Genomic DNA, 57,671 nt, shown 5'->3' with positions numbered 1-57,671 from the left:
AAAATACAATAAACCAACTAAAATCAAGATTTATCTGAATTCCAAAAGCTCTAAATAAAGGTATAGGATAAAATTTCATCTAATAATCCTCAATTTTTTCAATGATGAATAAATTATATCAACAACAATATGAACAAACTCTGCTATTACAAGGCCAAAGAAGAATGAAATAGTATGAATATTTAATAATAAAGCTTTTATTTCATTTTCACCTTTTATAACAAATGGCAATTTAATATTAAAATAATTTGCAGTCCAATAAATAATAAAGTATAAAAATAAAAATATAGCAAATAGATATGCAATTTTTATAGTAGAACCATAAAAAGGAATATGAGATATTCCTCTATGTTTGGAAAATTTAGTATATGGTTTCCATATAAACTTAAAAAATTTCCATCTTTGTACAGGTTTTGAGTGATAAATATCAATATCAGGTGTTAAAAGAAAAGTGCCAACTAAATAACCACCAACAAAAAAAGAAAAATCATAAGGAGAGAAATAATAAACAATAGGTGGTAGAGCTACTAAATTTATTATCTCATGAGTTCTTCCTGAAGCCACAAATTCTCCTCATTTTGTTTCCATTACAAAAAATTCTGCTCTTCTATTTGTAAATCTATTTAGATTAGTTTTGTTATCAAATAAGTAATCTTCTTTACCTTTACCTACTATTTCAATTCTTTTTGGATCTATTCCCATTTTAATAAGATAATTTTTAACAGCTTTAGCTCTTTCAAGGGCTAATTTATCATTATATTTTTTTGAACCTATATTATCTGTATAACCTATAATCTTTACTTTTAAATTTTTATGAGTTTTTAAATATCTTGAAATTACATTAAGATATGGTAAATACTCTTTCTTAATATTTGCACTATCAAACTCAAAATGGATTCTTGCATTTAGTTTCAAAGGTTCAAACTCTTTCTTTTTAACCTCTTTTTTCTTAATAGGTTTTTCTTTCTTTACTATCTTAACTTTTTTATCTGATACATAAGGATTTGTACCTTGAGCTATTTCTTTATAGCAAGGAATACCATCATTATCTACATCACTAAGTACTCCTTTTTTTACACGTTCTAAATACATAAAAGCTTCATTTTTATAAATGAATTTATCTGTTGGTGAAAGTTTAACTAATCTAAATTTGCCATTTTTTCTAACTTTAAAACCTTCTAATGTCTCTATATAACTTTCTGCAATTGCAAAATCTTTTGGAGCACATTCTTTAGCATGCATATTACGAAGTTCATTTAAAGATTGTTTTAAATATTGTAAAGAAATAGATGCTTGAGAGGCAGTAGCTATTGAAAAAATAGACAATAATATTAATATATTTTTAGATTTATTAAATCTCATTTTTCCCCTCCAGCATATGATTTAGAAATAGCTCTTAAAGACCATTCTATAGATTTTAAAGCTGCAGCTTTTCCTGCATCTAAATGTAGTTTTGAAGTTTGCTCTTTTGCTATATTATAAAAAGTTTCTGCTTTGTAATACTCATAAGGGGCTTTTATATTACTATTTGCTTCAAAAGCTTCTTTTATAGATTTTTGTGCTTCGTCTAAAAGCTCTGTTACTGTCTGTCCATAAGAGATATTAAACACAAATAAACAACTTAATATTAAAGTGAAGAGTTTCATATTTTCCTCCTAATTCCAATATATAGGTAAATTTTCGTCAGTTATTATTTTATAATAAATATTAAACTTAATTTTTACAATAGAGGTAATTTAATGTTTAAATCTATGTTTGAAAGAATAAAAAAAGGTTTGGAAAAAACTAAAAATCAGATTTCTGAAAGCTTATATGCTATATCTTTTGGTAAAAAAATAGATGAAAGTTTATTTGAAGAAATAGAGTTTGCTTTATTGAAAGCAGATGTAGGAATAGATGCAACAGAAGAGATTGTTGAGTTTTTAAGAAAAGAAAGTAAAAAAAGAAAAATAACTGAAGGAGAGCAGTTAAAAGAGCTTTTAAAAGAAAAGTTAATAGATATTCTTACTCCGTGTAGTGGACAGTTAAATTTATTAGGAGAAAAACCAGATGTAATTCTTTTTCTTGGAATAAATGGAAGTGGAAAAACAACAACAGTTGGAAAACTTGCAGCCCTTTTAAAAAATGAAGGAAAATCAGTAGTTTTAGCAGCAGCAGATACATTTAGGGCAGCAGCTATAGATCAACTTGAGGTTTGGGCTAATAGGGTTGGAGCAAGAATTGTAAAACATCAACCGGGAGCAGACCCTGCAGCTGTTGTTTTTGATGCAGTAAATTCTGCAAAAAGTAGAGGAGATGATATTGTTTTAGTTGATACTGCAGGAAGACTTCATACTAAAGAGCATTTAATGAAAGAACTTCAAAAAATAAAAAGAACAATACAAAAATTTTCTCCAAATCAACCTTGTGAAACATTACTTGTTTTAGATGGAACTATTGGGCAAAACTCTATAAAGCAAGCTCAAGTATTTAAAGAATCTACAGATGTTTCAGGTATTGTTATTACAAAACTTGATGGAACTGCAAAAGGTGGAGCTTTAATTCCTATCTGTCAAAAATTACAAATTCCTATTAAGTTTATAGGTGTAGGTGAAGATATAGAAGATCTACAACCATTTGATCCAAAATCTTTTGTGGAAGCTATTATAGGTTAATGTGAAATTTAACAATTGAATTAAATTTTTAAATCAATTAAATTTTTATCTCTAACTAAACGATAAGTTAAATATCAAGAAAGAGGGATTTCTTATGAGCAAAGATTTTACACATTTGCATTTACATAGTCATTATTCTTTACTTGATGGAGCTATAAAAATTCCTGAACTTGCTCAAAAAGCAAAAGAGTATGGATATAAAGCAGTAGCTTTAACAGATCATGGAAACATATTTGGAGCCATAGAGTTCTACCAAGAAATGAAAAAGGTTGGAGTAAAACCTATTATTGGTATGGAAGCTTATTTTGCTAATAATAGATTTGAGAAAAAAGGGGATGGCTCAGACAGTATTTTAGAAGATAAAAACTATCATCTTATACTTCACGCAAAAGACAAAACAGGTTTTAAAAATTTAATGAAGCTTTCATCTCTTGCTTATACTGAAGGTTTTTATTACAAACCAAGAATAGATTGGGAACTTCTTGAAAAATATCATGAAGGTTTAATATGTCAAACTGCTTGCTTAAAAGGATTTATTCCTCATTTATTATCCAAAGGTAAATTTGAAGAAGCTTATCAGCTTGGTAAAAGACTTAAAGATATATTTGGAGAAGATTTATATTTTGAAATTCAAATGAACGGACTTGAAGAACAAAATATAGCAAACAAAGGAATTTTAGAGCTTGCAGAAAAACTAAATGTAAAAGTAGTAGCTACAAATGATAGCCATTACTTAAATGAAGAAGATGCAGAAGCCCACGATATTATTAAAGCTCTTCAGATGAAATTAACATTAAAAGAGTTAAAAGAAAAAGGAAGAGCTTTTAAAGTGAGAGGTCTTCATTTTACAAAACCTGAAGAGATGTATGAGAAATTTAAAGGATATGAGTTTGCATTAAAAAATACAATGGAAATAGCAGAAAAATGTAATGTAGAGATAGAAACTGCAGAAACAAGAGGATATTTATTTCCAAAATTTCAAATTCCTGGACTTGATAGAGAAGCCACAGAAGAAGAAAAAGCACAATATTTTGAAAAGCTTGCATGGGAAGGGTTAGAAAAAAGACTTGAAAATATTAAAGATTTATCTGCAGAAAAACATAAAGAATACAAAGATAGACTTAAATATGAAGTAGAAATAATAAAACAGATGGGTTTTCCGGAATATTTTCTTATAGTTCAGGATTTTATAAAACATGCAAAAAATAATGGAATACCAGTAGGACCAGGGAGAGGCTCAGCAGCAGGTTCCTTAGTAGCTTATGCTTTAGGTATTACAGAAGTAGATCCTCTTCAACATGGATTGATTTTTGAAAGATTTTTAAACCCAGATAGAATCTCAATGCCAGATATAGATATAGATTTTTGCATGGAAAATAGACCTAAAATGATAGAGTATGTTAAAAATAAATATGGTAGTGATGCAGTAGCTCAGATCATTACATACAACTTTATGAAATCTAAAATGGTTATTAGAGATGTAGCAAGGGTTTTAGGATTTTCATATTCTGAAGCAGATAAAATAGCAAAAATGATTCTTCCAGGACCAACTCAAGGCTCAACCCTTACAATTGAGGAAAATTTAGAAGCAAATCCAGAGTTTAGAAAACTTTATGAAACAGATGAAAGGGTTAAGAGACTTTTAGATTTAGCTAAAAAATTAGAAGGTTCAGCAAGACATACAGGAATTCATGCAGCAGGAGTAGTTATAGCACCTGGACCCCTTGATCAGTATGTACCTGTTTATGTTGATAAAGATGGAACAAAAGCTACCCAGTTTGATATGGGAACTCTTGAGATGCTTGGCCTTGTAAAAATGGATTTCTTAGGCCTTAAAACTCTTACTGAACTTGATTACATGAAAAAATTAATAAAAGAAAGACATAATGTAGAGATTGATTTTTCAAAAATTCCTTTAGATGATCCGAATGTTTTTAAGCTTTTACAATCAGGTAGAACAACTGGAGTTTTCCAGCTTGAAAGTAAAGGAATGCAAAATTTACTTGTAAAACTAAAACCTGATAAATTTGAAGAAATTATAGCAGTTTTAGCTTTATATAGACCAGGACCTTTAAACTCAGGAATGGTTGATGAATATGTAGAAAGAAAACATGGAAGAAAAAAAGTAGATTATCCTTTTGAAGAAGTTAAAGATGTATTAAAAGAAACTTATGGCCTTGTTGTGTATCAAGAGCAAATAATGTTTATGGCAAACATACTTTCTGGTTTTACGATGGCAGAAGCAGATACTCTAAGAAAAGCTATTGGTAAGAAAAAAGCAGATGTTATGGCAAAAATGAAAGATAGATTTATAAATGGTGCAGTTGAAAAAGGATATGATAAAGAAAAAATTACAAAACTTTGGGATGATATTGAAAAGTTTGCATCTTACTCATTTAATAAATCTCACTCTACTGCTTATGCATATCTTACATACTGGACTGCATATATAAAAACATATTATCCTGAAGAGTTTTTTGCAGTAAAACTCACAACAGAAAAAAATGATGATAAATTTTTAAGTATATTAAATGATATGAAAGATTTTGGTATAGAACTTTTGCCACCAGATGTTAATTATTCATATGATAAATTTGCCATAGAAGAAAAAGGAAAAATAAGATTTGGACTTGCAAGAATAAAAAATGTTGGAGAATCTTCCGCTAAAGCTATTGTTGAAGAAAGAGAAAAAAATGGAAATTATCAAGATATTTTTGATACAGCAGAAAGACTAGATAGTAAAAATTTAAATAAAAGAGTACTTGAAGCATTAATTAAAGCAGGAGCTTTTGATTTTACAGAAATAGATAGAGGAATATTGCTTGCAAATATAGATAAAGCTCTTTCGGTAGGACAGAAAAATAGAGAAAGTAAAGATTTAGGGCAAAATTCACTTTTAGGTTTATTAATGGAAGAAGATTCAAAACCTGTAGCTACAATCTCTTATAATGAAGGAGAAAAACTTTCAGAAAAAGAAAAACTTAGATTTGAAAAAGAAGTTCTTGGATTTTATATTTCAGGGCATCCACTGTTAGCTTATAAAAAAGAGCTTGAAGGAAGAGTTTTAAAAATAGCTTCTTTAATAGAAAGAAAACAAAAAGAAAAGGTAAAAATAGCAGGAGTTATATCAAATATTAAAAAGAAAAAAACAAGAACTGGAAATACAATGGCAGTATTTCAACTTCAAGATGAAACAGGAATTGTTGATGTTAGAGCCTTTCCGGAAAGTTTAGAAGATGGCTCAATTTTAGAAGAAGATAATTTAGTTATTGTAGAAGGTACAGTAGATATAAATGATGAGCAAGAAACAGTTTCAATAAATGCAAACAATATAATACCAATAGATAGTATTAATAAAGATGTTAAATATGTAAGATTTATTTTTTCTAAAGAAGATATATTAAACGGAACAGTAGAAAAAGTAAGAGATTTATGTAAAAAATACAAAGGAGATAAAGAAGTTGTTATTGAGATATATGACAAAGGGAATTTCTGGTGTGAGATAGCAGCCCATTCAAATTATCATGTAGATATATCTGACGAATTTAAACAAGAATTAGCTACAATTTTAGAACCAAACCAATTTATATTTGAATAAAAAAAGGGGCTTTGAGCCCCTTAAAATTTATTTTTCTTCTTTTGTTTCTATATTAAAAATTTCTGGATTTTCACTTACTTTTTCTTGAACACCTTGAGATATTCTGTAAGCACAGAAAGAAGGACCACACATTGAGCAGAATTTAGCAGATTTATATCCTTCTTGTGGAAGAGTTTCGTCATGATATTTTCTTGCAGTCTCTGGGTCTATAGCAAGTTCAAACTGTTTTTCCCAATCAAACTCATATCTTGCTTTAGACATAGCATCATCCCATTCTTTTGCACCAACCCTATGTCTTGCAAGATCTGCAGCATGAGCAGCTATTTTATAAGCTATAAGACCTTGTTTTACATCTTCAGCATTTGGAAGACCAAGATGTTCTTTAGGAGTTACATAACAAAGCATAGATGCTCCATACCATCCTGCCATTGCAGCACCAATAGCAGAAGCTATATGATCATATCCAGGAGCTATATCTGTAACTAATGGGCCAAGCACATAAAATGGTGCTTCATGACAAAGCTCTTGTTCTTTCCTTATATTCATTTCTATCTGATCCATAGGTACATGACCAGGACCTTCTATCATTACTTGAACACCATGTTCCCAAGCTTTTTTGGTTAATTCTCCTAATACTTTAAGCTCTGCAAATTGAGCTTCATCAGATGCATCATTTATACATCCAGGTCTTAAACCATCACCAAGAGAGAATGAAACATCATATTTTTTGAAAATTTCACAAATTTTATCAAAATTAGTATAAAGAGGATTTTGCTTTCCATGTACAGTCATCCATTCTGCCATTATAGAGCCACCTCTAGAAACAATACCCATTAATCTATGATTAACCATTGGTAAAAACTCTCTTAAAACACCAGCATGAATAGTCATATAATCAACACCTTGTTGAGCCTGGTGCTCTATCATATCTAAAATATCTTGCTCTGTAAGATTTTCTATCGTTCTAACTTCTTGAAGGGCTTGATATATAGGTACTGTCCCTATAGGTACTGGAGAATTAGCAATAATAGCTTCTCTAATTTCATCAATATTTCCACCTGTTGATAAATCCATAACAGTATCAGCACCATACTTTAAAGCAACTCTTAATTTCTCAAGTTCCCCTTCTACATCAGAAACAACTGCAGAATTACCAATATTAGCATTTACCTTACATTTAGCTGCAATACCAATTGCCATAGGCTCAAGTCTATAATGATTTATATTTGCAGGGATAATCATTCTTCCTCTTGCAACTTCATCTCTTATAAGCTCTACAGGAAGTTGTTCTCTTTTTGCCACATATTCCATTTCAGGAGTAATTACTCCTTCTCTTGCATAATCCATCTGTGTTTTACCATAAGTTGTACTTCTTGGTACTGCATATTTGCTCATATCTATATACCTCCAATAAAATTTACTTATAAAATAAAAAAGCCACCTTTCTAAAAAGGTAAGAGTATACCTACCTGATTAGAAAGATGGCTTTGATGTCTCAAAACCTGCTTTCCCTACGGCGGTATTAACCGCATCAGGTTCTAAGGGTATACTCTCAAGCTCCTACGTAGGAGCTACCCCCAGCAGGAAAATCATATTCTTTTACTCTTTAAAATATAACCTTTTATAATTAAAGTCAATAATGATATTTATCATTAAATTTAAATCTAACTTCTAAATTTATTATCAAATCTTTTTATAACTTGCTAAAAAATCTTCTTTTCGCTAAATTTTTATTTATATATAAAAAACTAAGAGGTAATTACCTAATGAAAAAAATTTTAGCAACAATTTTATTATCTTCAAGTTTAGTGTTTGCAACAGAAAACAATAAGATAGTTAAAATTGGTCAAGAAACTTCCTTAAAGCTAATGAAAGCTTTAAAGTTTCATCTTATAAAAGCAATGTCGGAAAGTCCATATGAAGCTATAGATGTTTGCCACAAAAAAGCTTTAAAGATAACTAAGCAAATAGAAAAAGAGATAGATCATGGAATAAAGATAAAAAGAACTTCTATTAGGTATAGGAATCCTTTAAATAAGCCAAATAAAGAAGAGTTAGAAGCATTAGAATATTTTGAAAAATCTTTTAAAGAAGGTAAAAATCCTAAGTACTATATTCAAAAAGTAAAAGATGGCTATAACTTTTATAAACCTTTAAAAATTAAAGCTATATGCTTAACCTGCCATGGAAATCCAAAGAATATGGATAAAAAGCTTTATGAAAAAATAAAAAAATATTATCCAGAAGATAAAGCTATAAATTATAAATTAGAAGATTTTAGAGGAGTTATTAAAGTTTATATACCACAAGAATTAGTGAAATAAATGAAAAGGGGCTTAAAGCCCCTTTTATATGAAAAATATTATTCTTCTACCACTTCAGTAATTAAAGAACCAGATGGACATTCTTCAGTAACTTCTAATACTCTATCACAAAGATCTTGTCCAACTTCTTCACAATCTAATATAGCACCATCTCCGCCAACTTCGTCTTTAACTTTTGCTATTCCATCACCAGCATCTTCATATACTTCAGGAACATCATCATAGCAAAGAGCGCAAGCTGTGCAAAGATCCTGATCTACCATAACTTTTAATTTCATTGAATCTACCTCCTACAGTAATTAATTTTAAAAATTTTAAAGCCAATATAGTATATTCTATTATTATAAACTTTGCAATAAAACAATGTTTGATTTTAATATTATATAAAAAGGAGAATAGCTGTATGATTAAAATCACTAGTCTATATATACATATTCCTTTTTGCTCTATAAAATGTCCTTATTGTGATTTTACTTCTATAGTTTTACTAAATGAAAATATATATTCAAAATATACAAATGCTCTAAAGAAAGAGCTTGAGCTTTATAAAAATTTGGACTTTGAGATAGAAACTATCTATTTTGGTGGTGGGACTCCTTCTTTATTACCTCCTCACTTAATAGGAGAATTTATAGTTTTTATAGAAGAAAATTTTAAAACTTTTAAAAATGTAGAAATAACTATAGAAGCAAATCCTAATACATATAGATATAAAGAGTTAAGAGAAATAAAAGAATATGGAGTAAACAGATTAAGCGTAGGAAACCAAACTTTTAATAGAAAACTTTTAAAAAGTCTTGGAAGAGATCATAATCCAGAAAGTACATTACAAATGGTAGAAGATGCTTTAAAAGCAGGAATAGAAAATATAAATCTTGACTTGATATATGGAATTCAAGGGCAAACATTAAAGGATTTAGAATATGATTTAGAAATTTATACATCATTACCAATTAAACATATTTCGGCTTATATGCTTACTGCTTATGAAGGTACTCCCTTAGGTAAATTAGTACAGAATAACCAATATAATCTACCTGATGAAAAAATAACAACTGAAATGTTTTATATCATTGATGAATTTTTAGAAAATAAAAAGTTTTATAGATATGAGCTTTCTAATTGGGCTAAAAAAGAATATGAATGTAAACATAATTTAGCTTACTGGACAGATAAGTATTTTTTAGGTATTGGTGTTTCTGCTTGGTCTTACATAGGAAATAAAAGATTTGGTAATACTAAAAATATTTATGAGTATATGAGAAAATTAGAAAAAGGGGAAAAACCTATAGAATTTGAAGAAATTTTAACTGAAGAAGATAAAAGATTAGAAAAAATAATGCTTGGATTAAGATTAAAAGAAGGAATAGATTTAAGCCTTATAAAAAATAAGGAAGTTTTAAAAGAACTTATAAAAGAAGACTTTGGATACATAAAAGAAAATAAATTTTCTCTTACAAGAAAAGGATTAATGGTAATAAATAAAATTATTGAGGTTTTAATATAAAAAATTCCTAATTAAAATCATCAATTATATAGATTTATAGGATATAATTTATTTATACATATGAGATTAAATCTCAATTTCAGAGGTAAAGGGAATGAAACTAATAGATTTAAAAGAAAATGATAAAGCTACTGTACGAAAAATTAATACAAAAAATAATATTTTTCTAAAAAAAGCAGAAGCTATGGGTATAAAAAAAGGTGAAGAAATAATAATTGAAAGAAGATTAGGAAGAAATTTAGTTATAAATTTAGAAGGTAGAAAAGTTGTTATAGATAAAGACTTGGCAAAGGAGATAGAGGTAGAATGAAAAAAATAACTGTAGCTTTAATAGGAAATCCTAATGTTGGTAAAACAACTGTTTTAAATGCAATTGCTGGGACTAATCTAAAAGTTGGAAACTGGGCAGGAGCAACTGTTGAGAAAAAAGAGGCAGTTATTTCATATAAAGATTATGAAATACATTTAGTTGATCTTCCAGGTATTTACACCCTTGAGCCAATTTCTGAAGCAGAAGAAGTAGCTGTAAATTTTATACAAAATGGAAATGTAGATGTAATAGTAGATGTAATAGATGCTCAAAATTTTGAAAAAAATATGCTTCTTGGTGTAGAGCTTTTAGAATTTCAAAAACCTACAGTCTTTGTTTTAAATATGATTGATGAAGCTACTAAAAAAGGTATAGAAATAGATGATAAAAAATTAAGGGAGATTTTAAATGTAGAGACAGTAAAAACAGTAGGCAGAAAAGAAGAAGGAATAGAAAATATTTTACCTGCAATAATAGAAGTTTATGAAAAAAATAAAAAACCTATGGAATTAAAATATAATCCAAAATTAGAAGAAGCTATAAATGAAATAAAAAAATATCTAAAAGAAAATACAAATAAACATTTAATACTTGATATATTAGCTGGAAAAGAAAAAGAAGATAACATACCTGAAGAAGTTTTATTAAAAATTAGAAAAGATTTAGAAAAATATTTTGGTGAAAGTATTGAGGATATTATAAAAAATGAAAGATTTGGATATGCACATGGTATAGCAAGAGAAGTTATAAAAAAAGTAAAAGAAAAAGATAAGGATATAACAGATCATTTAGATGCTTTTCTACTTCATCCAGTATTAGGTATTATTATTTTTGTTTGGATAATGTATTCTATATTTAAAATAGCAGTTGATTTTTCTTCTCCTTATATTGATTGGATAGATGGATTTTTAAATGATTTTTTATCTCCTGCATTTTTATCTTTATTTGAGACTATGGGTCTTCCTGAATGGTTTGATAGATTTTGGTCAGAAGCTGTTATAGGTGGTGTTGGGTTTGTTTTAACATTTGTTCCCTTGATAGCAACTTTATTTTTCTTAATAACATTTTTAGAAATGTCAGGTTATCTTCCAAGAATAGCAGTATTAATGGATAGATTTATGTCAAAAATAGGTCTTCATGGGAATATGGTAATTCCTTTAATGCTTGGTTTTGGTTGTAATGTGCCTGCTATTATGTCCGCTAAGATGATTGAAAATCCAAGAGATAAATTTATTGTAATTATGATGATTCCTTTTATGTCTTGTCCTGCAAGACTTGTAGTTTTTGCTTTCTTTACAGTTATATTTTTTGATAATCCGGCTACTGTTATTCTTGGTTTTTATTTAACTGGTATTATAGTAGCAATTTTTACTGCTTTAATCTTAAAATTTATTAAATTTAAAGGGGAAGTTATTCATTTTGCAATGGAACTTCCTCCTTATAGACTTCCACCTTTAAAATCTTTATTTATAGTATCTTGGATACATACAAAAGGATTTATATACAAGGCAGGAACAGTAATTTTTGCTATTTCTATTGTTGTATGGTTATTAATTAATCTTCCTTTAAATGCTAAAAATATATCAGAAAGTTATGCTGCTAAAATAGGTAAGTTTATTACTCCTATATTTGAACCTATAGGTATTAATGATTGGAGAGCTACTACATCTTTAATCCCAGCATTTTTAGCAAGAGAGACTGCAATAAGTTCTATGGGAACTATGTTTTCTGCTTCTGAAGAAAAAGAAGAAAATAAAAGTTTTAATTTTAAAGAAGAAGCTATAAATCAGATTAAAAATTTAGGTAATGCAGTTTATCAATCTATTATTGAAGTAATAAAACCTGGTATTTCTGCTTTTGATGTAGAAAACCAAGGAAATAAGAGTTTAAGAGAAAAAATAAAAGAAAGTTTCACTCCTTTATCAGCATTATCTTTTATGATACTTATACTTTTATATAATTCTTGTCTTGCTACCTTTGCAGTTATGGCTCAAGAACTTAATAAAAAATATGCAACCCTATTTTTAGTATATAGCTTTGCTATAGCTTGGATGATAGCTTTTATTGTTTATCATGTTGGAAGTTTATTTTTTTAAAAAATATGTAATTTCTAAAACACCTTTTATAAGGTGTTCTTCTTTTATTTTTACTTTATACTTATCTTCTTTTTCAAATGTAAAATAAGTAGGTTTTATTCCTGATAGTTTAAAAATCATAGCTGGATCTTCTTCTACCATTTCTAAACTAAATATTCCCTCTTTAAAATCTCCAATAAATTCTTCTGTTGCAAAGGCAAAAATCCTTCCATCTTCAAAAAATTTTATATAACTTTCATACTCAAACTTAGGAGAATAAAGTTTTAAATAAATTTGAAGAATAGTATTATCAAAATTCATAGTAGATATTCCATCTATTTCAAAATATAAATTTTGATTATCTATATTTACACCTGATCTAACCTTTTCCATTATCTGAATTTCAGGATTTGATATTAATACAGAAAAATTATTTCCAAGTTTATTTAATATAAGATTTTGTAACTTCATCTATTTTCTACCCTTTTTATATAATGTATTTTTACTGGATGTATAGGAACATTTTCAAAACCCATTTTAGAAGTTGTTGGAATTCTTGCTATCCATTCAACTACTTTCATTCCTTCTATTACTTTACCAAAAACTGCATATCCATATGTGTCTGGAGTTTCTCCTTGATGATCTAACTGATAATTTTCTGCAAGATTTATAAAAAACTGAGATGTTGCACTATCTATTTCTGTTGTTCTTGCCATTGCTACTGTACCATAGCTATTCCTTAATCCATTTTTTGCTTCATTTTTTATTGGTGGATATAAAGGTTTTTTGTAATTCATATTTTCGTCAAATCCACCACCTTGTACTACAAAGCCGGGAATTATTCTATGGAATATAAGCCCATCATAAAAACCTGCATCTATATATTTTAAAAAGTTTTCAACAGTAATAGGTGCTTTATCAGGAAAAAGCTCTATATAAAAACTTCCTAAATCTGTTTTAACTTCAACTACTGGATTTTTAGTCATCTTCACCTCTCCATTTAATTAGTTCTATCCAATCTTGAGGTGTAGCAGGTGGTTTTTTATCTTTATAGGTTTGCTTTTTTATAAAAGGATTTTTAGGAATATTTTCAGGTTTTCCAAAGAAATAACCTTGCATATATTGTATATTAAGTTTATTTAAGACTTCAAATATTTCTTTATTACTTACATACTCAGCAACTACTTTAATATCTGTATCTTCTGCAAAATCTTTAATAGTTTTAACTAAAATATATGCCTTCCTATCCTTTAATATATTTTTTATAATACTTCCATCTATTTTTATATAATCTGGATTTATTTCTAAAATATGCATTAAATTAGAATAACCACTACCAAAATCATCTATAGCTATTTTACATCCTGCGTATTTTATATAATCTAAATTTTCCTTGAATAATTGATAGTCATATATTTCTTCAGATTCTAAAACTTCTAATGTTAATCTATTTAAAACAGAACTATCATTTATATTTCTAATATATTTAACAACATATCCATGTAATATATCTGATGGTGAAACATTAACAGAAAGCTCTAATTTTTCATATTTTTTTAATAATTGAATAGATTTTTCTAAAATTTTCAAGTTGAATTCTGTATTTATAGTAGTACCTTTTATTATCTCTAAAAATATATCAGGTCTTATTACTTCACCTTTTGAATTTAATATCCTTGATAAAACCTCATACTTAAAAATCTTTTTATTTTTTACATCAACTATAGGCTGGAAAAGTAGATTAATTCTATCTTTATCAATAGATTCTTTAATTTCAATTAGCTTTGGAAGTAAATTGGCTTTATCTTTTCCATAAATGGAAATTATTTTATTATTCTTTTTCGCATCTTCTAAAGCAAAAAAGGCATCTTTTATAGCTTCATCAAGATTTTTCGTTTTTTGAACATCTTTATTTACACCTATAAAAATATTAAGTTTCAATGTTATATTCTTATATGAAAATCTTGCAACCTTTATAACTTTTTCCAAGTTTTCCAAAATATCACTTATAAAAATATCTTCAACTTCAGGAATTAGTATTAGAACTTCTGACCAGCTATATCTTATTAACCTACTATCTGAAGGTAATATTTTTTTCAATTTTACATTTAATTGAAATAAAATAGTTTCAACTACTTCTGTTCCATAAGTATTTTCAATTTCAAGTAAGTTTTCAATTTCTAAAATTAGAATAGCTTTTATATTCTTTAAATTTTTTAAATCTTTGTTCAAATTATTCTTTGTTAAAAATCCTGTATTTTTTTCTAAAAACTCTTTTTTGGAATTTGATTTTATAGCAGTATAAAAAATATAAATATTCCCAAAAATAACTAAAGCTAAAATACCTCCTGCAAAATATATATACTCTCTTAATATAGATATTGTTTCTTTTGAATAACTTATTTCAAGTTCATTAACAGTATTGAAAGATAAAAAAAGTAAAACTAATAAAGAAAATAAAAGAATAACCTCCAATATTAAAAATATTTTTTTCATAAAATCACCTTTCTAGGTAGTATATTCTGCATTTATTTCTACATATTTATAAGATAAATCACAAGTATAATATGTCCAGTTTCCATCGCCTCTACCAAAATATAAATCAATTGTAATTTCTTTATTAATTTTTAGATATTCTACTGCCTTTTCTCTATCAAACTGATTTGGTTTTCCTGAATAAAGTAAAAATTCTCCTAAATATAAATCAACTTTATTAAAATCTATATCTAAATGTAATTGTCCTACTGCTGATAATATTCTTCCCCAGTTTGGATCATTTCCAAACATAGCTGTTTTAAATAGATTAGATAGAGCTATAGCTTCTGCTATTTTTTTTGCTTCTTTATTATCTCTTGCTTGATGTATATTTATCTGTATTAGTTTTGTTGCTCCTTCTCCATCTTTAACAATCATTTTTGCAAGTTCTGTAGCTACTTCTAAAAGTTTTTTTGCAAAATATGTTCTATTTGTATCATTTATCTCAACATCTGATTCACCTGTGGCAACAACTAAAAAACTATCGTTTGTGCTTTCACATCCATCAACATCTATTGAGTTAAAACTTCTTTCTGCTACAAGCTTTGTTGTTTTATCAAGTAACCATTTATCTATTTTTACATCTGTAAATATATATGCAAGCATAGTAGCCATATTAGGATGTATCATTCCTGCACCTTTGGCTATCCCTCTTATAACAAACTGCTTACCATCTATTTCTCCTGTTGTTTCATAATATTTAGGAAAACTGTCTGTTGTCATTATGGCAGTAGATGCTTTTTTTAAATCTAAATCTTGCATATTATTACAAGCTTCATTTATTCCTTTTTCTACTTTTTCCATAGGTAGTTGAACACCTATTATTCCTGTTGAAAAAACCATTACTTGCTCTGAGTCTATATCAAAATTTTCTGCTACTATGTTTGCCATTTTTTCAGTATTCTCAAGGCCTTTTTCTCCTGTAGCTGCATTTGCATTACCACTGTTAATAACTATTGAAGATATTTTATCTGTCATAGAGGCTATCATTCTGTCATAAATTACAGGTGCTGCTGCTAAACTATTTTGAGTTAAAACTACCGAATAAACAGAAGGTTTAAATTTTAATACTAAAATATCATAATCACCAGAAGGCTTTATTCCCGCTTTAGCTATACCCATTTTTATATTCATTTTAAAAGCTCTCCTGCTTCTTTTTTATTTTTCCAGTTTTGAAGGTTATTACTTCTTTTGGAAAAGTATGAAAAATCATATATGTTTATATTTTGTTTTCTAAATTTCTCAAAATCATAAAAAGTAAAGCTTTTTTTATTTTCTCTTACTGAGAAAGGATAGTATTTAACTTTTTCTATAATAGTTTTAATTATATCTTTTTCCTTAAATAATACTTTTAATGCAGGTTTTAATTTCCTTTCTCCAAATAAACTTTCTAAGGTTCCTTCTTCTTCAAACCATAAGCTTGAGCCAATGGCAATATCTGCTTTTTCTGTAATACCATCTTCAAATGGTGATATTACAATAAGATTTTCTAATTTTTCTAATATATTTTCTAAATATTCTTTATCAAAATAATCAAAAATCTCTTCTCCTGATAAGATTAAATTTTTTATTTTTCCATTTTCTATATCTTTTAATATATCAACTATGTAATCTGTAATTTTTAGGTTATTAAAAACTCCAATTGCATTAGCTTGTGGTGGAATTATAAATATTTTTGATTTTTTCTCTTTATAAATATTTCCAAGAATTTTACCAAACTGATAGGATTTTTCTCCTTTTAATGTGGAAGTTGAGTATAAGACTGATGTTTTTTCATCAAAAATTGATAAATCTAAATCAAATATATCTTTATTTATAATTTCTGGAAAGAATTTTTGACTGTTTTTAATATTATTTCCAATATATATTACTTTTTTATCATTATAAATTTTATTTCCAAGTCTATACTGAGACTTAAAGTAATAAGATATTACAGGTGTAATTGCCGATACATCATCTCCTACTATTACTATTTTTTCTGATTTTTCAATATTAGAAAAATCTAAACTGTATTCTTCTTCTGCAATTTCTTCAAATCCTTTAACTACTGGATATAAATCTGCAGTTATTATAGATGATATTCTAATTCCTGTTTTATCTTGTAATTCATTTATCTGCTTATATGTTTCGTTAGTGCTAAATGAAGATGGTATAAATGCAGTTTCTTTTGGATTTTCACTTATAATATTAGCTATTTTTTCTATAGCTTCATCATAAGATACTTTTTCTCCTTTTATTAAAGCATCTTTTAATCTATTTTTAGATTGGATATCATATCCAAGATATGCTCCTGCACATATATTTAAATCTGCAGTTGAACGAATTCTGTATATTTTTTGTTTTTTATCATCATAATCTATTGCTACAGGGCAGTTCATACTACAAAATCCACAATATGAAACTTTTTCTTTTAAAAGCCAAGGACGAGCATTAAACTTAAATGGTTTAAATAAAATTGCACCAACAGGACATATATCAACACAAAGGCCACACATCTCACAAGAACTTGCAGTATCCATAGGTTTTTCATTTGGGGAAATGACTATTTCAAATCCTCTTTCTTCTTGAAATAAAGTAGTTGAGCCATTTATATTTTCACAAACACTTACACATTTTAAACAAAGAACGCATCTATTTGATACAAACTCTAAATAATCACTTTGCCAATCATCTTCTGGTCTTATTTTCTCAAAAGGTGTAATTGGATATAAGTTATGTTGGGGGCCATAATAAGTTCCCCAGTTTTGTAAATCACATTCTCCTGCTTTATCGCATATAGGACAGTCTAAAGGGTGTCTTGTAAAAAGCATTTCTAAAATAAATTGTCTATCTTTAAAGACTTCATCATTTAAGGTTTCTATTTCCATTCCATCATAAACATAAGTTCCACAAGCTATAATACTTCTTTTTTGCTTTTTATCCCATACTAGACAAATTCTACAACCGCCAAATATTGGTAGTTTTTCGTTATAACAGAATGTAGGTATTAATATATTTAGTTTTTTTGCTGCTTCTAAAACTGTTGTATTTTTATCAACTTCTATCTGTTTTCCATCTATAATAACTTTTACTTTTTCCATATAAAAACCTCAACAAAGAAAGGAATAAGTATAATTATCTTATAGATATGCTAATTAGACAAGTTAAGAAACTTTAAAAAACTATTTTTTAGGTGTATTTAACCAGTAATGCATATTTCCTGCTGGGGTATTTAAGAAAATATTATTATTTTTATTTTCTTTTAAAGCTTCCATTAATTTCTCTTGAATTTCTAGCTCTCTCCATTTTAATACATTCTTATCTATAGATTGACTTATAAGTTTATTTGCTTTTGCTATTCCTTCTGCTTCTTTAATTTTCTTTTCTGCTTCTGCTTCTGCTGCTATAACTTTTTGAATCTTTTTAGTTTCAGCTTCTATTCTCTTTATCTCTTGTTGTTTTTTAGCCTTTTCTTCTACATATTTCATTTTTTCTGCTTCTTGTTTTGCTATCTGAACTTCTTCTATTTTTTGAGCAATTCTTGGTGGTAGTTTAATATCTCTAAGTTGGACACCAACAACTTCAACTTTATTATGTGAAACTTCTTTAATAGATTTTTCTATTCCTTGCTCTATTTTTGTTCCTATTTCTTGTCTTTTTATAGGAAGTTGTTCTGCCGGATACTGTCCTATTACATCTCTAACAATATCTCTAATTGTAGGATTAATCATTTTATCTTCCCAGTTCCATCCCCATTCTTGAATTAATTCTGAAGCTTGATCTGGAATTATTCTATATTGGACAGTCATTTCTATTCTTACTGGTAATCCCCTTGCATCAAGTACATTTATTGCTGGTTTTTCTATTAATCCTTCTTTGTCTGGCCTATCTTGGTTTCCTTTATAATTAATTGTATGAACTCTTACATCTACAACTTTAATTTCTTGGACTAAAGGTATTTTAAAATGAAGTCCCGGTTTTAATTCCTCATTATCATATTTACCAAGGGTTATTTTTATTCCTACATTACCACTTTCTATAGTCTTAAAAGGTGGAAATAAGAAAAAGAATATTGCTATAACTATTATAGCAATAGGTAAAGCTGCAACTGCCGAATTTATATTTATCTTATCTTTACTAAAATTATCCATTAGCTATCCTTAAAATTTGAAATAAATTTTTTATAATCTTTTGGCGTATTTATACTTTCATACATTAAAAGATTATTATCTATCTTTTTTAGTATATCTTTATTAATAATCTTCTTATTTAAACTGTCAACCCATTTTTTTAAAGATTTTATTCCTGAATTGTAAATTTGCTTTGCTTTTTCTAATGAATCTTTTTTATATATAGTGTTTAAAAATTGATATTTCCCATCAATATTTGGAATAATTGTATCGTAATCTTCTATATTTTCATATAAAAACTTAATTATTTTAGTACTAATAATAGGTGTATCACAGGTAGCTATAAAAACAGAATCATTTTTAATATAATCTTTTGCTGAAATAACTCCATTTAAAGGACCTTCATAAGGATTTATATCTTTGGTAAGGATTATGTTAGAGCTTAAATCTTTTATCTGATTTTCATATAAAGAAAAATCTTTATTTACAACGATTATAATTTTTTGGCATACATTATCTAAGGTTTCTAATATATTTCTTAAAAAAGTTTTATTGTCAAAGGGAAGGAATGCTTTATCCCTTCCCATTCTTTTGCTTTGGCCACCTGCCAATAGGATACAATCTAAATTCATACTTGTCTTACAGGTACTTCATGTAAAAAGCCAAGAATTGGAGGTTTGCCTTTTTTAGCCCACACATCTGTACAAGCGTCAACACATTCTCCACAGACAATACAAGAAGAAAGACCTGGTCTATTTATTGTATCTTCCATTAAAGCTATTTTTCTTGGATCTAATGCCATTGGACAAGCTTTTAAACATTCTCTACAAGTTCCACAATCTTTAGTTGTATAAGGTGGTATAAGTGCAGGTTTATAGTAGTAAAAATGAGGAGTTAATTTTTGGTATATCCCTGTAGGGCAGAAAGTTCTACACCATCTTTTTCCTATGTATAATTCCCAGAAAAATATTGGGAATGCTACTAAAAAAGCAACCCACATAGGTATAAATGAAGGATTTGTATAGTAGAAAAATACTCTTAAATCTGTTACCCAGTTAAAGAATAAAGCAGCAAATGCTATAGTTGAAATAAATGTTATAAAAATATAAGCTAACTTATGATGCTTTCCTATTTTTCTTTTGATTTTTTCTTGAATTTCTGCAAACCATCCTCCTGGGCATATCAAACCACAGAAAAGTCTTCCTTGGATCATATTTATAACAATAACAAGTATTGCAAAAAATCCAAGAGCGGCAATTACAGGAATAAGACCATCTATTAAACTTCTTCTTTCTCCAAATAGCCATGACTCATTATGGGCAATATCTACTTTTATTATCTTAAGTTCAGGAATTAATATAAGTGCTATTACTATAGAAATATACACAGTATTTCTTGCTATTGTAAATTTATGTGTTTGCCACCATGAAGGTTGTTGACTTAAAGCTTCAGCCATCTTTACTCCTCTAAATTTAGTGATTATTAACTTATTAATATATCATACTAAATAATTTAATACAAAAAAGTCCTAATTCCAGCTATTCCATAAACTCCTGTATCCAAAACCTGGTTAATATTTGATTTATTTATACCTCCAAGAGCATACACAGGAATATTTACCCTCTCTACTACCTCTTTTAACTTTTTAATTCCTTGAGGTTTTCCTTTTCCTTCTACATAAAAAATAGGAGAAAAGATTATATAATCTGCACCTTCTTCTTGAGCTTTTATAGCACATTCTATACTATGACAAGATTTACCTACTATTAAATGGGGAAATTTAGTTTTTATTTTAGAAACAGGGAATGAGTTTTCAGGTAAATGGACTCCATCTGCTTCTACTAATAATGCTACATCAACCCTATCATTTATAAATAAAGATCCATTATATTTTTCTAAAATTCTTTTCATCTTTTCTGCAAGATTTAAAAGTTCTCCAGATGATAAATCTTTCTCTCTAAGTTGAAACATTCTAATACCTTTATCTAATAAAAGCTTAATCTGATTTTCAAAAGGAATTTTATATTTTTTTCTATCTGTAATTGCATAAAATTTATGTAAATTATTCTTCATCAGAGCCTTTGTCTAACGCAATTAAGATTAAAAATATAGCTATAGCAATTACAACCATTCCTATTATAACTATTGGAAATAATGTAGAAGGATTCATATTTTCTCCTCCAAATTAGGATATAATTTTAGTTAATTTTATAACATTTACTTCAAAAAGGTAATAAAATGATAGATAAAAAATTATTGGAAATTTTAGCCTGTCCTAAATGTAAAAAAGAACTTGTTTATAATAAAGAAAAAAAGATTTTAATCTGCAATAACTGTAAAGTTTATTATGAGATAATAGATAATATTCCTATTCTTTTAATAGAAAAGGCAAAACCTTTAAGTTAGTTGATTTTTATTTTTCTTATAAAACCTTTTAATTTATATTTTTTCATATATTGAGCAGCATCTTTATATGTTTTAAATTTACCAATTACTACTCTATATATTTTTCCTTCTTCTATAATCATTCCCGGTTTCCCTATGGATTTTAAATATCTTTTTGCTCTTTCTTTGGAGCTAAATGCTCCAACTTGAACTGTATAAACAAGTTTTGGTTTTGTAGCAATTTTATTTTTAGCAATTTTTTGTTTAAAATTCGTAGATTTAGTTAATTTTTCTTGTTTTACATTTTGTTTTGCTTTATTTTGTTGAGGAGGAGTTTTATCAGCTACTTTATTTTTTGATATATTTTTTTCAACTTGTAAGTTATTAGTTTTTTCTTTAGCATTATCTGTTTTTTGTACTTCATTATCTATTTGTTTTGTTGTATTGTCTTGATTTAAATCATTCCTTGGGATTACTTTTTCTACAGTATTATTTTTTAGTTCATTATTATCTTCTATAACAACCTTTGGTTCAGAAACAGTATTATCAGAGCTAGTATAATATATATTTATTCCTATTACAGCAAAAATTAAAGCTACAAATATACCAATTAATAAAATTATTAATCTTTCTGTTTTTTCCTGTTTCTTTTTTTCTTCTTCTAACTTTTTTAATGTATCTTTTATATCTTCCATTTACATTTTCTCTAAAGGAGTAATTCCAATAAGCTTAAATAATGTTGCCAAGCTATTTCTTATAGCTCTTAAAAGATAAAGTCTAGCTTCCATTAATCTTTCGTCTTCTTTCTGTAAAAATTTATAGTTGTTGTAATAATAATGAAAATCAGAAGCAAGCTCGTAAGCAAGTATTGTTAATTTATGAGGCTGTCTATTTTCTGCGATCTTAATAATATCTTCTGGAAGAGTTGCTATTTTTTTCATTATACTTTTTTCTATTTTCTCTTTTAATAAAGATATATTGATTTCATCAATATTTTTATAATCAATATTAAATTTCTCTTTAGCTTCTCTAAATACTGAAGAAATTCTTGCATAAGCATACTGAACATAATAAACAGGGTTTTCAGAAGATTTTTTTCTTGCAAGGTCTATATCAAAATTAAGATGGGTATTACTATCTTTTGTTAAAAAGAAATAAATAACTGCATCTGCTCCAACTTCTTCAATTAGATCTCTTAATGTTATGAATTTTCCAGCTCTTTTAGACATTTTAATTTCTTTTCCATCTTTAAATAATTTTACAAGTTGTATAAATAAAACCTGTAGCCAGTCTTCCTTTGCACCAAGAGCAAGCATTGCTGCTTTTAATCTTGGGAAATATCCATGATGATCTGCACCCCATATATTTATAGCATAATCATAACCTCTTTTTAATTTGTTGAAATGATATGCTATATCTCCTGCAAAATATGTATAACTACCATCTTTTTTCTTTAAAACTCTATCTTTATCATCTCCATAAATACTTGTTTTTAGCCATAAAGCACCATCTTTTTCATAAACAAGCTCTTTTTCTTTTAAAATTTCTATAAGTTCTTGCACTTTTCCTTCTGTATAAAGCTGTTTTTCACTAAACCATATATCAAACTCAACATTTAAAAGTTTTAGATCTTCTTGTATCTTTTTTAAAAGCAGTTCTTTAGAATATTCAGCCATAAAATCTATAGCTTCAGATTCTGATAGTTTTAATATCTTTTCTCTAAAATGCTGGTAAATCTCATTTGCAATATCTTTTATGTATTCGCCTTTATATCCTTCTTCAGGAAATGGATAATCTGGTTCTTCAATCTGTCTATATCTTGCGTAAACAGAAAGTCCAAGCATTTTTATCTGGTTTCCTGCATCATTTATATAAAACTCTTTCTCTACTTGATAGCCTGCATATGAAAGAATATTAGCTAAAGTATTTCCTACAACTGCACCTCTTCCATGCCCAAGATGTAAAGGTCCTGTTGGATTTGCACTTACAAATTCAACATTTATTTTTCCTTTATCTTTTTGTTTTATTTCACCATAATGACTACCTTCTACTATAGCTTTTTTTAAAATATCTTTGAAAAATTTTCCAGATAAAAATAGATTTACAAATCCTGCTCCTGCAACTTCAACCTTTTCAAAAATATCTTCTTTTTCTAATATCTGTTTTATCTGATTTGCAATATCTATCGGTTTTTTCTTTAAAGGTTTAGCAAGTAAAAAAGCAGCATTAATTGAAAAATCTCCATATTTTTCTTCTTTTGGAATTTCAACTTTTATTTTTTCTTTTATATTCTCTATCTCAGGAATTTTTCTTGATACTGCTTTTAAAATCTCATTTTTTATTTTCTGCTTCATACTACTCCTTTTGCTCTTTTTTTAGTTCTACAAAATATAATACTTAAAAAGATAGCATAAAGTAAAATAGAGATTCTTTGTAATTCATTTATATTTCCTACTAGTAAAGGCATAAAAATTATTAAAGATATTATAAAAAATACAGTTTTTCTAAATTTTATATTTTCCTTTGCTAAAAAGATAAAAGGAATAAAAGTATAAAAACCTGTAATTATGATTTGAGTATAATCTCCAAACTTATTAAATTTCATATAAATATAAGATGTTAAAATGGAAAGTATTAAACCTATAATTAAACCTAAGGCAATTGCTTTTAATTTAGATAGCATTATAATTTAAATATTATCATTTTTTGTAAGGTTTTTTAATGGAAAAGATAATAGTACTTTTGTCTGGTGGAATGGATAGTGCCACTCTCTTGTGGCTTGCAAAAAAACAGTTTAAAGAAGTTTATGCTATATCTTTTGATTATGGGCAAAAACATAAAGTAGAACTTGATTTTGCAAAACAGCTTGCTAAAATTGCAGGGGTAAAAGAGCATTTTATAGCTGAAATTCCTCATTTGAGGAATATAAAAGGAAATGCTTTAACAGATAAAAATATAGAAGTACCTACAGAAAAATATCCTGAAGAAGCTCCAATTACTACAGTTCCAATGAGAAATTTAACCTTTTTATCAATAGCAGCTGCATTTTGTGATGTTTATGAGATAGAAAATATAGGAATAGGTATTCATTCTATAGATAGCCCTTATCCAGATTGTAGAGCAGAATTTGCGTCTTCTGCAGAGGCTGCAATAAATGCCTCTTCTGTTATGGTTGAAAAAAAGAAAAATAGAATTAAAGTTTATACTCCATTTCTTGGGAAAAGTAAGATAGATATACTAAAATTAGGTTTAGAGCTTGGTGTACCTTATGATAAAACTTATTCTTGTTATAAAGGAACAATTCCACCTTGTGGGCAATGTGCTACTTGTCAGCAAAGAAAAGAGGCTTTTAAATCAGTAGGCTTAGAAGACCCTTCTTTTACTTAAAAATTTAAAAAATTTAAGAGGTGAAAATTTGGCAGAGAAATTAGTTATTGTAGAATCTCCTAAAAAAGCAAAAGAGATTCAGAAATTCTTAGGGAAAGATTTTATAGTAAAAGCAACTGTAGGTCATTTTAAAGATTTACCTGAGAAAGAGATGGGAATAGATTTTAAAACCTTTAAACCTAAATTTATTATCAAATCATCAAGACATAAAAAAATTCTATCAGAAATAAAAAAACTTGCAAAAGACAAGGAAGTTTACATAGCTACAGACCCAGATAGAGAAGGATATGCAATTGGATACTTTATGTACGAAGAATTAAAAAATAAAGCAAAAGATATTAAAAGAGCAGAATTTCATGAAATAACAGAAAAACATATAAAAGATGTAATAAAAAAGGCTCCTCAGTTTGAGAAAACAAACTTTGGGTTGTTTAATGCATTTCTTGGAAGAAGAGTTGGAGATAGAGTTGTTGGATATACCCTTTCCCCTTATGCATCTAAGGAAATAGGTGGAAGATTTTCAGTTGGTAGAGTTCAATCTCCAGCAGTAAGATTAATTGTAGAAAGAGAAAAAGAGATAAAAGAGTTTAAGCCTACTCCTTATTATGTTTTATATGTAGTATTAGAAAAAGATAATATAAAATTTAATGCAAATTATCAGAAGGCAAAAATAGAAGATAAAGAAGAAGCAGAAAAAATATTTAATGATATAAAAGATGAAAAATATGCTAAAGCTATAAAAATAGAAAAAAAACAAGTAAAACAAAAGCCAAAAGCTCCTTTTATTACTTCAACATTACAACAAGCAGCAAACTCAAAGCTTAGATTTTCTCCTGAAAAAACAATGATACTTGCTCAAGACTTATTTGAAAGTGGGCTTATTACATATCATAGAACAGATAGTGTTAGAATTTCTAAAGAAGCAATATCAGGTATTAGACAGCTTATAGAAAAAGAGTTTGGTAAAGATTATTTACCATCAAGAGCAAGAAGTTATAAATCTAAAAATACTCAAGCAGATGCCCATGAAGCTATAAGAATTACTAACTTTGTTAATTTAGATCAACAAAAAAAATTAGTAGAAAAAAAAGGGCTTTCAGAAGATCATTTTAAACTTTTAAAACTTATTTATGAAAGAACAGTAGCATCTCAAATGGCAGATGCTGTATATGATAGAACAACAATTACATTTGATATAAAAGGATATGAATTTAGAACTACAGGCTCAATTCTTAGATTTGCAGGATATAAAAAGGTTTATCAAGAAGAGGAGACAGAAAATATTCAAACTTTACCTGAAATAAAAAAAGATGAAAAAGTTAAAAAATTAGACCAAAAATTAGAGGAAAAATGGACGAAACCACCTCCAAGATATAGTGAAGCATCCTTAGTAAAGAAATTAGAAGAACTTGGAATAGGAAGACCTTCTACTTATGCATCTATTATAAAAACAATAAAAGATAGAGGATATGTTGTAAAAGAAGGAAATGCTCTTATTCCTACAGAAAATGCTTTTCATCTTATAGATTATTTAGATAAGCATTATAAATGGGTTATAGATTATGATTTTACAAAAAATATGGAACAGTTTCTTGATTATGTAGAACAAAATAAAAAAAACTGGAAAGATTTTGTAAAGGAATTATATGAAAAATCTACAAAAAGAGATATAAAACCAATATCTAAAAAAATGCTTAATTATGCTTTAGATCTTGCAAAAAAACATGGTAAAGATATATCAGATATTTTAGATAATCCTGAAGCTTTAAGTAAGTTTATAGAAGAACATAAAGAGACAAAACCAACAGAAAAACAGATAGCATATGCTAAATCATTAGCAGAAAAAACAGGATTAGAACTACCTACGGATGTTTTAGAAGATAAAGAAAAAATAAAAAAATGGATAAATAAAGCCAAAAAAGAAGCAATGAAAACATATAAACTATCAGAAAAACAAAAAGCAGTACTTGTTAAAAATGGTAAAGAAGATTTAATAGATAAGCCAGAAAAAGCTTTAAAATGGCTTAATAGTTTCTTTAAGAAAAGAAGAAAAAAATAGTATAAAATTAAAAAGGCGGGTTCCTTTTTGAGGAGAACCCGCAGGAAATGGAGGGGGAGGGAGGGGGATGCTTTTAAAGCCCATTTCAAACTTTAAAGCTTGATAGTAATATATATGTAAGGTTAAATTTTTAAAATGATTTTCATCATAAGGAGAGGTAAACATGTTAAATAAAGAACAAGTTTTAAAAGTAGCAACCTTATCAAAACTTAAACTTTCAGAAGAGGAAATAGAGCTTTTTTCAAAGCAACTTCCAGAGATTGTTAAATTTATAGAAAAACTTGAAAATTTAAATACAGAAGATATATTACCATTCTATGAACTGATTGATCAAAAAGCACCTTTAAGAAAGGATGAAGTTAAACCAGGCCTTTCTCAAGAGGAAGCCTTGGCAAATGCGCCAGAAAAAGAGAATGGATTTTTTGTTGTTCCAAAAGTTATAAAAACTGAATAAAAATAGGAGGCATTATATATATGGAATTAACTGAAAAAGAGTTGAATGAGAAAAAGAAAGCTCTTGAAGCAGCCTTAGCCCAAATAGAAAAAAAATTTGGCAAAGGCTCTGTAATGACTTTTTCCTCAGATGCTGTAAAAACTGTTGAAGCTATACCTTCTGGTTCTTTATCCTTAGATATAGCTACAGGAATTGGAGGTATACCAAGAGGAAGAGTTACAGAAATTTATGGACCTGAAAGCTCTGGTAAAACAACTTTAACTTTACATCTAATTGCTGAAGCTCAAAAAGAAGGTGGAAAAGCAGTTTTTATAGATGCAGAGCATGCATTTGATCCTAAATATGCAAAAGCAATAGGTGTAAATCTTGATGATTTAATCATCTCTCAACCAGACTATGGAGAGCAAGCTTTAGAAATAGCAGAAACATTAATAAGAAGTGGAGTAATAGATGTTGTTGTAATAGATTCTGTAGCTGCTCTTGTGCCGAAATCAGAACTTGAAGGAGATATTGAAGATAGCAATATAGGTCTTCATGCAAGATTAATGTCTAAAGCTATGAGAATTTTAAAAGGAGCAGTGAATAAAAGTAATACCGCATTAGTACTTATAAATCAGGTAAGAGAAAAAGTTGGAGTTATGTTTGGAAACCCTGAAACTACTACAGGTGGAAGGGCTATAAAATTCTTTGCAGATATGAGAATGGAAGTTAGAAAATCAGATATAAAAGATAGTGGCGAAAAGGTAGGAAGTAGAGTTAGAGTAAAAATAGTAAAAAATAAACTTGCACCTCCTTTTAAAGAAGCAGAATTTGATGTTATTTATGGAGAAGGTATATCTAAGGAAGGAGAGATTATAGACTTAGGAGAAAAATATGGAATCATAAAGAAAAGTGGTGCTTGGTACTCTTATGGAGATACTAAATTAGGTCAAGGTAAAGAAAAAGTAAGAGAAAGATTGAAAGCAGATAAAGAACTTTTTGAAGAATTAAGAAATAAAATTTTAGAGGCTATAAATAATGGCTGATTTAGATGAAATTCTTAAAGAAGCAGTAAATTTAAAAGCATCTGATATACATCTAAAGGTGGGCCTTCCACCTTATTTTAGAATAAACAAAAAATTAATGCCTCAAGAAAAATTTGGAAGATTAACATCTGATGATATTAAATCATTTATTCTAAAAACAGTTCCATCTGAAACTAAAAAAAATGAACTATTAAAAAAAGGAGAAATTGATATATCGTACTCTATACCAGGTGTAAGTAGATTTAGAGTAAATATATATAAACAAAGAGGTACTTTTGCTTTTGCATTTAGAATATTAAAAACAAATATTCCTAAAATAGAAGAGCTTAGACTTCCTACAAAGCTAAAAGATATTGCTTTAGAAAATAGAGGCCTTGTTCTTGTAACAGGACCAACAGGTTCAGGAAAATCAACTACATTAGCATCTATGATAGATTATAGAAATGAGACAAGAGAAGATGTAATTATCACAATAGAAGATCCTATAGAGTATGTTTTCAAAGATAAAAAATGTTATATAGTACAAAGAGAGATAGGACTTGATACTCAAAGTTTTTCATCAGCTTTAAGAGCTGCTTTAAGGGAAGATCCAGATGTAATACTTGTTGGAGAAATGAGAGATTTGGAAACAATAGAAACTGCAATAAGAGCATCAGAAACAGGGCATTTAGTTTATTCTACTTTACATACCCAGAATGCAAAAGAAACTATCAATAGAATAATTGATATGTTCCCAATTGAAGCTCAACAGCAAATTAGAATTTTACTTGCATCTACTTTAAGAGCAGTAATATCTCAAAGGTTAATACCAAGAAAAGATGGAAATGGCGTTGTACCTGCTGTAGAACTTTTAATTAATGAAGGTGGCGTTTACGATGCAATTTTAGATCCAGATAAGTTTGAAATGATTGATGAACTTATGGAAAAAGGAAAATCTCAATATGGAATGCAAACCTTTAATCAGTCTTTATTAGAGCTTTATAATAAAGGTTTAATTTCTAAAGAAGATGCATTAGCTGCATCAGATAGTCCTTCTGATCTTGAACTAAAAATGAAAGGAATATCTACAGAAACAGATTTTAGTCAAGATATTGGAGGATTTTATGGAGGTTTTAGTCAATAAGTAAGGATATAAAATCTTATGCTTTCAAACTACTTTCTAAAAAGGATTATTTTTCAAAAGAGTTAGAAAATAAATTAAGGCAAAAAGGGTATTCAGAAAAAGAAATTTCAGAAATTATTGATTATTTAGAAAAAGAAGATTATATAAACGATAAAAAACTTTTAAAAAGATATAAACAGCTTGCTATAGAAAAAGGTGAAAGTCCTTTAAAATTAAAATCAAAACTTTATAGAAAAGGAGTAAATGTAGAATTTACATATGAAGAGGAATATAAATCTGCAATTAATCGTATAAAAAAATATACAGGAAGTAAAGATTATAAATCTATTGTAAAATATCTAATAAATAGAGGTTTTAGTTATTCTATTTCTACTGAAATTGCAAAAAAATATCTACGTGGAGAAATATGAAAGTACTATCTATTAATAATCTATCTATTAATGAAGATTTAGCTTGTAGCGTAGGAAATTTTGATGGATTTCATAAAGGTCATTTAAAGATATTAAATACTTTAAAAGATATTGCTAAAGAAAAAAATCTAAAAACGGCAGTTATCACATTTGATCCACATCCAAGACAAGTTTTACAAAAAAAAAGTTTATGTAAAATACTTAATTTTGAAACAAAAAAAGAGTTTTTAACAAAAATCGGAATAGATTATCTTATAGTAATACCATTCAATAAAAAAATAGCCAATCTAACAAAGGAAGATTTTTTAAAACTTTTAAAAGAAAATTTAAAATGTAATATTGTTGTTGTTGGTAAAGATTGGAGATTTGGTAAAAATAGAGAAGGAGATATAAATTTTGCAAAAGAGTTTGGCAAGAAACTACAATTAGAAGTTATAGCTATGGAAGAAGAAAAAATAAAAGATAAAAAAATAAGCTCTTCTTTAATAAGAGAGCTTTTAAGAGAAGGAAAAATAAAGCAAGTAAATAAAGTACTTGGTAGAAATTACTGTTTAAAAGGCAAAGTAGTAGAAGGAAAAAAATTAGGAAGAAAGATAGGCTTTCCAACTATAAACCTTAAAGTAGGAGAAAATCTCTGTTTAAAAGAAGGAGTATATGTAGGATTTATTGAAATAAAAGATAAAATTTATAATGCAATAATGAATTTTGGTAAAAGGCCTACAGTTGATGGAAAGGAAACAGTTCTTGAAGTTCATATTTTAAATGAAAATTTTAATGAGAATTTAAAATCTGGATATTTGAAGACTTATTTTATAGACTATTTAAGAGAAGAAAAAAAATTCAATTCTTTACAAGAACTAAAAAGGCAGATAGAAAAAGATGTTGAGAAAGCTAAAAATATACTAAAAGAGGTAAAAAATGAAGTTCTTGTATAAAGTGGTTTTAGTGCTTTTAACCCTTAATATAGCCTTTGCAGATTTAAAACTACCAGAAGTAGTTTTTCCTCTTGAAATAATAGCAGAGAAGCAGGAGAAAAAAGAAAAACTACAACCACCTAAGTACTTGCCTATAGATGAAAATATAAATTTAGATCTTTTTATTAATATACCTTTAGCATATCCTGTAAATCTAAAACCAGTATTAGGAGAGTTAGAAAAGCCAAAGACATTCTTCGGATTTCCTAAGGATAAAGCTTTAGTATCAGATATTATTGATAATTTTGAAACAGGAAGATTTTTAATTGCTTATTCTCAAATTGAAGAATTTTTAAAAAAGTACAAAAAAAGTAAATATTTACCAGTTGTATATTATTTAGCTGGATTAGTAAATTTTCAGCTTGAAAATATAGAAGAATCAGCAAGATATTTTGAAAAAGCATGTAATTTTGATTTTTATTTAAAGGATAAAAGCTGTATATCAGCTTCAGCAATTTATTTAGAGCTTGGCAATTTAGAAAAAGCAGAGAAATTATTAAATAAAGCAAAAAATTTATCAGAAAAAGAGTTTTTATCTGAGGTTATAAAGGCTCTTAAATATAATGAAGATATATATATATCAGAAGAAGAATGTCAAAAATTAGATATTGGTTTTGTAGATTATTGTAAATATGTAAGCTTGTATTCTTTATACAAACAAAATCCGGAAAAATTTATTGAAGAAAGTAAAAAATTAGAAAAATCACCATATATAAAATATATAAAGCTTTTAGAAGGATTTTCTTATTTAGAATTAGATAATATAGGTTCAGCTGAAGCAACATTTGAAAATTTCTTAGATACTTATGGAAAAGCAGATAATCTTTCAGTTTATGCTATATATGGTTATTTAGTATCTAAAATAAAAGAAGGTAATAGTTCATATGTTTTAGACCAAATAGGAAGTATGGAAATAAGAGATAAAAATCTTGCACAAAGATTATATATTTTGCTTGGAATTGATGCTTTTAAAGAAAACAAATTCTTAGATAGTCTTGCTTTTTTCCAAAGAGCTTTAAGTATTTCTTCTGAAAATAAAGAAATGTTAAAAAAATTAATAGCTATTTCTGCATATAACCTTGGATATTATCAGTATGCTTATAATATTTTTAAAACAATAAATGAGCCTAAATATTATCTTTATACAGCATATACTTTATTCAATCTGCAAAATTATACAGAAGCTAAATACTACCTTATGAAAGCATATAAAAAAGCGGAAGATAAAAATATTAAATATTTAGCATTGAAATATCTTGCAGATATTTACTATTTTAGTAAAGAAGATAAAAAATTTATAAAAGTTTTAGAAAAACTTAAAAATTATGACCCAGATTATGTATCAAATCTCTTAGGCTGGTATTTCTTTAGAAAAAAAGAATACAAAAAAGCTTATAAAGCATTTAAAGATCCATATATGAAAGCTGTATCAGCCTTTAACTTTGGAAATATTAAAAAAGCAATGGAAATTGTAAAAAATAATACAGATAGAAAATCTAAATTTTTAATGGCATATATATACTTAAAAGAATTAAAACTAGATAAAGCAAGAAAGATATTAAAAGAACTTTCAAAAGGAAATGATGAAATAGCTAAGCAAGCAGGATATTTATATGCCTACTCATTCTTTTCAAATGGAGAGTATGAAAAATCTGCAGAAGAATTTAAAAAATATTATGAAAAATATAAAGATACATACCTTGGGAAAAGAGCATTACTAAGAATGGCAGATAGTCTTTATAATATAGGGAAGATTGAAGAAGCAAAAAAAATATATTCTGATTTTATAAAAAGATATGCAGGAACTAAAGAAGCTATAGATGCAGCTTATCTTTTAACTATTCTTGAAACAAAAGAAAATTCTGCAGATATTGAAAAACAACTTTTAGATTTTATTAATAAGTATCCAGATTATCCAGAAGTAAATTTACTTAAACTACAACTTGCAGATGTATATTTTAGAAAAAATAAAGTAAAAAAAGCTATTTCAATATTAGAAGAACTAGTATCTAAGAATATTCCAGAAAGTGAGCAAGCATTATACAAACTTGGTTATTATTATTACAGTTTAAAAGATTATGAAAAGGCAAAAGATATATTTATAAAATATATCTTGAAATATCCTCAAGGTAGATTTTCAATTCCTATAAAACAGCTTTTAGCAGATATTTATGAAAAAAACGAGGAATATGAAAAAGCAATAAAATTATATAAACAACTACCCCAAACAGATGAAACAAAATACAAACTTGCCCTTTTATATTTTAAAGCTAAGGATTATTTTAATGCAAAGAAATTATTTGAAGATTTATACAATAGATATCCAAAATATAAAAATGAGATTGCCTATTACTTAGGTAAAATAGCTTTAAAAAATGAAAATTTTGAACTTGCAAAAAATTATTTTAAAGAAGCTATTAAAGGTTCAGATTATATGAAAGTTGCTGAAAGCTATTATCTACTTGGAAATATTTACGAAAAATTAAATGATTTAGATAAAGCATTAAATAGTTATATTAATATTATTTATCTTTATTCGCAGGCAAAAGATTTAGTTGTAAAAGCTCGTATAAGGTCAGCTTTAATTTTAGATAAACAAGGTAAAAGAATAGAAGCTGCTTGTATGCTAAAACCTATCAAGAATATGGAAAATTTAGGTAAAAATGTGATAAAACTTATTAATAATTTACCTGAATGTATAAAATAAGGAGGAGAAAATTTTATGGAATATATAATTAATATTTTCCAAAAAGGTGGAATATTTATGTATCCTCTACTATTCTTAGGTATTCTTTCAATAGCATTTATAATTGAAAGATTTTACTCTTTAAGACTAAAAAAAATAATACCAATTGATATTATTAAAGATATTTTAGATTTTATACAGGAAAGAAAGATAGAAGAAGCAAGAACAGTAGCAAAAACATATAAATCTGTAGCAACGAATATTATTTTTGAGATATTAAATGCTTATTTAAAAGGAAGAAAAAATCCTGAAGATTTAAAAATTATTGCTGAAGAAGTAGCAAAAATAGAAATACCAAAAATAGAAGGATATGTTAATGCAATAGGTGCTATAGCAGCAATTGCACCACTTCTTGGGTTTCTTGGAACAGTTACAGGAATGATACAAGTTTTTGAAGCTTTATCTGTTTCAGGACTTGAAAATCCACAAGTTTTATCTTCTGGAATATCCCAAGCACTTCTTACTACAGCTTTTGGTTTAACAATAGCTATTCCATCTTTGGCAGCATACTGGTATTTTAGATCAAAAGTAAATTTTCTTATTACCCAGCTTGAGAATATAGCTCTTGAAACAATATATGAGCTTAGCTATGAGGAAAAATAATGGATTTTAAAAAGTATAAAAATTCAGATAATCAGTTGGTAGCATTAGACCTAACTGCATTAGTTGATATTGCATTTATAATAATACTTTTTTTAGGTATTGTAAGTAGTCTTGCACCTTTGTCATCAATTAATGTAGAGCTTCCTCAAGCTTCAACATCAGAAACTGTTGCAAAACCTGTAAAAATAGTTATAGATAAAGATGGTAATTATTATATAGAAGGAAAAAAAGTAGATGAAAAGCAGATAGCAGATTATTTAAAATCTCAAAAGAAAAAAACATTAATCATAATAGCAGATAGAAGAGTAATTTATGATAAAGTTGTAAGAATAATGGATATTGCAAAACAAAATGGAATAGAAGAAATAAATATAGCAACAAGACAAGTAGCACAATGATGAAAATGGAAGAATTAGTAATAGGTGGAAAGATACACGGAACCCATGGAGTTAAAGGTAATTTAAAAATAGAGTTTTTTAATCCAAGATTAAGACTACCAGAAACTATTTATATAAAAGATGAAAAAGGAAATTTTATTCCTCTTGAAATAGAGTATATAGATAGAAGAAAAAATCTTATAAAGTTCAAAGGATATGATGATTTAGATAAAGCAAAAAAAATAAAACAAAAATATTTTTATATTCCAAAAAGTATTGTTCCAAAGCCAAGTAAAAACGAGTATTATGAGTTTCAGCTTTTAGATAGTGATGTGATTTTTAATGGGAAAAATATAGGAAAAATAATAAAAATAGATGATAGATTATCCACTGCTTATTTAATAATTAAATGTAGCGATGATAAAGTAAGATATTTACCATTTATAAGTCAGTTTGTAAAGGATGTAGATATAAAAAACAAGAAAGTAGAAATTAGTCCACCAGAAGGTTGGTTCAGTTTATAAATCATAAGATACTATCCTAATTTTCATATAAGTTATAATAGATACTATTTCATTTGGATAATGGGAGGATAGTATGAAAAAATATATAACTGCTATACTTTTATCTGGATTAACTTTAAGCTCTTTTGGATCTGGTTATAAAATACCAGAACAATCAGAAAGATCCTTAGCTACAGCAGCAGCTTATTTTTCTTCTGCAAATTTTGCTGATGTTTCTTATTATAACCCTGCAAATATGAGTTGGTTAAAAGATAAGAAATTTTTAGAAATAGGTACAAGATATATTCATCTTAATAAAATAAATTTTAATGGACAAGCTTATGATCCTGTTTCAAAAACTTTTGTAATTTCTAATGCAAAATCTAAATCTGAGGATTTTTTAGTTCCATATTTTCATTTTGTTTCTTCTCCATTTATAGAAAATGCAAGACTTGGATTATCTTTTGTGACACCAGCAGGACTTTCTAAAAGATGGACTGCTAAAGGGCAAAAAGCAACTGCAGAAGAGTTTACATTAAAAGTATATGAGTTTGATAGTTCTGTTTCTTATAAAATTACAGATAAATTCTCAATAGCAGGAACAGCAAGACTTATTTATGCAACTGGAAAAGTAAAATACCAGGCTCCTCCAGTATATCAAGTAAATATGGATGGAAATTCTTCTATAAAAACAGGATGGGCAGTTTCTGCTTCTTTAAAACCTACTGAAAACTGGAATATATCTACAATTTATCGCTCAAAAGTGGATTTAGATATAAATGGCTCTATAAAAGGATATTTAAATGTACCAACATTAGGAATATCAAGAAATCCTATATCTCCAAGTGGTGGAGATGTAAAAATACCTCTCCCTGCAGAATGGAAATTAGGAACTTCCTATAAAATAAAAAATACAACTTTAGAGTTTACTTTTGAAAGAACTTTTTGGTCAAAATACAAAACCCTAGATTTTAATTTTGCAGATCCGTATGCAGAAGCAATTTTAGGTCAACCTAAAGCTAAAAACTGGAAAGACTCAAATGCATACAGATTTGGAATAACTCATGAATTCAATAAAAAATTAACTGTTCTTGGTGGAATTGCTTATGATAAAACTCCTATTCCCGAGAAAACTCTTGGGTTTGAACTTCCTGATTCAGATAGCTGGATATTCTCTGTAGGTAGTATATATTCTCCTAATAAAAGAGTAGAAATAGGATTGGCTTATCTTTATGTAACTAAGAAAGATAGGAATGTTAATAATGATAATATAAAAGGTAAATTCTCAGATTTGTCTGCTCATTTGTTTAATGTTGAAGTTGGTTATAAGTTTTAAAAGAGGTAAAAATGAAAGAAAAATATCCATATAAAAATTTTTATGAACTTTTAGAAAAAAATGCAAAAAAACTAAGTAAAAAACCAATAATTTTTGAAGATAAACTGAAGATAACAAATAAACAATTAAAAGAGTATGTAGATTCTTTTGCAAATTATCTTGAAATTGCAGGTGTAGAAAAAGGCGATAATATTGCTATCTTAATGAATAACTCAAAAGAGTTTTTAGTTGCATTTTTAGCAATAGGAAAACTTGGAGCTGTACCAGTACCTATAAATACATTCTTAAAAAGACATGAAATAGAGTATATACTTGATAATAGTGATTCTAAAATATTAATAACGCAAGATAAATTTAAAAAACAGTTAGAAGGAATATTAGAAAGTTGTCCTAAGCTTCAAAAGATTATATGGTCTGGGAATATTGATAAATTCGATTCTCATAATCTATCCTTTGAGGAAGGTTTATATTTAAAAGGTTTTGAAAATATTAAACCTCAAGCAGATTTAGAAGATACAGCAGTAATAATATATACTTCCGGTACAACAGGAAAACCAAAAGGTGTAATGCTTTCTTATAAAAATATATTTTCAAATTTAGTAAATATAGCAAAATTAGTACCTTTATCTCATAAAGATAGATTTATTGTATATCTTCCTATGTTTCATACTTTTACACTTACAGCAACTGTTTTACTTCCATTATATTTAGGAGCTCCAATAGTAATAATTAAATCTATATTTCCTTTTTCAAATATACTAAAACAAGTACTTTTAAAAAGAGTTACTATTTTTATGGGAGTACCAGAAGTATATAATGCTTTATCAAAAGCAAAACTTCCTTGGTATTTTATGTGGTTTAATAAATTAAGAGCTTTTGTTTCAGGTGGGGCCGCTTTACCTGAAGCAACATTAAAAAGAATGAAAGAAAAATTTCCTAAGGTACCTTTACTTGAAGGATATGGTTTATCAGAAGCAGCACCAGTAGTTGCTTTTAATAGACTTGAAAAACAAAAACCTTTATCAGTTGGACCACCATTACCTGATTATCAAATTAAAATTGTAGATGAAGAACTTATGGAACTTCCTCAAGGAGAGATAGGAGAAATAATAGTTAAAGGTGATAATGTAATGAAAGGATATTATAAAAATCCTGAAGCTACAGAGCAGACAGTTGTAAATGGATGGCTTTTAACAGGAGATTTAGGCTATATAGATGAAGAAGGTTATCTATACATAGTTGATAGAAAAAAAGATTTAATAATATCTAAAGGTATAAATATATATCCAAGAGAAATAGAAGAAGAGCTTGCAAAACATCCTGCTATTGAGCTTGTTGCAGTTGTTGGGAAAAAAGATGAAAATCATGGAGAAATTCCAGTTGCTTTTGTACAGCTTAAAGAAGGAGAAACAACTACAGAACAAGAGTTAAGAAATTTCTTAAAAGATAAATTAGCAAATTATAAAATACCAAAACATTTTTATTTTGTAAATGAACTTCCTAAGAATGCTACAGGAAAAGTTTTAAAAAGAGTATTAAGAGAACAGATTAATAAAAATAATAATTTGCCGAAAAAATAAAGTAGTTAAATTAGTAGGAAGTTAGCTATGTCTAAAGCATATATAGATAGAATTAATGTTTATGGTTTTAAATCTTATGGCCTTAGAAAATTATCAATACCTGTTGGTGATGGATTTGTTGGAATAGTTGGTCCAAATGGTTCAGGAAAAAGTAATATTGGAGATTCTATAGTATTTGCTTTAGGCCTTGCTACTGCCAAATCAATGAGAGCATTAAAACTTTCTGATCTTATATTTTCTTCTAAGGGTAAATCAGCACCTTATGCAGAAGTTGAGATAATTTTCAAAAATGAAGGAGCTTTTCCATTAAATGATGAAGAAGTATCAATTTATAGAAAAGTAGAGCATAATGGAAAATCTACATACAAAATAAATGGAAGAGTTGCAAAGCAGTATGAGGTAGAAGAACTTTTAACAGCGGCAGGAATACCAAAGCAAGGATATAACATAGTAACCCAAGGAGATATATTTAGATTTATAAAAATGACCCCTGCAGAAAGAAGAGATTTAATAAGTGAGATAGCAGGAATAACAGAGTATGAAGAAAGAAAGGAAAAAGCTTTAAAAGATTTAGAAGAAGCTAATGAAAAACTATCTACTGCAAAAATGGTATTAAAGGAAGTTAAAACCAATTTAGAAAAACTTGAAAAAGAAAGAGAAAATGCCTTAAAAGCAAAAGATATAGAAGAAAAAATTGAAAATTTAAAAGAACAGATAAAAGGTGTAAGATTATACCTTCTTGAAAAAGAAAAAAATGAAGTATTACAAACCCTTAAAGATATAGAAGAAAAAATAAATAATTTATATGCTCAAAAAGAAAACTCTATTGAAAAACAAAAAGAAATTATAAAAGATATAAAGCAGCTTGAAGATACTTTAAATGAAATTCAAGAATCTCTTTTACCTATAAAAGAAAAAGAAGGGAGTATTACAGCCCAGATAAGACTTTATAATGACAAGATAAATGATTTAAATAAAGAAATAGAAAATCTTAAAGAAACATTAATTCAAATTACAAAAGAAAAAGAAGAAAAGATAAAAGAAGTTTTAAATGTTGAAAAACAGATAGAGCAGTTAAATAAAAAATTACCAGATTTAGAACTTGAATTAGAAGAAGCAGAAAATGAGCTTAAAGAAAAAAATGAGAAATTAAAGCAGATAGAGGTTGGAGGTTCTAAAGCAAAATTAGATTTAGGACAGATTGAAAAAGAAGAAAAGCAGTTAAAAGACAAACTTAACCATTTAGAAAAAGAAGAGATAAAGTTAAAAAATGATTTAGAAAGAATTTATGAAAAAATAGAAAATTACAAAAAAGAGATAGAAGAGTTAAACTCGGAGCTTGAAAGATTAAGAAATACAAAAGAAAATATATCATCTTATGCAAAAACCCAAGAAAGAAAATTAAAGTCTCTTGAAGGGGAAATAAATAGATTAAAAATAAGAAAAGATGCTTTATCTAAAAAACTCATAAATATAAGAAACAAAAGAGAAGAAAACTTTAAAAAACTTACAGAAGTTCTCGTAAAACTTCAACATACAAAAGAAGATAAAACCTATGAAGCAATAAAAGATATAAATGGAGTTTATGGAAAAGTAGCAGATCTTATTTCTGTAAAAGATGAAAAACTTATAACTGCAATAGAGTCAGCAGGAGGAGGAAGACTTAATAATATAGTTGTTGAAAATGATCAGGTAGCTAAAGAATGTATAGAAATTTTAAGAAAAAATAAACTTGGTAAAGCAACATTTATACCTTTAAACACAGTAAGAACATTTCCAATACATAAACCACCACTGAGAAAAGGAGTTATAGGACTTGCAATAGATTTTGTAGATTATGATCCAAAAATAGAAAAAGCTATAAAGTATGTTTTTTCAGATACTGTAATTGTTGAAACATTTGATGATGCAAGGACCGTAGGAATTGGAACATTTAGAATGGTAAGTTTAGATGGAGATATTTTTGAAAAAACAGGAACAATATCAGGAGGATCATCTACTTCAGGATTTTCAATAGGAAAAGGTGCTTTAGAAAATGAAAAAGAAAGATTAGAAAAAGAAGATGATAGATTAAAACTTGAAGAAGAAGTAATTGAAAAAGAGTTAAAGAAAATAGAAGAAGAACTTAAAAGCAAAGAAAATGAGATTTTCAAAATAAAGGCAGAAAGTGAAAGTATAATCCAAAGAAAACAAGATATAGAAACTGAATATCAAAATAAATCAAATAGAATAAAATTTTTAGAAGAACAGATAATAAATCTGAAAAAATCTCAGTTTGAAATAGAAAGCCAGCTTGATAATTTAAGTAAAGATATAGAAAAAACAAAAAATCTTTTAACATCTGTAGAAGAAAAGAAAAAAGAGATATTAAGCAAAATGGAAAATCAAGGACTTCACACATTAAGGAAAGAATGGGAAGAAATAACAAATAAAGTTTATAAATTAAGAGAAGAAAAAAATAAACTTTTAAATCAGCTTGAAATATTAGAAGACAAACTTGAGAATAATCTTAAAGTAAGAATTTTTCAAATAGAAAATGAAAAACAAGAAACTGAAAACAAAATAAAGGAAAAAGAAGATTTAGTAAAACAGTTAAAAGAAAAAATAGAAGAAGAAAGTAAACAGCTAACCAAATTATGGCAAGGATTAAAAGATAAAGAAAAAGAAAGAGATGAGCTACTTCAAAAAATAGACCATCTAAAAGAACAGTTAAAAGTTTTAAGATATGAAGAAGATGAAGCAAATAAACAGATAACATTTTTACTTGAAGATAAAGGAAAATTAGAACAAAAGATTGAGGATATTGATTTAGAATTACAAGAGCTTTTATTACAGTATTCAGGAGAACCAATAGAAGGAAACCTAAAAGAACTGGAAAAACAATTATCAGAACTTGAAAAAATAAGAAAAGATATTGGTGCAGTAAATCAGAAAGCTTTAGAAGATTATAAAGAAGTACATCAAAGATATTTAGAACTTAAAGAAAAAGTAGAAACTTTACTAAGTGAGAAGAAAAGTATAGAAGAGCTTATAGAAAGTCTTGAAGAAAAGAAATTACAAGCGTTTATGGAAGTTTATGAAGCAGTAAATAAAAATCTGAATAAGATGTTTAAAAGATTGTCCCCTGGTGGAAGAGCATATCTTGAGATAGAAAATGAAGATGATCCTCTATCTGGTGGAATTTTCTTAAAAGCTAAACCAAGAGGAAAAGATGTAAAAAGACTTGAGATAATGTCTGGAGGAGAAAAAACATTAACAGCTTTAGCATTCTTATTTGCAGTTCAATCATATAGACCAGCACCATTTTATTATTTTGATGAAGTAGATGCCCATTTAGATGATGCAAACGCAAGAAAGATAGCAGAGCTTATGAAAGAGTTATCTCAAAATGCGCAATTTATAGTAGTTACATTAAGAGATACAATGGCAAGCTATGCTGATAGATTATTAGGAGTTTCAGCAAGAGAAGGAATATCTAATGTTTATACCTTAGACATGGCTCAAATAACAGGAAATGATTAAGTATTGAAAGCCCTATCCCCTGCATCACCTATTCCGGGAATAATATACCCATTATTGTTTAATTTTTTATCTATTTGAGCTATATATACATTAACATCAGGATGTTTCTCAGATATTAATTTAAGACCTTCAGGTGCCCCTATAATATTTAAAGATATTATCTTTTTTGGATTTTCTTTTTTTAAGATATTTAATGCAGAGTCTAAAGAGCCACCTGTTGCAACCATAGGATCAGTGATAATTACAGTTTTTCCTTTTAAATCAGGTAATCTAATATAATAAACATGACTTTCTAAAGTTTTTTCATCCCTTTTTATTGCTAAAAATCCAGCAGGAGCATTTTGAAATATCTCTAAAATTCCATCAAGCATAGGAAGTCCTGCCCTTAAAATTGTAGTAATAACAAAATTTTCTTCATCTAAAAAAGGAAAATTTCCTTTTCCTATCCATGTTTCTATCTCTTTATTTATTAACTTTTCTTCTTTTAAAGCCTCAAAAAGAAGTAATTGAGCAATTTCTCTTACATATTTTCTAAAATTATATCCTTTTAAATTTTTATCTCTTAAATTAGAAACTAAATGTTTTATCAATGGACTTTTTGATTCAAATATATTATTCATAAAAACTCCTGCCTAAAAACTAAACTTTAGTGTATTATTATTACAGATATTTTATTTTACTAAAAAAATCATGGAAAAAATTTGTTTAATTACAGGTGTTTCAAGAGGTTTAGGAAAAGCTTTAGCCAATAAATTTAAAAAAGAAGGATTTATCATTATAGGTGTTTCAAGGTCAAAAGTGGATTTTGATATAGATTTTCATATACAAGCAGATATTACAAAAAAAGAGGATATTGAAAGGATTATTAAAGAGTTTGAAAAAAATTTTGACAAATTAGATGTACTAATAAACAATGCAGGAATAGGACTTTATGAAAGCTGGAAAAAAACAAACGAAGAAGATTTAAGAAAACTATTTGAGTTAAACTTTTTTGCACCTGTATTACTAACACAAAGATTTTTAAAATATTTAAAGAAAACAAAAGGAACTATTATAAATGTCTCATCTGTAGCAGGTAAAATGCATATTCCTTATATGGGAGCTTATTGTAGTTCAAAATTTGCATTAAATGCTTTTTCATATAGCTTAAGAGCAGAACTTCAGCCTTATGATATAAATGTTTTAAATTTAATAGTTGGAAGAATCAAAACAGACTTTTCTTCAAATGCTTTAGGTTCAATAAAAATAACACCAAATACACCAGTATTAGGCTCATCTCCAGAAAAATTTGCAGAAGCAACTTATAAAGCGTATAAAAAAAGAAAAAGAGAGATAGTTTACCCTTACTGGTATAAATTTCTTATATACTTTTCTAATCTTTTCCCTTCAATTTACGATAAGTTAGCATTAAAAAAATGGCAAACTGTTATAGAGGAGTAGTAAATGTTTGAAAAGTACCAAATAAATGAACTAAAAAAAGAAGAAGCTTGGAGACTTTTTAGAATTCTTGGAGATTTTATAGATGGTTTTGATGTAATGCCTCAATATATTCCAGCTATTACAATTTTTGGTTCTGCAAGAGTAAAAGAAGGAGATAAGTATTATGAAGCAGCAAGACAGCTTGCTTATAAATTTGCAAAAGAGGGATTTAGTGTTGTAACAGGTGGTGGACCTGGAATTATGGAAGCAGGCAATAGAGGAGCTTTTGAAGCAGGAGGAAATTCTATAGGATTAAATATTGCCTTACCTCACGAGCAAATTCCTAATAAATATGCAAAGGTTCAATTAAACTTTAACTATTTCTTTGCAAGAAAAGTAATGCTTGTAAAGTACTCTATAGGATATATATTGTTCCCCGGTGGATATGGTACCTTAGATGAACTTACAGAAGTTCTTGTATTAATGCAAACTAAAAAATTAAAAACTTATCCAGTAATACTTTTTGGAACTGAATATTGGAATGGTTTAGTAGATTGGATTAAAGAGCAAGTTTTGAAAAATAATTATATTGATAAAGAAGACTTTAATCTATTTAAAGTAAGTGATGATTTAGATGAGATAGTAAACGATATTAAAGCATTCTATTCACAACATCACGAAGAAATTTATGAATTTTAAGGATATAAAAGATAAAATAAGAAATTTACAGCTTATAGGAAAAGGTTGGAGAGGAACTGTCTATAAAGGAGTTTTTGACGGTAAAACATTAGCTTTCAAAATACCAAATAAAGAAGAGCATAAAAAAGCTATCCAAAAAGAAGGTGAAATTCTTTCTATAGTAAATAAGCATAAGATAGGTGGAAAACTACATATAAAAGGTGAAGATTTTATAGCTTATTCATTTATAGAAGGAAAGCCTCTTAAAGATGTTTTAAATAAAGAAAACTATAAAAACTTAATTTTACAACTTTTTCAACAAGCAAGAACCTTAGATAAACTAAAAATTAACAAAGATGAATTTCAAAGGCCATTAAAAAATGCTTTAGTTGATGATAAAGGTAAAGTCCATCTTATAGATTTTGAAAGGGCAAAATTTTCAGAAAAAGTAAGTAATATTACTCAACTTTTACAGTTTATAAATAGTCTTGAATATTTTAACATTGAAAAAGAAAAATTAATAAAACTTGGTAAAGAGTATAAAAACTTTCCAACAGATAAAAATTATGAAAAAATATTAAAAACTATCTTTAAGGAGAATAATAATGGATTTTGATACAAATGAGCTTTCTCCAAAACAGATATATAAATTAATGACAAGCATAATAGTACCAAGGCCTATAGCTTGGATATCAACTATAAGTAAAGATGGAATTTATAATCTTGCACCATTTAGTTATTTTGCAGGAGTTTCATCAGATCCACCTCTTTTAATGGTTTCAGTAGGAAGTAAAGAAAAAGGAATAAAGAAAGATACTTGGCAAAATATACATGAAACAGACCAGTTTGTAGTAAATATGGTAACAAAAGAACTTTTAGATAAAATGAATATATCATCTGTAGCTTTTGATAGAGAAATAAATGAGTTTGAAAAAGCAGGGCTTACACCAAAAAAGGCAGATATAGTGAAAGCACCATTGGTAGCAGAATCTCCAGTAAATATAGAATGTGAGAAATTTCAGATACTTGAAATTGGAAATATGGGTATAATATTTGGAAAAGTTTTAAAAATTCATGTAAAAAATGAAATTTTAAATGAAAAAGGATATGTTGATACAACAAAACTTGAGATAGTTGGAAGACTTGGAGGAGCTAACTATTGTATTATTTCAAAGGAAAATACCTTTGAAGTAAGGAGACCTGATTTGTAATGAATAAATCTTTTGCTAAAAAAGAGTTTAAAAAATTTATTAAAGAAAAAGGTTTAAAATTTACATCTCAAAGAGAAAAAGTACTTGATGAGATTCTTAATACTAAAGGTCATTTTGAAATAGAAGATATTGTTCAAAAAATAAAAAATAAAAATGTAAATGTATCAAGAGCTACAGTATATAGAACTTTAAATATTCTAAAAGAGATAGGAATAGTTACAGAAGTAATAAAATTTAATAATAAAACAATATATGAAATATCCTTAAAAGAACATCATGATCATCTTATCTGTACAAATTGTGGAAAAATAATAGAATTTCAGGAAAAAGAGATAGAGGAACTTCAAGATAAAATATGTGAAATTTATGGATTTAAACCTACTTTCCATAGATTAGAAATATTTGGACTTTGTAAAGATTGTGCTTCAAAAGAAGATATAATACAATAATTTAACTTTTTTTAATAAGGAAAATTTTATGAAAAATCCAAAACTAATATTAGAAATTGTTCAAGATATTTTAAACAAAGAATATGAAAAAGACAACTGGAAATCAATTCTTGATAAAATAGCAGATTTTTTTGATTCGGAATTTGCTGCAATAGGTAAAATTAAAGGAAATTTTCTATATTATGATAAATTTTCCAGTAATTTTTATAAAATTATGAAAGATTATGATCCTAAAAAATATAAAGTACCTATTAAAAATTCCCTTTGGAAAGATTTAGCAAAAAAAGGTACATACCTAATAATTAATGATTATCAAAATCATGAAAAAGCTATAGAAAAATGGAAAAAGTTAGGAATAAAAACTTTATTAGTAGCAGTAATCGGAAAAGATACTCCAATAGGTAGCTTGGCAGTAGCCAATGTTTATAAAGATAAAAAATTTACAGAAGAAGAAGGTGAAGTTTTAAGAGATTTAGGATATATCATTTCATCTATTATAAGTGAAGAGATTGAAAGAGAAATTTGTTTTGAAAGAGCAATAAAAGATTCTTTAACAGGTCTTTATAATAGATTTTTCCTTGAAATGGAAGCAAATAAAGAATTTGAAAGAGCAAAAAGATATAAATTTCCTATTTCTATTATAATGATTGATATAGATAATTTTAAAAATGTAAATGATACATATGGTCATTTAGTTGGTGATGAAGTTTTAAAAAAAATAGCAAATATTATTAAAAATAATATTAGAAAAACTGATATAGCAGCAAGATATGGTGGTGAAGAATTTGTAATTTTACTTCCAAATACACCATTAGAAAAAGCAATTAAAGTTGCAGAAAGAATAAGACAAAAAGTAGAAGAAGAACTTTTTAAAGATGAAAATAATACTTTTAAAGTAACTATAAGTGCAGGCGTTAGTTATTGTGATTATGAAAATTGTGATTTTAAAAAAGTATTAGAAGAAGCAGATAAAGCTCTCTATATAGCGAAAGCTCAAGGTAAAAACAAGGTTGTAGTTCATAATTAAACTACTTCTCCTTTCCATAAAAGGCCAAGTTTAAAGATTACTTCTTCTTTGGTTATGAATTTTTGGACTGCTTTTAGATAGTAATTTTTTTGAGTTTCATACATTTTTATAATTTTTTGTTTTTCTTCTTCTGTTTCATATTTGTTTGTTTTAAAATCCATTACAATTATTTTTCCATCTTTTTTGTAGATAATATCTATTCTTCCATCTATTATTTTTCCATCTTCATACAAAGAAAATGGAAGTTCTTTAAATAATATTTCTGCATTTTTTAGCTCATTATGTAGGTTTGAATTTTCAAATCTTTCTAAAATAGTTTTTACATTTTCTACAACTTGTTTTTTGATTTTATTTGGAATTATATTTTGTTTTTCTTGTATAAGCTTATTTATATCTTTTTCAGAAAAGTTTTTAAAGTCTAAATTTTCTAGTATTAAATGAGTTAAAATTCCTGTATATGTGGCTATTTCTTGATTTACAGATGTTTTTACAACTTCTTCTTTTTCTTCTTCCATTATTTTTGAAACAGATGTAAAAGGTTGTTGTTTTAGTGCTTTTTCATAGATTTTTTCTCTTTGTTTTTCCTTTTTTTCAATCTCTTTTAGTTGTTTTTCTATATCTTTTAAAGATTGTTCTTCATCTTCATTTTTTTCAAGTAATATATTTTCAATATCTATGGTTTCTTTTTCTATATTTGAAACTTTTTCTAAAATATTTTTAAATGAGTTTTCTCTATTTTGGGTTCCTGATATAAATATTAGTTTTTCTTTTGCTCTTGTTGTTGCTACATAAAATAATCTTTCATTTTCATTTTTTATTTCCTCTTTAAGGGTTTTTTTATATTTTTTTAATTTTTTGCTAACTGCTCCTTGCTTAGTAAGGTTTAATAAAGGTATTTCCTTTTTTATATAAAGTTCTTCTCCTAATCTAATTTGATAAGGTTTATGATCTATTAAAGGCATTATAATTACAGGGCTTTCTAATCCTTTTGATTTATGGATTGTAAAAAGTTTTACTGCATTTTTATCATTTTCATTTCCTTTTGGATAGGTTGATGTTTCTAAATAAAGTATAAAATCTCTTAAGCTATATCCTTCTAAACTTTTTTGTTTATATATTTTTTTAAAGATATTAAAGTTTTCTATAGAATTTTCATCAATTATTGAAAATATTTCTATTAAATCTGTTTCTTCAAATATTTTATCTATTATTTGTTGTAAGGTTAATGAGTTTTTCTGACTTATAATCTGATTTATTATTTCTAAATTTTTATTGCTGATATTTAGATTTTTTTCATAAATTGTTTTATCATCTGCTAATATTAATGGTGATTTTAGGATTTTTAAAAGATTTAGTCTATTTTCTGGATATTCTATATATTTTAGTATATTGAGAATTAATTTTATTTCTTCGCTATCAAATAGATTTTCATCTGCTGTTATGATATTTGGAATATTATACTGGTCAAGTATTTTTTTAAACTCTCTTATATCATCATTATTTAAAAAAAGTATCATAATATCTTCATATTTTTGGCCTTCTTTAATTAAATCTTGAATTATTTTTATTGTAAGTTTTGCTTGGATTTCTTTATCTTCAGTATTTAAGATGAAATGCTTTATATAGCTATTTTCAAAAGATTTATTATGATTAACTTCTACTTTGTATTTTTCATCTATATGTTTTAAATAATCTTTTATGGAAATTAACCTATTATGAAAATCAACTATGCATTTATCACTTCTATAATTTGTGTTTAAAACTATATCTTCAAAATTATTTTCTTCTAAAAATTCAAAATATACTTTTAAATTTGCATTTCTCCAAGTATATATACATTGTTTAGGGTCTCCAAATACAAATATATTATTGTTTGAAATCTGCTTTATTATTTTTGCTTGGATCATATCTGTATCTTGAAACTCATCTATAAATATATATTTAAATTTATCTTTTAATTGCTTTCTTACTTTTTCATTTTTTATAAGTTCTTCTGTTTTTAATAATATATCTGTAAAATCTAATATCTGCTCTTTTTGTTTTTTTTCTTGGAAATATTCTTTAAAATCTCTAAATTTTTTTAAAATTAATTTTGCATTATAATCTCTTACATAATTTCTTAAATTATTTACTTTGTGACAGAAATATTCAAAGAAACTATATAAATCTGGAACCTCCTTTTCTTTCTTTTTATTTACTAAATTTTCACCTTTTTTTAATTTGCTTAAATTTTTTCGCTTTAATTGATTAAAAACTGTTTTTATTTTTTCTTCTGCTTCTTTTTTAAAGAACTTTTGATTTTCTTTATATTGTTTTATTACTTCTTCTTCTAAGGCTAATAACTCTTTTTTCTGAGTGTTTATTTTTTCTTTCTGATAGTTTAAATCCGTATTTGAATCAGAAATTTTTATTTTTGTTCTATTTTTGTAAAGGTCAAAAAATATTTTTTTTATTTCTTTTGGGTTTGCTTCTAAAAAATTTGCAATTTCAAGCCATATATCTTTATCTTTTTCAAAATCTTCTTTTATCCATTCTTCAAAAGATATATATAAAAAATCTTTTATTTCTTCTTCATCTATAATCTGAGAAGATAAATCTATTTTTGTTATTTCTGGATATTTTCTTAAAAATCTATAAAACACACTATGAAATGTTCCAATATATCCACTATCTATAAATAAAAGCTGTTTATGTAGTTTTATTTTATCTTTTAAATCTGTGTTTTTATCTGATATTTTTTCTTTTATACTTTCTGCTATTTTTTCTTTAAGTTCTGCTGCTGCCTTTTCTGTAAAGGTTAATATTAATAAATTTTTTAGCTCTATATTTTCTTTTGTTATCTTTTCTATAACATTTTTTATAAGATTATATGTTTTTCCTGTTCCTGCTGATGCTATATAGTTAATATTTGCCATTTTATTCCTCTTTTAGTTTGTCTTTTGGACAAAAAGTCTCAAAAATACAGTATTTACAATAATCATTTTCTTGAGGATAAAAATATTTATTTTTTAATTGGTCCAACAAGCTTAATAAATAGCTATCAAGCTCTTTTAATTTACTTTCATCATCAATTTTTGCTAAAAAATCTCCATTTTTGTTATTTATAGAAAATATTCCTATCTCTTTTACTTTTTTGTCTTTTAAAAATCTTTTGTATATTAAAAGCTGGATATACTTTGTTTTTATATTTTCTTCTATATCTTTTATTTTTGTTTTTCCGGTTTTGTAATCATAAATGTAATAATTTTCATTGTTATCTTTATCTACTCTATCTATCTTTCCTTTAAAATCTTTTGTTTCGTATGCTTCTTCTAAAATTATAGGTTCTTTTTGCTCTTCTTTTAATCTTTTTAAATCCCAATCTATAAATTTTTTTAAATTGTCAAAGGTTATTTTTGCATCTTCATAAGCAAATGGTATATAAGAAGGTATTAAAAATTTTATTTTTTCTTCTATTTCTTTAAAAAACTGCTTTTCAAGTTCTTCCCAATCTTTATTTTTATAAAAATTTTCTAAAACTTTATGGATAATAATTCCTTTATCTACAGGTGATATTTTTTCTCTATCTATCTGCTCAATATCTGAAATTTCCATTAATACTTCAAAAAAGAATTTATAAGGACAGGTTGCATATATACTAAACTTTGTTGCTGATATTGGAAACTGAATGTTTACAAAATCATATTTAAAATCTTGTTTTGTTTTTTCTAAATCTTTTTCTTTTATTTTTTGATATTTTTCTTTTAGATTATTATCTAAATTTATTAAATATTTTGCATATTTTATATAAAAATCTTTTTTACTTAAAGGTTTATCTATTTTTACATCTTCTATTTCAATATTTAATATTCTTTTTAGTTCTTCAATAATAAAAGAAGGTGCCTTTTTTTCTCCATTTATTCCATTTCCTACATAAGAAAGATATATTTTTTTATTTTTGTCTAATATTGATGCAAAATTTGAAAGTTGTTGCATAAGAAGATGAAAAGGATAGTCTATATTATTAAGTTCTGAAGCTGTTGCTAAAATCTCTTCTCTTATGGTAGATGGAAAATTTCCTGAATTAAGATTTAAAAAGAATATGTATTTAAAATTATTTCCTTCTGCTGAAATTGGATTTAATATTGATATTGTATTTGCTCTTATTTTGTTTTCTTTATACTCTTGCATAAAAAATGTTTTCAATATGGCTAAAAAATCTTTATATCTTAGCTTTGGAAAAAGCTCTTTATAAAGTTGATTATTTTCTAAATTTTCTATTATTTCATTTAAAAACTGCTTAAGTTCTTCTGATTTTATTAAATTTGATATATTTTTTAGTAGATTTATATAGCTTTCTAAATCTGTTTCTTCTGTAAAATCATTAATCAGTTTTAAAATTTTATATAAATTATTATCTTTTTCTTTAAAGAAATATTCTTCCCATTCCTCAAAAGATATAATTACAGGTAGATTTAAAATTTCTTTATATATTTTGTCTATGTCTTCAATATTAATTAAATTGCTATCTAAAATTTTTAAAACAAAATCTTTTGAAAAGTTTTCCTGTTTTAATTGAAAAATATCAAATAGCTTTCTAAAAACTGGATAATCAATATATCTATTTTCTTCAGACAGATAATAAGGAATTTTATATTTATTGAAAATATCTTTTATATATGGAATATAACTTTCTATCTGTGGAATTATAACTGCTATATCTTTAAAATCATTTCCTTTTTCAATAAGATTTATAATTTCATAAGCTAAAAATTCAACTTCTTGGTAAGGATTTTCTGCTTTTAATAATCTTATATTTTCATTTTCAAAAGGCTTAAAATCATAATCAAACTTATATATAAGATTTGCTGTTTTTGTGTTTATATCATAAGATTTTTCTTCTATTGCTTGATTTTCTATCATATCTTCATAAAAGTTAAAAACTTCTTTAAAATGTTGATAATTTTGAAAATATCCTGAATTTCTTATTAAAGGCAAGAAAACAAATATGTTTTGTGAAATAGATTTTAATTTTAAAAATAATCTTTGATGAAGTTTTGGCACTGATTTAATTCCAAAAATAATTAAATAATCTGTTTTAAAATCTGTATTTTTTTCTATTGCTTTTTGGTGAACATCTTCTCTATCAAAATATTTTTTATCTTTAAAATTTTCATACTTATTTATTATCTCTTTAACAAAATCTGATTTAATATTAATAATAGGTATTTGATACTCTTTAATCTGTTGAAGTAATAAATTAAACTCTTCAGGAAGAGAATCTAAATCTAAATTCTTTTCAAGTAAAAATTTTTTAATTATAAATTCTTTATCAAAATCATTAAGAGGTTCTATCTCAGATAATCTTTTTGATATATCTATTAATGTATAAAACTCGGTATTTACTAATATCCCAAGATTTTTTACAAGATATTCTTTAAGATAAAGTTTCATCTGATTAGAATGAACAATGAAGGTAATTTTTTTACCTACTTCTATATTTTTTATTAGATTTAATAAATTTTCTTTTAAAAATGAATAACTTCCTGAAAAGAACATTTTTAATCCTTTATTATTTCTGGCTCAATATTTTCTAAATCATCTATCTTTGGAAAAAGATACATACTTGAAAGAAAATGCTCATTTATATATGAAAAAAGCATTGCAGTAGCTTTTACATCTTCACTACAGTATCTTGCTATTTTTTCTAAATCTCCGTTATTAAAATAATCTTCTACTTTTGAGCCATCTCCTTCTTGCTTTACAGGTATATTACAAAGATAACATAAATTTTTTAAAGACATTTTTTTTCCAAAAATATCAAGAGGAATATCTATATGATAAAGAGTATATCTATTTGTATATCTTGGATATTTATCTTCCCATTTATCAAATTTATCAAGGAAAATACTTATATATTTTTTGTAGGTTTCATCTATATTTTCTATATATCTTAAACTTCTGGCATTTATTACAGGAATATCAAAATCTTTTCCATTTATAGTAATTAAAACAGGAAATATTTCTATATATCCATTTCTGCCTGTATATGCTTGCCTAAACCCATCCCAAAAGTTATTTATTAAAAATTGTTCTTTTTCAGACACAAAAGATTTAAAAATTTTTATATCTTCATTTTTGATAATAAGATAGCTAATGCTTACAATTTTATGAAATGGTATAGGTAAAAACTCTCCATTTTGGTGCTTTTCTTTCTCTCCATCATTTCCAATTTCTTCAAGCATTTGCTTATCTGGAATAGTTTCAATATCAAAAACAATAAAATTTGAAAATCTGCTTAAATGCTTATTTCTTTCCTCTAAAATATCATCCCAACTCCACATAAGACCACCCCTCTTTAAGATTTATAAAAATAGTTCCCAAAGGTTTTTAACCTTGAGAACCTTTCTTAAAAATTATAAACCTTCTATATCTTTAGAAGTTTTTTGAATATAAGATTTATAGTATTCTTCATCATCTTTATCTGCTTCTTGAGTAAGTTTTATATCTTCATAAGTTAAATATGTATATGTTGAAACCCAAGGAACTCTTAATATTACTTTTACATTTCCAAAATTCCATTCTGCTAAACCTTCTGCTAAATAAGGTTCCCTATATATTGCTGGTGCTCCATATTTTGCTTTTAATTTATCATAATAAACTTTAAATGTGTTTTTTCCCATATCTTCACTAAGTTCATAATCAATTTTCATTAATATTCCTTTATAAAACCAAAATTTAGCTGTATCTAAATATTTTAGATTTATATTATCTATGAAATAACCATAAATATTTGGATTAGAGACATCATCTTTTATTATTCTGTATCCTTTATTTGATATATTCCAATTCCTTTCTTTAACTATTCTTAAAAATTCTTCTTGAGTGGTTTTACCGACAACTAATCCAAAAGGTTTAGGAATATTTTCTATATTTTTAAGTTCTGCATAATAACCACAAGCTTTTTTGTATCCTAAATTACAAGCTTTTTTATAATAATATTTAGCTTTATTATAATCTTTATTTACTGTTTCATATAAATAACCAAGATTATTGCAACCAAAGCTCTCATTAAGCTTACAAGCTTTTTCATAATAATATTTAGCTTTATTATAATCTTTATTTACTCCTAATCCTTCATCATATATTTGTCCTAAAAATTCGCAAGACTTACCAATGTTATTAGAACAATCCTCTTTTAATAAACTAATTGCTAAATTATAATTTTTTTCATTTAAAGCTTTTCTTGCTTTCTCAAAATTATCTTCTGCAAAAGCAGTAAAAACAAAAAATAAAAGAGAGAAATAAATCTGTTTCTTCATTTCTTTACCTCCCAAACTTGTTTCAATTATTAAAAACGATTTTTTTAACTTTTTCTGACTATTATATCAGATGAAGTTTATGGTTTTGATAGGATTTATAAAAAATTTTTTAATAAAGATAAAAAAAAGAATAACTTTGTTTAGCTTGTTTATATGGTATTACTTTAGGTTTTTTCTTAATTGCGTTTTATAAATCTTAATTTACATATTTAATTTATCTTTATCACTAGAACTACTTAAAATTATATATAATATATCGTATAAATTTTATAAAGGATAAGACTAAGTGAAAGTATCTTTAATAATTAGTACTTATAATCGTCCAGATGCTTTAAAGCTAACTATAAAAAGTGCTTTAAATCAGACGTATAAGCCCTATGAAATAATAATAGCAGATGATGGAAGTACACAAGAAACGAAAAAATTAGTTGAAAAAATGAAATTAAATTCTAAAATCCCAATTATTCATGTATGGCAAGAAGATAAAGGATTTAGATTAGCTATGATAAGAAATCGTGCAATAGCAGCTTCAAAAGGTGATTATATTATTATTATAGATGGTGATTTAATATTAGATAAACATTTTGTTTATGATCATGTAAATGCTTCAAAAAAAGGTTTATTTATTCAAGGTTCCCGTGTTTTATTAGATAAAGAACTTACAGAAAAAGCAATATCAAATGAAATAATGAATTTTAATTTCTTTTCAAAAGGTTTGAAAAACAGAAAAAATGCAATAAGATCAAAAATTTTATCTTCTCTTTTCTCAAGAATTACAACATCCATAAAAGGAATAAGAGGTTGTAATATATCCCTTTACAAAGAAGATATTTTAGCTGTTAATGGTTTTGATAATACTTTTGTTGGTTGGGGAAGAGAAGATAGCGAATTTGCTGTAAGGCTTATAAATAAAGGAATTCTTAGAAAAAATTTAAAATTTAGTGCTGTTGCTTATCATCTTTATCATCCAGAAAACTCTAGAAAAAGCTTACCAGAAAATGATATGAAACTAAAAAAAAGTATAGAAAAAAAACTAACATGGTGTGAGGATGGAATTGATAGATTCTTAAAAAAAGAATAAGTTTATTTTTTCTTCTTCTCTTGTTCTAATTCCCATAAAAATAAATATTTTAAAAAAGCATTGCAAAAATAACTTACTGCTACAGCTAAACCTCTAATTCCATCTAAAAAACCTAAATTAATAAAATATTGTTTAGAAAATGCCCAAAAAGGATTTATTATAAGATTATATAAATGGAATTTTTTCCCTCGTCTATAGTAATCTTCAGCAGATAACTTTGCGTATTTTATAGATTTTTGAAAATGCTCATATATATCTTTATATGTATAATGGTATAAATATCCTTTTAGTTTTGATACTTTTCCATCTATTCTTAAATATTCATGAATATCTCCACCTTCCCATCTTGGATTTGCAGATTTTTTTACAAGTCTTAAAACATAATCAGGTTGCCATATATGATTTAAAAACTTACCTGCATAATATGTTTTTCTATTTATAGAATATCCATCAGCTTTTGGATTTTTTATAGCTTTTATTATTTCCTCTTTTAGTTCTTTTGAAACAACTTCATCTGCATCTAAAAATAATATCCATTCTTGACTGCATTTTCTTAATAATGAATTTTTTTGTTCTTTAAATCCTTTCCATTCTTCTTGATATATTTTTGCTTGAAAACTTTTTGCTATTTCTACAGTTTTATCATCTGAATAGCTATCTAATATTATTATTTCTGAAGCTATATCTTCTATTGCTTTTAAAGTTCTTGCTATATTTTCCTCTTCATTGTAAGTTATAATAGCTACTGATAGAGGTAGTTTCAATTAAAACCTCGTACTAAAATTTTCACAAAATATTATAAAGGTAATATATGAAAAAAGAAATTTACAGAAAGCTTTTTCATATTGTTTCAATATTATTACTTCTTATTCCTCTTAATATATTTGGTAAGTATTCTATTACAATATTGATGATTCTTATGCTTGTAATATTTTATCCAATTTCAAGATATAAAATAAAAAACAAACTTACTGAACCTTTTTGGATACTTCTTGAGTTTATAGAAAGAAAAGAAAATATGGAAACATTACCTGCAAAACAAGCTTTTTCTCTTGCATTAGGGCTTATTATTGTTTCTTTATTATTTGACAAAAATATAACTACTATCTCAATAATCTGTTTAGCTATATACGATGGTGTTGCTACTATTGTAGGTAGATTTTTTGGGAAAGTAGAAATAATAAATAAAAGAACATTAGAAGGAACAACTGCCGGATTTATAGCAAATGTTTTTATTCTTTTTTTATTTGTTAAAGATATTTGGATATCTATATTAATTACAATAGCTACTGTATTAATAGAAATTTCAAGTAGTAAAGATGATATTCTTACAGATGATAATTTTACAATACCTGTAGGTGTTGCATTTTTCTCGTGGTTTTTATTTTTATACTTAAAAGGAATTGGAATAAATGTATAATATATCTTAAATATTCCTTTTAAGAAAGGAGCTAACTTGATAGATATAGATATAAATAAAATAAAATTTGATGAAAAAGGGCTTGTTCCTGTTATTACTCAAAGTTATTATACTGGCAAAGTTTTAATGCAAGCTTATGCAAATAAAGAAGCAATAGAAAAAACAATAGAAACTGGATATGCAACCTATTTTTCCCGCTCAAGAAATAAATTATGGATAAAAGGAGAAACTTCTGGTAATAAACAAAAAATAGTAAAAATAAAGATAGATTGTGATGAAGATAGTATCTTATATTTAGTTAAAGATTATGGAGTAGCTTGCCATACAGGAGAAGAAAGCTGTTTTTATAGAGATATTGATTTTAAAGAAGATCAAAAACCTGATGCTTATGAGATTTTCCATAAACTTTACGAAAAAATAGAAAGTAGAAGAAAAGAAAAACCTGAGAACTCTTATGTTGCAAAAATGTTTGAAAAAGGTTCAGATAAAATAATACAAAAAGTTGGAGAAGAGGCAGTTGAAACTGTTATAGCCCTAAAAAATAAAGATAAAGATGAGATTGTTTATGAAGCATCTGATCTTTTATTTCATCTTATAATGGCACTTGTAGATGCAGGGGTTAGTTTACAAGATATTCAGGAAGAGCTTTTAAGAAGATATAAATAATTTAGTCTAAATTATACTGCTTTATTTTTCTGTATAAAGAAGATAAATCTACCTCTAAGATTTTAGCTATCTGTTTTAGATTTTTATTTCCATATTTTTCAAGGGCTTTTTTGATAACCTCTTTTTCTGCCATTTCTCTTACTTCTTTTAAAGGTCTTATACCAAAGTTTATTCCTACAGATTTTGATTGTTTCCCTGTAATATAATCAGGTAAATCTTCAATGGTTATTTTTCCAGTGCTAAAGATACAAAGTCTTTCCATAAGATTTTTTAACTCTCTTACATTTCCTGGCCATAAATATTTTAAAAATGCTTTTTTTACTTCTTCTGAAATCTCTGGAATATCCATTTTATTTTCAATACAAGAAACCTTTAAAAAATGCTCAGCAAGTAAAATAATATCATTTCCTCTTTCTCTAAGAGGTGGCACTTTTAAAGGTATAACTGATAATCTAAAAGCTAAATCCTGCCTAAAATTTCCTTTTTCTATCTCTTCATCTATATTTTTATTAGTAGCAGAAATTACTCTCAAATCAACCTTTATTTTTTGGTTTCCTCCAAGTCTTGTAAAAGTTTTTTCTTCTAAAACTCTTAAAAGCTTTGCTTGAGCTTTTAAACTTAAATCTGCTACTTCATCTAAAAATAATGTTCCGCCACTTGCAATTTCAAGTTTTCCTATTTTTCTTGATACTGCATTTGTAAATGCTCCTTTTTCATATCCAAAAAGTTCAGCCTCAAATAAATCATCAGGAATTGCCGCACAGTTAATATCAACAAAAGGTTTATCTGCTCTATCTGATAAATAATGGATTGATTTTGCTAC

At 26.5% G+C, this 57,671-nt stretch carries 55 protein-coding genes and 1 riboswitch (2 of these 56 running past the window's edge); of the genes, 30 read left to right on the top strand and 25 right to left on the bottom strand.

Translation table 11 applies throughout. The features are described 5' to 3' along the window. The 4 genes in view from CLV39_RS04780 to CLV39_RS04765 are tightly spaced (at most 9 nt apart) and all read right to left on the bottom strand, a layout consistent with a single transcriptional unit that may run on beyond the window. Positions 1 to 79: the start of a site-2 protease family protein gene (locus CLV39_RS04780; RefSeq protein ID WP_121923097.1), read on the bottom strand. 1,016 nt of this gene lie to the left of the window's left edge; only the first 79 of its 1,095 coding nucleotides appear in the window; it begins with the start codon at positions 77 to 79; the stop codon falls past the left edge of the window. Continuing rightward, positions 76 to 564, bottom strand: a complete 489-nt coding sequence (locus CLV39_RS04775) for a metal-binding protein (RefSeq protein ID WP_121923096.1) — start codon at positions 562 to 564, stop codon at positions 76 to 78. The genes CLV39_RS04780 and CLV39_RS04775 overlap by 4 nt, the downstream gene beginning before the upstream one ends. A gap of 9 nt (positions 565 to 573) precedes the next feature. Further along, a complete protein-coding gene (locus CLV39_RS04770; RefSeq protein ID WP_121923095.1) occupies positions 574 to 1,362 on the bottom strand; it encodes an OmpA family protein in 789 nt (262 codons plus the stop codon). Beyond that, a complete protein-coding gene (locus CLV39_RS04765; RefSeq protein WP_121923094.1) occupies positions 1,359 to 1,646 on the bottom strand; it encodes a hypothetical protein in 288 nt (95 codons plus the stop codon). Before CLV39_RS04765 ends, CLV39_RS04770 begins: the two co-directional genes overlap by 4 nt. Positions 1,647 to 1,739: 93 nt before the next feature. Between CLV39_RS04765 and ftsY the strand changes: the two genes are divergently transcribed. Then, positions 1,740 to 2,654 (top strand): signal recognition particle-docking protein FtsY, encoded by a 915-nt coding sequence (gene ftsY, locus CLV39_RS04760; RefSeq protein WP_121923093.1) that lies wholly within the window; start codon positions 1,740 to 1,742, stop codon positions 2,652 to 2,654. A 94-nt stretch (positions 2,655 to 2,748) separates the two neighbouring features. Further along, complete coding sequence (dnaE, locus tag CLV39_RS04755) at positions 2,749 to 6,252, top strand: DNA polymerase III subunit alpha (RefSeq protein ID WP_121923092.1); 3,504 nt, start codon at positions 2,749 to 2,751, stop codon at positions 6,250 to 6,252. A 27-nt stretch (positions 6,253 to 6,279) separates the two neighbouring features. Here the strand turns inward: dnaE and thiC are convergent, their stop codons facing one another. After that, complete coding sequence (gene thiC / locus CLV39_RS04750) at positions 6,280 to 7,647, bottom strand: phosphomethylpyrimidine synthase ThiC (RefSeq protein ID WP_121923091.1); 1,368 nt, start codon at positions 7,645 to 7,647, stop codon at positions 6,280 to 6,282. 95 nt (positions 7,648 to 7,742) lie between these two features. Next, positions 7,743 to 7,841, bottom strand: a riboswitch (TPP riboswitch). Between the two features lie 177 nt (positions 7,842 to 8,018). Here thiC and CLV39_RS04745 point away from each other — a divergent pair. Further along, on the top strand, positions 8,019 to 8,576 hold the full coding sequence (locus CLV39_RS04745) for a Tll0287-like domain-containing protein (protein WP_121923090.1): 558 nt from the start codon (positions 8,019 to 8,021) through the stop codon (positions 8,574 to 8,576). 38 nt (positions 8,577 to 8,614) lie between these two features. Here CLV39_RS04745 and CLV39_RS04740 read toward each other — a convergent pair whose 3' ends face one another. Next, entirely contained in the window at positions 8,615 to 8,854 is a 240-nt protein-coding gene (locus CLV39_RS04740; RefSeq protein ID WP_121923089.1) for a ferredoxin, read from the bottom strand. A 125-nt stretch (positions 8,855 to 8,979) separates the two neighbouring features. Here CLV39_RS04740 and hemW point away from each other — a divergent pair, with 125 nt between their 5' ends. The 3 genes from hemW (at position 8,980) to feoB (ending at position 12,489) form a co-directional block, all read left to right on the top strand. Continuing rightward, positions 8,980 to 10,083 (top strand): radical SAM family heme chaperone HemW, encoded by a 1,104-nt coding sequence (gene hemW / locus CLV39_RS04735; RefSeq protein WP_121923088.1) that lies wholly within the window; start codon positions 8,980 to 8,982, stop codon positions 10,081 to 10,083. Between the two features lie 94 nt (positions 10,084 to 10,177). Further along, complete coding sequence (locus tag CLV39_RS04730) at positions 10,178 to 10,393, top strand: FeoA family protein (RefSeq protein ID WP_121923087.1); 216 nt, start codon at positions 10,178 to 10,180, stop codon at positions 10,391 to 10,393. Continuing rightward, entirely contained in the window at positions 10,390 to 12,489 is a 2,100-nt protein-coding gene (feoB, locus tag CLV39_RS04725) for a ferrous iron transport protein B (RefSeq protein ID WP_121923086.1), read from the top strand. Before CLV39_RS04730 ends, feoB begins: the two co-directional genes overlap by 4 nt. Here feoB and CLV39_RS04720 read toward each other — a convergent pair. The 9 genes from CLV39_RS04720 to CLV39_RS04680 all read right to left on the bottom strand — a co-directional run bounded on the left by CLV39_RS04720 (position 12,478) and on the right by CLV39_RS04680 (position 21,185). Beyond that, positions 12,478 to 12,939 (bottom strand): hypothetical protein, encoded by a 462-nt coding sequence (locus CLV39_RS04720; protein ID WP_121923085.1) that lies wholly within the window; start codon positions 12,937 to 12,939, stop codon positions 12,478 to 12,480. The two genes, feoB and CLV39_RS04720, sit on opposite strands and share 12 nt — an antisense overlap. After that, the gene (locus CLV39_RS04715; protein WP_121923084.1) at positions 12,936 to 13,454 is read right to left on the bottom strand and encodes a peptidylprolyl isomerase; all 519 of its coding nucleotides are present in this window, start codon (positions 13,452 to 13,454) and stop codon (positions 12,936 to 12,938) included. Before CLV39_RS04715 ends, CLV39_RS04720 begins: the two co-directional genes overlap by 4 nt. Then, complete coding sequence (locus CLV39_RS04710; RefSeq protein ID WP_121923083.1) at positions 13,447 to 14,964, bottom strand: EAL domain-containing protein; 1,518 nt, start codon at positions 14,962 to 14,964, stop codon at positions 13,447 to 13,449. The genes CLV39_RS04715 and CLV39_RS04710 overlap by 8 nt, the downstream gene beginning before the upstream one ends. Positions 14,965 to 14,976: 12 nt before the next feature. After that, a complete protein-coding gene (gene argJ / locus CLV39_RS04705) occupies positions 14,977 to 16,137 on the bottom strand; it encodes a bifunctional glutamate N-acetyltransferase/amino-acid acetyltransferase ArgJ (RefSeq protein WP_121923082.1) in 1,161 nt (386 codons plus the stop codon). Continuing rightward, positions 16,134 to 18,083, bottom strand: a complete 1,950-nt coding sequence (locus CLV39_RS04700; protein ID WP_121923081.1) for a 2Fe-2S iron-sulfur cluster-binding protein — start codon at positions 18,081 to 18,083, stop codon at positions 16,134 to 16,136. The genes argJ and CLV39_RS04700 overlap by 4 nt, the downstream gene beginning before the upstream one ends. A gap of 81 nt (positions 18,084 to 18,164) precedes the next feature. Further along, positions 18,165 to 19,133 carry a prohibitin family protein gene (locus CLV39_RS04695; protein WP_121923080.1) on the bottom strand — a complete coding sequence of 323 codons (969 nt, stop codon included), beginning with the start codon at positions 19,131 to 19,133 and terminating at the stop codon, positions 18,165 to 18,167. Further along, positions 19,133 to 19,744, bottom strand: a complete 612-nt coding sequence (locus CLV39_RS04690) for a molybdenum cofactor guanylyltransferase (RefSeq protein ID WP_121923079.1) — start codon at positions 19,742 to 19,744, stop codon at positions 19,133 to 19,135. Before CLV39_RS04690 ends, CLV39_RS04695 begins: the two co-directional genes overlap by 1 nt. Further along, complete coding sequence (locus CLV39_RS04685; protein ID WP_121923078.1) at positions 19,741 to 20,568, bottom strand: 4Fe-4S binding protein; 828 nt, start codon at positions 20,566 to 20,568, stop codon at positions 19,741 to 19,743. The genes CLV39_RS04690 and CLV39_RS04685 overlap by 4 nt, the downstream gene beginning before the upstream one ends. A gap of 56 nt (positions 20,569 to 20,624) precedes the next feature. Continuing rightward, a complete protein-coding gene (locus tag CLV39_RS04680; RefSeq protein WP_121923077.1) occupies positions 20,625 to 21,185 on the bottom strand; it encodes a thiamine phosphate synthase in 561 nt (186 codons plus the stop codon). A gap of 165 nt (positions 21,186 to 21,350) precedes the next feature. Here CLV39_RS04680 and CLV39_RS04675 point away from each other — a divergent pair, with 165 nt between their 5' ends. After that, positions 21,351 to 21,518 (top strand): Trm112 family protein, encoded by a 168-nt coding sequence (locus CLV39_RS04675; protein ID WP_121923076.1) that lies wholly within the window; start codon positions 21,351 to 21,353, stop codon positions 21,516 to 21,518. Here the strand turns inward: CLV39_RS04675 and CLV39_RS04670 are convergent. The 3 genes from CLV39_RS04670 to CLV39_RS04660 are packed head-to-tail and all read right to left on the bottom strand — an operon-like array spanning position 21,515 to position 24,180. Beyond that, the gene (locus CLV39_RS04670) at positions 21,515 to 22,192 is read right to left on the bottom strand and encodes an SPOR domain-containing protein (RefSeq protein ID WP_121923075.1); all 678 of its coding nucleotides are present in this window, start codon (positions 22,190 to 22,192) and stop codon (positions 21,515 to 21,517) included. The genes CLV39_RS04675 and CLV39_RS04670 overlap by 4 nt on opposite strands. Beyond that, positions 22,193 to 23,851, bottom strand: coding sequence for an arginine--tRNA ligase (gene argS, locus CLV39_RS04665; protein ID WP_121923074.1), 1,659 nt, complete (start codon positions 23,849 to 23,851; stop codon positions 22,193 to 22,195). After that, positions 23,848 to 24,180: a hypothetical protein gene (locus CLV39_RS04660; RefSeq protein WP_121923073.1), complete on the bottom strand. Its 333-nt coding sequence runs from the start codon at positions 24,178 to 24,180 to the stop codon at positions 23,848 to 23,850. The genes argS and CLV39_RS04660 overlap by 4 nt, the downstream gene beginning before the upstream one ends. A gap of 38 nt (positions 24,181 to 24,218) precedes the next feature. Here CLV39_RS04660 and queC point away from each other — a divergent pair, with 38 nt between their 5' ends. The 14 genes from queC to smc all read left to right on the top strand — a co-directional run bounded on the left by queC (position 24,219) and on the right by smc (position 41,596). Then, on the top strand, positions 24,219 to 24,884 hold the full coding sequence (queC, locus tag CLV39_RS04655; protein WP_121923072.1) for a 7-cyano-7-deazaguanine synthase QueC: 666 nt from the start codon (positions 24,219 to 24,221) through the stop codon (positions 24,882 to 24,884). Positions 24,885 to 24,912: 28 nt separating this feature from the next. Beyond that, on the top strand, positions 24,913 to 26,943 hold the full coding sequence (topA, locus tag CLV39_RS04650) for a type I DNA topoisomerase (protein ID WP_121923071.1): 2,031 nt from the start codon (positions 24,913 to 24,915) through the stop codon (positions 26,941 to 26,943). 163 nt (positions 26,944 to 27,106) lie between these two features. Further along, positions 27,107 to 27,397 (top strand): Asp-tRNA(Asn)/Glu-tRNA(Gln) amidotransferase subunit GatC, encoded by a 291-nt coding sequence (gatC, locus tag CLV39_RS04640; RefSeq protein ID WP_121923069.1) that lies wholly within the window; start codon positions 27,107 to 27,109, stop codon positions 27,395 to 27,397. Positions 27,398 to 27,417: 20 nt separating this feature from the next. After that, on the top strand, positions 27,418 to 28,422 hold the full coding sequence (gene recA / locus CLV39_RS04635) for a recombinase RecA (RefSeq protein ID WP_211325054.1): 1,005 nt from the start codon (positions 27,418 to 27,420) through the stop codon (positions 28,420 to 28,422). After that, positions 28,415 to 29,545: a type IV pilus twitching motility protein PilT gene (locus tag CLV39_RS04630; RefSeq protein ID WP_121923068.1), complete on the top strand. Its 1,131-nt coding sequence runs from the start codon at positions 28,415 to 28,417 to the stop codon at positions 29,543 to 29,545. The genes recA and CLV39_RS04630 overlap by 8 nt, the downstream gene beginning before the upstream one ends. Then, positions 29,542 to 29,955, top strand: coding sequence for a regulatory protein RecX (locus CLV39_RS08855; RefSeq protein WP_121923133.1), 414 nt, complete (start codon positions 29,542 to 29,544; stop codon positions 29,953 to 29,955). Before CLV39_RS04630 ends, CLV39_RS08855 begins: the two co-directional genes overlap by 4 nt. Beyond that, positions 29,952 to 30,890 carry a bifunctional riboflavin kinase/FAD synthetase gene (locus CLV39_RS04620; protein WP_121923067.1) on the top strand — a complete coding sequence of 313 codons (939 nt, stop codon included), beginning with the start codon at positions 29,952 to 29,954 and terminating at the stop codon, positions 30,888 to 30,890. Before CLV39_RS08855 ends, CLV39_RS04620 begins: the two co-directional genes overlap by 4 nt. Continuing rightward, complete coding sequence (locus CLV39_RS04615) at positions 30,874 to 33,636, top strand: tetratricopeptide repeat protein (protein ID WP_121923066.1); 2,763 nt, start codon at positions 30,874 to 30,876, stop codon at positions 33,634 to 33,636. Before CLV39_RS04620 ends, CLV39_RS04615 begins: the two co-directional genes overlap by 17 nt. Before the next feature lie 15 nt (positions 33,637 to 33,651). Then, a complete protein-coding gene (locus tag CLV39_RS04610; RefSeq protein WP_121923065.1) occupies positions 33,652 to 34,278 on the top strand; it encodes a MotA/TolQ/ExbB proton channel family protein in 627 nt (208 codons plus the stop codon). Continuing rightward, positions 34,278 to 34,676, top strand: coding sequence for an ExbD/TolR family protein (locus CLV39_RS04605; RefSeq protein WP_121923064.1), 399 nt, complete (start codon positions 34,278 to 34,280; stop codon positions 34,674 to 34,676). The genes CLV39_RS04610 and CLV39_RS04605 overlap by 1 nt, the downstream gene beginning before the upstream one ends. Continuing rightward, on the top strand, positions 34,676 to 35,179 hold the full coding sequence (rimM, locus tag CLV39_RS04600) for a ribosome maturation factor RimM (protein WP_121923063.1): 504 nt from the start codon (positions 34,676 to 34,678) through the stop codon (positions 35,177 to 35,179). Before CLV39_RS04605 ends, rimM begins: the two co-directional genes overlap by 1 nt. Before the next feature lie 73 nt (positions 35,180 to 35,252). Continuing rightward, a complete protein-coding gene (locus tag CLV39_RS04595; protein WP_121923062.1) occupies positions 35,253 to 36,494 on the top strand; it encodes an OmpP1/FadL family transporter in 1,242 nt (413 codons plus the stop codon). 11 nt (positions 36,495 to 36,505) lie between these two features. Next, positions 36,506 to 38,074, top strand: a complete 1,569-nt coding sequence (locus CLV39_RS04590) for a fatty acid--CoA ligase (protein ID WP_121923061.1) — start codon at positions 36,506 to 36,508, stop codon at positions 38,072 to 38,074. A gap of 27 nt (positions 38,075 to 38,101) precedes the next feature. Next, complete coding sequence (gene smc, locus CLV39_RS04585) at positions 38,102 to 41,596, top strand: chromosome segregation protein SMC (protein ID WP_121923060.1); 3,495 nt, start codon at positions 38,102 to 38,104, stop codon at positions 41,594 to 41,596. On the opposite strand, the gene upp is transcribed toward smc, so the two are convergent. Continuing rightward, the gene (upp, locus tag CLV39_RS04580; RefSeq protein ID WP_121923059.1) at positions 41,593 to 42,216 is read right to left on the bottom strand and encodes a uracil phosphoribosyltransferase; all 624 of its coding nucleotides are present in this window, start codon (positions 42,214 to 42,216) and stop codon (positions 41,593 to 41,595) included. The genes smc and upp overlap by 4 nt on opposite strands. A gap of 70 nt (positions 42,217 to 42,286) precedes the next feature. On the opposite strand from upp, the gene CLV39_RS04575 reads away from it, so the two are divergent. Genes CLV39_RS04575 through CLV39_RS04550 form a run of 6 tightly spaced genes read left to right on the top strand, consistent with a single transcriptional unit; the run spans position 42,287 to position 46,380 of the window. Then, complete coding sequence (locus CLV39_RS04575) at positions 42,287 to 43,036, top strand: SDR family NAD(P)-dependent oxidoreductase (protein WP_121923058.1); 750 nt, start codon at positions 42,287 to 42,289, stop codon at positions 43,034 to 43,036. 3 nt (positions 43,037 to 43,039) lie between these two features. After that, positions 43,040 to 43,714: an LOG family protein gene (locus tag CLV39_RS04570; protein WP_121923057.1), complete on the top strand. Its 675-nt coding sequence runs from the start codon at positions 43,040 to 43,042 to the stop codon at positions 43,712 to 43,714. After that, positions 43,704 to 44,309: a serine/threonine protein kinase gene (locus tag CLV39_RS04565; RefSeq protein WP_121923056.1), complete on the top strand. Its 606-nt coding sequence runs from the start codon at positions 43,704 to 43,706 to the stop codon at positions 44,307 to 44,309. Before CLV39_RS04570 ends, CLV39_RS04565 begins: the two co-directional genes overlap by 11 nt. After that, positions 44,299 to 44,904, top strand: coding sequence for a flavin reductase family protein (locus CLV39_RS04560; protein ID WP_121923055.1), 606 nt, complete (start codon positions 44,299 to 44,301; stop codon positions 44,902 to 44,904). Before CLV39_RS04565 ends, CLV39_RS04560 begins: the two co-directional genes overlap by 11 nt. Beyond that, positions 44,904 to 45,353: a Fur family transcriptional regulator gene (locus tag CLV39_RS04555; RefSeq protein ID WP_121923054.1), complete on the top strand. Its 450-nt coding sequence runs from the start codon at positions 44,904 to 44,906 to the stop codon at positions 45,351 to 45,353. Before CLV39_RS04560 ends, CLV39_RS04555 begins: the two co-directional genes overlap by 1 nt. 28 nt (positions 45,354 to 45,381) lie before the next feature. Continuing rightward, the gene (locus tag CLV39_RS04550) at positions 45,382 to 46,380 is read left to right on the top strand and encodes a sensor domain-containing diguanylate cyclase (RefSeq protein ID WP_121923053.1); all 999 of its coding nucleotides are present in this window, start codon (positions 45,382 to 45,384) and stop codon (positions 46,378 to 46,380) included. Here the strand turns inward: CLV39_RS04550 and CLV39_RS04545 are convergent. The 4 genes from CLV39_RS04545 to CLV39_RS04530 form a co-directional block, all read right to left on the bottom strand. Next, positions 46,377 to 49,295, bottom strand: a complete 2,919-nt coding sequence (locus CLV39_RS04545) for a UvrD-helicase domain-containing protein (protein WP_121923052.1) — start codon at positions 49,293 to 49,295, stop codon at positions 46,377 to 46,379. The two genes, CLV39_RS04550 and CLV39_RS04545, sit on opposite strands and share 4 nt — an antisense overlap. A gap of 1 nt (position 49,296) precedes the next feature. Then, a complete protein-coding gene (locus CLV39_RS04540; protein ID WP_121923051.1) occupies positions 49,297 to 51,918 on the bottom strand; it encodes a PD-(D/E)XK nuclease family protein in 2,622 nt (873 codons plus the stop codon). Positions 51,919 to 51,920: 2 nt separating this feature from the next. Next, positions 51,921 to 52,703, bottom strand: coding sequence for a ribonuclease H-like domain-containing protein (locus tag CLV39_RS04535; protein ID WP_121923050.1), 783 nt, complete (start codon positions 52,701 to 52,703; stop codon positions 51,921 to 51,923). A gap of 72 nt (positions 52,704 to 52,775) precedes the next feature. Next, a complete protein-coding gene (locus CLV39_RS04530) occupies positions 52,776 to 53,681 on the bottom strand; it encodes a tetratricopeptide repeat protein (protein WP_121923049.1) in 906 nt (301 codons plus the stop codon). Positions 53,682 to 53,967: 286 nt separating this feature from the next. On the opposite strand from CLV39_RS04530, the gene CLV39_RS04525 reads away from it, so the two are divergent. Further along, on the top strand, positions 53,968 to 54,762 hold the full coding sequence (locus tag CLV39_RS04525) for a glycosyltransferase family 2 protein (protein WP_121923048.1): 795 nt from the start codon (positions 53,968 to 53,970) through the stop codon (positions 54,760 to 54,762). 2 nt (positions 54,763 to 54,764) lie between these two features. Here the strand turns inward: CLV39_RS04525 and CLV39_RS04520 are convergent, their stop codons facing one another. Beyond that, a complete protein-coding gene (locus CLV39_RS04520; RefSeq protein ID WP_121923047.1) occupies positions 54,765 to 55,526 on the bottom strand; it encodes a glycosyltransferase family 2 protein in 762 nt (253 codons plus the stop codon). A gap of 47 nt (positions 55,527 to 55,573) precedes the next feature. On the opposite strand from CLV39_RS04520, the gene CLV39_RS04515 reads away from it, so the two are divergent. Next, on the top strand, positions 55,574 to 56,182 hold the full coding sequence (locus tag CLV39_RS04515; RefSeq protein WP_121923046.1) for a diacylglycerol/polyprenol kinase family protein: 609 nt from the start codon (positions 55,574 to 55,576) through the stop codon (positions 56,180 to 56,182). A 39-nt stretch (positions 56,183 to 56,221) separates the two neighbouring features. Beyond that, complete coding sequence (gene hisIE / locus CLV39_RS04510; protein ID WP_407927231.1) at positions 56,222 to 56,848, top strand: bifunctional phosphoribosyl-AMP cyclohydrolase/phosphoribosyl-ATP diphosphatase HisIE; 627 nt, start codon at positions 56,222 to 56,224, stop codon at positions 56,846 to 56,848. A 1-nt stretch (position 56,849) separates the two neighbouring features. On the opposite strand, the gene CLV39_RS04505 is transcribed toward hisIE, so the two are convergent. Further along, a protein-coding gene (locus tag CLV39_RS04505; RefSeq protein ID WP_121923045.1) for a sigma-54-dependent transcriptional regulator crosses the window boundary here: on the bottom strand, positions 56,850 to 57,671 show its 3' portion. It continues 537 nt past the right edge of the window; 822 of the gene's 1,359 nt are visible here — the last part of the coding sequence; its start codon lies off the right edge, out of view; the stop codon is at positions 56,850 to 56,852.

Source organism: Hydrogenothermus marinus, from assembly GCF_003688665.1.
GTDB classification, from domain to species: Bacteria; Aquificota; Aquificia; order Aquificales; family Hydrogenothermaceae; genus Hydrogenothermus; species Hydrogenothermus marinus.
Note: the sequence above shows the minus strand (reverse complement) of the source record. Positions and strands in the feature narration are given on the sequence as shown.

Coding starts and splice junctions, on each gene's coding strand:
- CLV39_RS04545 (WP_121923052.1), bottom strand. CDS start 49,295: ATGGCAAATATTAACTATATAGCATCAGCAGGAACAGGAAAAACATAT.
- queC (WP_121923072.1), top strand. CDS start 24,219: ATGGAAAAGATAATAGTACTTTTGTCTGGTGGAATGGATAGTGCCACT.
- CLV39_RS04740 (WP_121923089.1), bottom strand. CDS start 8,854: ATGAAATTAAAAGTTATGGTAGATCAGGATCTTTGCACAGCTTGCGCT.
- CLV39_RS04770 (WP_121923095.1), bottom strand. CDS start 1,362: ATGAGATTTAATAAATCTAAAAATATATTAATATTATTGTCTATTTTT.
- CLV39_RS04715 (WP_121923084.1), bottom strand. CDS start 13,454: ATGACTAAAAATCCAGTAGTTGAAGTTAAAACAGATTTAGGAAGTTTT.
- CLV39_RS04565 (WP_121923056.1), top strand. CDS start 43,704: ATGAATTTTAAGGATATAAAAGATAAAATAAGAAATTTACAGCTTATA.
- thiC (WP_121923091.1), bottom strand. CDS start 7,647: ATGAGCAAATATGCAGTACCAAGAAGTACAACTTATGGTAAAACACAG.
- CLV39_RS04530 (WP_121923049.1), bottom strand. CDS start 53,681: ATGAAGAAACAGATTTATTTCTCTCTTTTATTTTTTGTTTTTACTGCT.
- CLV39_RS04590 (WP_121923061.1), top strand. CDS start 36,506: ATGAAAGAAAAATATCCATATAAAAATTTTTATGAACTTTTAGAAAAA.
- CLV39_RS04535 (WP_121923050.1), bottom strand. CDS start 52,703: ATGTGGAGTTGGGATGATATTTTAGAGGAAAGAAATAAGCATTTAAGC.
- upp (WP_121923059.1), bottom strand. CDS start 42,216: ATGAATAATATATTTGAATCAAAAAGTCCATTGATAAAACATTTAGTT.
- CLV39_RS04570 (WP_121923057.1), top strand. CDS start 43,040: ATGTTTGAAAAGTACCAAATAAATGAACTAAAAAAAGAAGAAGCTTGG.
- gatC (WP_121923069.1), top strand. CDS start 27,107: ATGTTAAATAAAGAACAAGTTTTAAAAGTAGCAACCTTATCAAAACTT.
- CLV39_RS04595 (WP_121923062.1), top strand. CDS start 35,253: ATGAAAAAATATATAACTGCTATACTTTTATCTGGATTAACTTTAAGC.
- CLV39_RS04540 (WP_121923051.1), bottom strand. CDS start 51,918: ATGTTCTTTTCAGGAAGTTATTCATTTTTAAAAGAAAATTTATTAAAT.
- recA (WP_211325054.1), top strand. CDS start 27,418: ATGGAATTAACTGAAAAAGAGTTGAATGAGAAAAAGAAAGCTCTTGAA.
- CLV39_RS04550 (WP_121923053.1), top strand. CDS start 45,382: ATGAAAAATCCAAAACTAATATTAGAAATTGTTCAAGATATTTTAAAC.
- CLV39_RS04675 (WP_121923076.1), top strand. CDS start 21,351: ATGATAGATAAAAAATTATTGGAAATTTTAGCCTGTCCTAAATGTAAA.
- CLV39_RS04515 (WP_121923046.1), top strand. CDS start 55,574: ATGAAAAAAGAAATTTACAGAAAGCTTTTTCATATTGTTTCAATATTA.
- CLV39_RS04605 (WP_121923064.1), top strand. CDS start 34,278: ATGGATTTTAAAAAGTATAAAAATTCAGATAATCAGTTGGTAGCATTA.
- CLV39_RS04610 (WP_121923065.1), top strand. CDS start 33,652: ATGGAATATATAATTAATATTTTCCAAAAAGGTGGAATATTTATGTAT.
- ftsY (WP_121923093.1), top strand. CDS start 1,740: ATGTTTAAATCTATGTTTGAAAGAATAAAAAAAGGTTTGGAAAAAACT.
- CLV39_RS04730 (WP_121923087.1), top strand. CDS start 10,178: ATGAAACTAATAGATTTAAAAGAAAATGATAAAGCTACTGTACGAAAA.
- CLV39_RS04630 (WP_121923068.1), top strand. CDS start 28,415: ATGGCTGATTTAGATGAAATTCTTAAAGAAGCAGTAAATTTAAAAGCA.
- CLV39_RS04685 (WP_121923078.1), bottom strand. CDS start 20,568: ATGGCTGAAGCTTTAAGTCAACAACCTTCATGGTGGCAAACACATAAA.
- argJ (WP_121923082.1), bottom strand. CDS start 16,137: ATGAATATAAAAATGGGTATAGCTAAAGCGGGAATAAAGCCTTCTGGT.
- CLV39_RS04560 (WP_121923055.1), top strand. CDS start 44,299: ATGGATTTTGATACAAATGAGCTTTCTCCAAAACAGATATATAAATTA.
- CLV39_RS04670 (WP_121923075.1), bottom strand. CDS start 22,192: ATGGAAGATATAAAAGATACATTAAAAAAGTTAGAAGAAGAAAAAAAG.
- rimM (WP_121923063.1), top strand. CDS start 34,676: ATGAAAATGGAAGAATTAGTAATAGGTGGAAAGATACACGGAACCCAT.
- CLV39_RS04720 (WP_121923085.1), bottom strand. CDS start 12,939: ATGAAGTTACAAAATCTTATATTAAATAAACTTGGAAATAATTTTTCT.
- CLV39_RS04745 (WP_121923090.1), top strand. CDS start 8,019: ATGAAAAAAATTTTAGCAACAATTTTATTATCTTCAAGTTTAGTGTTT.
- feoB (WP_121923086.1), top strand. CDS start 10,390: ATGAAAAAAATAACTGTAGCTTTAATAGGAAATCCTAATGTTGGTAAA.
- CLV39_RS04765 (WP_121923094.1), bottom strand. CDS start 1,646: ATGAAACTCTTCACTTTAATATTAAGTTGTTTATTTGTGTTTAATATC.
- CLV39_RS04555 (WP_121923054.1), top strand. CDS start 44,904: ATGAATAAATCTTTTGCTAAAAAAGAGTTTAAAAAATTTATTAAAGAA.
- dnaE (WP_121923092.1), top strand. CDS start 2,749: ATGAGCAAAGATTTTACACATTTGCATTTACATAGTCATTATTCTTTA.
- CLV39_RS04680 (WP_121923077.1), bottom strand. CDS start 21,185: ATGAAGAATAATTTACATAAATTTTATGCAATTACAGATAGAAAAAAA.
- CLV39_RS04690 (WP_121923079.1), bottom strand. CDS start 19,744: ATGAATTTAGATTGTATCCTATTGGCAGGTGGCCAAAGCAAAAGAATG.
- CLV39_RS04700 (WP_121923081.1), bottom strand. CDS start 18,083: ATGGAAAAAGTAAAAGTTATTATAGATGGAAAACAGATAGAAGTTGAT.
- CLV39_RS04710 (WP_121923083.1), bottom strand. CDS start 14,964: ATGAAAAAAATATTTTTAATATTGGAGGTTATTCTTTTATTTTCTTTA.
- CLV39_RS04575 (WP_121923058.1), top strand. CDS start 42,287: ATGGAAAAAATTTGTTTAATTACAGGTGTTTCAAGAGGTTTAGGAAAA.
- smc (WP_121923060.1), top strand. CDS start 38,102: ATGTCTAAAGCATATATAGATAGAATTAATGTTTATGGTTTTAAATCT.
- CLV39_RS04620 (WP_121923067.1), top strand. CDS start 29,952: ATGAAAGTACTATCTATTAATAATCTATCTATTAATGAAGATTTAGCT.
- CLV39_RS04615 (WP_121923066.1), top strand. CDS start 30,874: ATGAAGTTCTTGTATAAAGTGGTTTTAGTGCTTTTAACCCTTAATATA.
- CLV39_RS04695 (WP_121923080.1), bottom strand. CDS start 19,133: ATGGATAATTTTAGTAAAGATAAGATAAATATAAATTCGGCAGTTGCA.
- CLV39_RS04660 (WP_121923073.1), bottom strand. CDS start 24,180: ATGCTATCTAAATTAAAAGCAATTGCCTTAGGTTTAATTATAGGTTTA.
- hemW (WP_121923088.1), top strand. CDS start 8,980: ATGATTAAAATCACTAGTCTATATATACATATTCCTTTTTGCTCTATA.
- argS (WP_121923074.1), bottom strand. CDS start 23,851: ATGAAGCAGAAAATAAAAAATGAGATTTTAAAAGCAGTATCAAGAAAA.